Below are 45,701 nucleotides of genomic sequence, written 5' to 3' on the forward strand. Positions count from 1 at the left end.
ATTAGCTGCTTAATAATAAACTCTAACTTTTAGGGGTCACCTCATCGTGGCGGTCCATCTTTTTATTCGCTTTTTTCCATTTCAATTCGCTGGGCTTCAAATTCATCAAAAAACCAAAGAACATCCTCGACGTATTTGTCACTATGGTTATAGTTGAAAATTGCTTTTTCAAATTCCCCATCCGCTGCTCCACTCTTTGATAAGTAGTTAGCGGCACTATAAATTGCATCTTCCAAATCATATGGATCGGCAATGCCATCATTATTTGCGTCAACGCCATATCCACCATATTTTTTTATCACATCTGGATTAATTTTATCTTTTTCAGGAATTTCTCCCTTTCCAAGGTCTCCACATCCCGGGTAAGTCCAACCGACGAACGTACAAGGCATGAACTGCATATGTCCTTCAGCACCGACGGGTGACAGTAAAGGATCCATCGTAGAAAACTTCGTTTCAATCCTATGGTGCGCTGCAAGTAACGTCCAGGGAATACCGTAAACTTCTGCTGCTTCTTTGTAGACTGGTATGTACTCTCCCGGTATTTCGTTAGCTGTGCGACGGTCTTGCATATCCAGCAATGCGCTAGCGGACTTCTTTATGATATCCGGATTTTTCAGACCTGTCCAAATGATAGCTGTTAGCGTGAAGACTGTAACAGCAATAGGGACAAGTAAGATAATGAACATTGCTTTCGCCTTCAAGGATATTCTTTTGTTTTTTCGCTTCTTCATCTCTTCACACCTTTAGTTATAGCCTTGCATTATCGAATTATGCACCTGTTTTATTTAGTGCTTTAATGTCTTTGACAATTTGATCGAATGGCACTTCTGTCATTCCGTTATATGATTTCACAACTTCCCCTTGTTGATTGACGAGGGAAAAAGTAACTGCGTGCATTACCTGGTCCGAATCTGGAATATCTGCAACAAGCGTTTTGAATGATTTTGCTGCGAAGTCAGTGATTTCCTCTTGTTTATAGCCCGTCAGCATTTCCCATCTACTCTGATCTCGGACATCATACGCATCAACGTATTCTTGCATAGCTTCTGGAGTATCAACTGCAGGATCGATACTGAATGATACAATCTTGTAGTCATCAACGCCTTCATCCCCAAGTTGGTTATCAAGCTCCGCCATGTTCATCATCATCGGTGGGCAGGCACTCGTACATTCGGTGAAAACAAATTGTGCTATCCAAACATTCCCTTTCAAATCATCCAATGAAACCTGTTCATTTTGTTGATTCGTAAATTCAAAAGGTGCAACTTTATAATTGTGATCTTCTTTGAAACCACCACCGGTACACGCACTCAAAATGACCATGACTAGTAACATATAAATCAACAATAACTTTTTACTCATTTTATATCCTCCATTATTTATTGATACGTTTATCATATCGGAAGTATAGGGTTCAAACAAGCATGTGATGTTTGAACCCTCGTCGAACCTATGACGGTTTTGTGAAGTTAACTTCATCGTTGACGACCAGAAGTTTCGATTCGAATCGGAGCAAGGGATAATGCTTGTCATCTTTAGTAATTCATTCATCGATATATACTAGTCCTGTTGCATTTTATATTCGATTTTTACCAGGTCAATCACCTCCTTTCATCCGAAATAGAAGAAAGGAATACATTGTCCGTGTGTTTTTTCACGGATGCTCTTATAATGGTAAATAGAACGGAAGAGGTGAAGATTGTTGCAACAAGACTTATTTATGTGGTTCATCATTTTCTGGTGCGTTGTTCTCATTGGACTTTTCGGTATCGGCGGTTTCTTCATGTTCCGAAAGTTTTTAAAAGTGTTTCCGAAAGCGGATGGCAAGTCCACACTCGACTGGGAAGAACATTACGTGGAGAGCTCTCTTCACCTGTGGAATGATAAAGCTAAACTTTTGCTGAATGAGCTAGTCGTCCCAGTACCGGAATTATTCCGGCCGGTAGCGAAACAAAAAATCGCAGGGAAAATCGGTGAAATTGCACTTGAGGAAAATGCAAAAGCAATTGATACCGATCTTATTATCCGTGGATATATACAAGCGACACCGAAACGTGACCATAAGTTCCTGCGCAAGAAATTGGCTGAAATGAAGTTCGATCTAACTCAGTACGAACATCTATTTTAGTCGAATAAAAACGCTAGGCGTTAGAGCCTAGACGGCAAAAAGGTGTCCGCATTTAACTGCGGACACCTTTTATTTGTTTATATTTAGTCAGCATACCTATCCGCCATGGAACAATCATTCCAAATGCTAGAATCCAGAACATTCCGCCCAGTTCACCTACGTCAATGGTACTGCTAAGAAGCAGTTTCCCAACAAGTCGGATAATGAGCAACCCTAGCAGAATAAATAGGAAGGTTTTGGATCGCTTCATATAAATATCGTCATCTCTACGTTCAAAATGCGTTGTCTTTATTAGGATAATCGAGAATAGTAGCCCAACAAAGATGGCCTCGAATATTTGAGGTAACGACACTCTGAATTCCTCGAATATGAACATCAGTGCACCCGTTGACATAAAAAGGGGTGGCAAGATGATTTTCATCGGCGTTACAGGCCTTTTCGCCGCTTTCGTTCTGACAATCAGCGCCATTGTCCCCATGAATAGAGCAAGTATGGTTGAACCGGTTATGAGATAAACCGAGGGTACCTTTGTAAAAACGGTTTCAATTAATTCGTTCATTGTATTTCCTCCAACCGACGCTTCAGTTATTCCATCCATTCATTGAATGAACTGATTTGCTTGTTCAACTTAAAAACCTTGGAAGTCGCCAAATATTGGGCTTAATATGCTTGTTAAATATGTCAATCCATCGAAGAACAACAAAATTCCGAAAGCAATCATGATGATGCCTCCAATTTTCATTATTAGGCCACTGCGTTTTCGAATCCATCCAAGACGTGTGACAAAGAACGATAAGACAAAGAAAGGTATTGCAAAACCTAACACGTACATTAACATATAAATGACGCCCGACCCCGGATTTGTCGCAGCAAGTCCCATAATTACTCCAATTATTGGTCCCGAACATGGTGTCCATCCAGCAGCAAATGCAAGCCCTATCACTGTGCTTCCTAAGTAACCCGAAGGACGGTTTTTAAATTGCAATCTCTTTTCTCCCATAAGGAATTTGGGTGTAAATATACCAGCAATCATCAATCCAAACAAGACCATAAAGATTGCTCCAACTTGTCTTAGTATTTGTTGGTTTTCTTGGAAAAATGTCCCGACAAGCGATGTAGCAAAACCAAGTACAACAAAAATTATCGAAAATCCGATTAAAAAGAATAGTGTATGTAGCATGCCGTTTCTGTTCATACGTTTCGAATCCGATTTTAAATCATCTAGTGACATGCCCGTAATATATGATATGAATGCTGGATATAACGGTAATGTACACGGTGATATGAAACTTAAAAAACCAGCGCCGAAAGCGAGAAATAAATTTATGTCTGTTCCCACATTATTCTCTCCCCTTCATTTTTCTTTCTTAATCTTATCAAAAATAACATTAAACTTCGCCTATTCTGTCTGTGAACAGTTTATGACTTTTAAAGGGTCGTTTGTCTACATTCTATATTCTATGCGAAAAAAAGCTTGCAACGCCAGTAAAAGGCGTATGCAAGCTTGATTTTTTCAGATAACATCTTCCAAAATATTATTTTGAAGAAGATACATTTTATGGTATAGACCTTTTTGTCCTAGTAATTCTTGGTGTGTTCCGCGCTCTATAATTTCCCCCTTATGAAGGACGAGAATCAGTTCAGCATCTTGAATAGTACTGAGTCTGTGGGCAATAGCAATTGTTGTACGTCCTTTCCTCATCTTTTCAAGACTTGTCTGTATTGCCACTTCTGTTTCTGTATCAATGTTGGCAGTCGCCTCATCGAGAACAAGGATTTTGGGATTCGTTGCTATTGTCCGCGCAAATGCGACGAGCTGGCGCTGCCCACTTGAATACGTAGAACCGCGTTCCGTCACTTTTTGCGAGTACTTTTCAGGAAGTTTTTCAATGAACTCATTGGCTTGGACAAATTCTGCAGCGGCTCTAACATCCTCTGATGTCATATTTTTATTATGCAAACGGATATTACTTTTGATATCTCCATAGAAAAGGAACGGATCTTGCAAGACAAGACCTGTCTTCTTCCGTAGTTCTTCTTTTGGAAATTCTTTCAATGAAACATCATCGATATAAATATCACCACGTTCATATTCATAAAAACGCATCAGTAAGTTGATAATGGAGCTTTTTCCGCTTCCAGTATGGCCAACGAGTGCAACGGTCTCTCCCGCATTCGCAGTGAATGAGATATTTTTTAATACATCAGTTTGTCCATCATATGAAAAAGATACATCACGGAATTCGATTTTACCATCTTGAATTACGGCTTGTTTACCATCGTTCTGTTCCGGTTCTATATCCGGATCATCCATTAATTTAAATACACGGGACGCCGCAACCATTGCTTGCTGAAAAATGGATAATCTTTGCATCACTTGTTGGACGGGCTGGAATAAACGACGAATCAATGTCGTAAATGCATATAAAACACCTACTTCAACAGGGCTTGCCAGTGATATAAATCCGAAATAACCGAGTACAAAGACGATTGCTCCTGCATACAGCAGATCGATTGCCGGACCGAGCAGGATGCCGTCAAATTTAATGTTACGCATTCCTGCACGGTAATGTTTTTCGTTGATGTCGTCAAACTCAATTTCTAGACGTTCTTCCTGCCTAAATGCTTGAATCATCCCCATGCCGGATAATGATTCGGCTATTTTAGCATTCAGCTGACTCAACCGTTCACGGATGTCTTGATAGAAATCCGCACTATATCTCCTATAAATGACGATGACCGTTAAGAAGAGTGGCAACAATAACAGGGATATTAGTGCAAGCTTTGCATCAAGTGAAAATAGTGCAATGTAAACGCCGAGAAGCACAAAAATGGCTTGTAAAAACGTAACAATGACACTGACGAACATTTCTTTGATGGCTTCCGTGTCATTTGTTACACGCGAAACAATACTTCCAGCAGGCGTTTTATCAAAATAACGCATTCCAAGGCTTTGCACTTTTGAAAACACATCGATTCGCATCTGCTGAATAATTTTTAACGCAATATCTTGGAATCGAATCAGTTGGAAATAGGACACGACGACCATAAACACTTGGATACCTATATAAACTAGCGCAATGTTCATTATTTCTGTTCTTGGGAAGTTCATCGTCGCTAAATGATTATCGATAAATCTTTGGATTATCAAAGGTCCGACTATACTGCCAGTGACTGTCAAAACGAGTAGGATCAGCGCAAATATAATGCTCTTTTTATGAGGAATGATATATCTCAACAATCTCTTTAAAACAAACCATTGATCTTTTGCCGTTAGTTTCGGTTGTTTTTCTTCTGACATTATTCCTCACCCCCCTGTTCGACAAGTACTTCAAGTTGTTGCAAGTCATACATTTCTTTATATCTTCCAGCCAGATCGATTAATTCTTCGTGTGTTCCAGCTTCGACAATTGCTCCTTCATCCATGACGATAATTTTATGTGCATGTTGGATGGCACTTAGTCGATGTGAAGTAATAATTGTAGTTTCGTTCGTACGTGTTTGTTTGAGCGAGTATAAAATTGCTTCTTCCGTTTGGGCATCGACAGCTGATAAAGAATCATCCAAAAGTAGCAATTCCGGTTCCATAATTAATGCACGTGCAATGGAAACCCGTTGTTTTTGACCTCCAGACAGAGAGACCCCACGTTCTCCTACTATCGTTTCATACCCTTCTGTAAACCCTAAAATATCTTCATGGATATGCGCGAGTTGCGCAGCATGATGAATTCTATCGGGTGCTATTCTTGGATTTATGAAAGCAATATTTTCAGCAAGTGTCGTTGAGAAAAGGAAGTGGTCTTGCGGTACATAACCGATTGACTCTCTTAAACGTTGCTGTTTATATTGATTAATAGGTTTGTCTCCATATATGATGCTTCCTTTATACCCTTCAAACTCTCGTAACAGTAATTTCAGGATTGCCGTTTTACCTGATCCCGTTTTACCGACAATTCCCATTGTTTCACCCCGTTTTAATGTGAAGTGAACATTACGCAGAGCCGCCCGCTCATCACCTGGGAATTTAAACTCATCTATATCGAAATGCAAATCGCCTTCGGGTCTTCTATCAATTGCACCAGGCAAATCTTTAATTTCAGGCGATACAGATAATAGTTCTGTAATTCGGCTGTAAGATGCATTACCTCTCTCTACGATATTAAAGAGGAAGCCAAACGCAAGCATTGGCCAGACCAGAAGGCCGAGGTAGGCACTGAACGCTACCATGTCACCGATTGACATGTCCCCTGCAATGATAAATTTCGTTCCAAAATAGAAAGACAGAATGTATGAAATCGCGAATATACCCGTAATTGTCGGATCGAATAATGCATCCACTTTAGCGACACGCATATTTTTACTGACAACATCAGTAGACAATTTGGTGAAATCCTCAATATCTTCGTTTTTTTGTCCGAATGTCTTAATGACTTTGATACCCGATATACTTTCCTGTGTCTTGTCATTCAAATTTGAAAATGCTTCTTGGGAAAATCTGAATCGCTTACGTAGCAATCTACCATAATAGCTAGTCAGGAAGATCATGAATGGCAACGGAATGAGTGCAATTAGTGTCAGTTTCCAATGGATGGTGATTGCCATTGTTAAAATGACGAATCCGCCCGTCGCAATGGAATCGACCAGTGTCAAAATCCCCATACCCGCCGTTTGCTGCACGGCATTTACATCATTTGTTGCATGAGCCATTAGGTCTCCTACACGTCTTTTTTGGTAGAAGGATGGTGACATTCTTGTAAAATGATTGAACAATTTTTCACGCATCGTCCGCGACAACAATACAGCAGAACCAAAAATCATGACACGCCAATAATAGCGCGCTATGTACATGAGAATGCCGGAAATTGCTAGGATAACAAGCCATCTTGTGAGCCCGGCGGTTGTTAACGAACTCTCTGTAATGTCATCGACGATAATCCCAATAATCTTCGGTGGCAACAGTTGCAATATTGAGACGAAAACAAGCGCCGAAACCCCTAAAAGATATTGCTTCTTCCGCTGTTTGAAAAACCAGCCGAGCTGAACTAAAACCTTCACACTACTCCCCCTATTTTACTATAAAATTGAACCTTTGATTAGTTTAGCAAATGTCTGGACAATAAAAAAGGTCCGAGGTATAAATAATTCGAATTCGGAAATAGTTTCGTTGGTAAGATACGGATAAGCCATGCTATTTGCTCATATAATTACGAAGTATCGTCATTTGACTTTGAGGAGGAACTTAAATATGAGGACAGTAAATAACAAATTACTAGTATTACTACTTATACTACTAGGCACGGCAGTTTGTTCAGCCTGTTCGTACAATAGCGAAAAAGCGGTGCGTAATGGTGATGTTGTCAATATGCATGGACCTGTCTATAACTACCCCGTATTCGAAGCTTTTTTGGAAAGTATAGAGTCTAAGAAATCCGATGTAGTCCGTATTGCAAATTACTCACTTGAAGGAGACCCGACTTTATACAATCTGTCCTACAACGGCTCCTCGATTGCCTTAGAGATTAACCGTTCAAAAAATAAAAATAGAGGAAACAATCCTACTAAAACAAACATGACATGTACAAATCTAATTGAAAAGGATGGTCAGCAATTATTTGTCTACACGCTTACTGGATGCGATTCGTCTGACGAAAGTTTTACAATTTTAAGTGTAGCGAAAGAGCATGTGGACGAACATGAACACTAGGTATGGCTAATTAAGGTCGATTGTCTCGATGCCGACAATCGTATTCAGAGATATTTTTTGCAGCTTGGAGTTATCCTCTATATAAATAACTTGTAGCCGAGTATCCAACCTTTTCAAGATACCCGTCGTGTCAGTAAATGATCCATGTGGGGGTCATCGGGTATTTCAAATAGCTGCATACCAGTCCGCACGCCAAATTGTTTTTTTAATGGTGGAGATTCTGCAAGCACGATACCACCTTTCCGCTCTTTATTGCCGATGATGGCAATCGGCACTTCCATAACATCAAGCCCTTCGATTGCGGCAGCACAACTGGCGTAAAAGCTACGCATGTCGAGGCAGACAATTTTCCGATTTGGTAAATGTTCATACATATCAAACTCCCCCTACAAAGAACGTATGTTCTTATTTATATTATAGCCCTAACTGTAACTCATATACAATGGAATATTTATGCACGCACTTTGTTCCTTTCATTTTTCCCACAGCAAAAAAGCCGGCAGTTAGCCAGCTTTTAATAACATACATCGCTTTTCACTTAGGTATTCATAAAATTTTCGACCTGTGGATAAACTACTAAATGATATTCCACGTCCAGATTCCAGAACGGTGCATTTTCTCATTTTTTCATAAAGTACTTTCGGCCCAGTCTTTCGACAACTGACGGTGCAACAGCGTAAATTTTGCTAGTGATGCCCATATACCGAGGTAAATTCACATCACGGACAGATTTCCCCAATGTTTTAATCACCGCATCGGCAACAGCTCCCACCGTCAACAAATGTCTGCCGAGCGATGTACGGTAAGCACCTGTTTCATCCGCAAGTTCAAGAAAAGGTGTGTCAATCGGACCCGGATTAATAGTGGTGACCTGGATACCGTATGAAGCTACCTCCATACGAAGTGCATTCGTATAGCCAATAATCGCGTGTTTTGACGCAGCGTAAACGGATGCTTTCGGGGTAGCAACTTTCCCCGCCTGTGAACCAAGATAAATAAGATGGCCGCTCCGGCGCTCTCTCATGCCGGGCAATAAAAGCTTTGTCAGTTGCATCGGTGCGATGACATTGACGGTCATCATGTTTTGAATCGCTTCATCGGAAGTCTCATGTGCAAAACTGAACGTACCCATACCCGCTGAAAAAATGACAGCATCCGGAGATCCAATCTGCGTCATTAAATGTTCGATGTCTTCTTTTTTTGTTAAATCTGCCGGTATCACTTGTGCGCCTTCAAGTCGCAACTTCTCTAAAATGGCAAGTGATCTTCCCGTTGCCCATACTTCATATCCCTCTGCCAAAAGCCGCTTCGATAATGCATAACCGACACCGCTCGTAGCACCTGTAATCAAAACCATTTTACGCTTGCTCATATTGGAGAATTCCGTTTTCATCTCGTTTTTCATGAACAAGTCCCTTTTCAAAAAGGTAATCGGTTTGGCCAATTGTTTCTGATAGCGTAAGACCAAGCTCTTTTTCATAGACGGATGGGAATAACTCGCGCGTCAATTCGAAAATTGTACGTTGGCCTTTATCCATCATTGCAAGCACCTTCATCGCCCGTTCGTGCTGTCTTACGAAACGGCCTTCTATAAGCTCGTGAGCATTGCGCACTTCATCACCATGACCGGTATATATGATATCAACGGGTAAAGTAAGAATGCGTTTCAACGACTCGTTATACTGCAACAAAGAGCGTGGACGGCCATGCTCAGGATTAAGCGGCGGCTCGATAAGCGGATTTGAAGAAACTTTTTCAAGCACCAAATCTCCGCCAATCATTGTTCTATTCTCTTCATCCCACAATACGATATGGCTTTGCGCATGACCTGGTGTTTCCATAACCGTCCAGCCGGCATGCCCAGGCAGCGCATCTCCTTCAGCAAGCGTCATGTCGAGTGGACGTTCTCCCATAAGCGAGACAGACCTTTTCATCTTCTTAACCCAGCCAAGGTACTGTTCAGGTACGCCTTCTTCGATAAGTCGCTCTAGATAAAATGCATCATGATAGCGGAAGAAAGCTTCATCCCGTTTGAGCCATAAATCATTGTAGGTATGACCTAAAACTTTTGCGTTATCAAATGCGTCAATCCAACCAGCGTGATCTGGATGATGATGTGTCAAAATGACCTGTTCAATATCATTGAATGAGTAACCGGCTTCCTTGATGCCCTGTTTCAATGCTTCATATGCTTCAGGGGTTTTCGGCCCCGCATCGACGAGTGACAGCGTATCTCCTTTTATAAGAAAAGCATTTACATCGCCTACTGCGAACGGTGTTGGAATAACAATCTTGTGTAACATATAAAAATCCCCTTTATTAGATGAATGAGTATTCAGTACAGTGTACCTTTTTTATGAGTGGACGTCATCTTTTGAATCTATCCTCTACCAAGATGGTAAAAATGCTATAATAACTTTATGTATTCTCGTGTTAATTTACTAAAGTATGAATGATTAGGAGGACGTATGTATGGGTTTATTCGGATTCTTCAAGAGTCAATTTATTGAAGTCATTGAATGGACGGATCAGAACGCAAATACAATGGTTTATCGTTTCCCTGTTCACAATAACGAAATAAAAATGGGTGCAGAATTAACCGTTCGGGAATCACAAGTCGCAATTTTCGTCAATGAAGGCGAAATTGCTGATGTATTTGGACCAGGACGTCATCTATTATACACACAAAACATGCCCATAATGACGAAATTGAAGTCATGGAAACATGGATTTAACTCCCCTTTTAAAGCGGAAGTATATTTTGTTAATACAAAACAATTTATCAATCAAAAATGGGGCACGTCGAATCCAATCATGATGCGTGATTCCGAATTTGGAGTCATTCGATTACGGGGATATGGTATTTACTCGTATAAGGTGTCCGACCCCGTTGTTTTCTTAAAAGAACTTTTTGGTACGAACGCATCCTATGATACGAGCAGCATTGAAGGACAGTTAAAAAAGATGGTGCTATCAGGACTTTCAGACCTCTTTGCAGAATCAAATATTGCTGCCCTTGACCTGGCGATGAACTACGACGAGCTTAGTGACAAAGGCAGAGAGAAAATGGAACAACGATTCAGTTCATTTGGATTTGAAATTACTTCATTATATATTGAAAACCTATCACTTCCTGAAGAAGTTGAAAAAGTGTTGGATCGAAAAACGTCCATGGGTGTCATAGGAGACATGAATCAGTATCAGCAATACCAAGCCGCAGAAGCCATCAGGGAAGCCGCGCGGAATGAAGGCGGCGGTTTAGCTGGTGCGGGTGCAGGAATTGGAGCAGGTGCCGCACTTGGAAGTGTTATGGCGAATGCCTTCCCGGCCAATCAACAGCAAAGAAGTTCCTCTAATACTACGCAAACAGAAAAGAAGACTTGTCAGCATTGTCAGACACTTATTAATAAGAATGCGAAGTTTTGCGGCGAATGCGGTAAATCCGTGCTTGCGCAACAAGTACCATGTACGAGTTGCAATGCACTCATAAATGAAGATGCAAAGTTTTGCGATGAATGTGGTACAAAGCAACTGACCGAAAAAACATGTGTAAAATGTGGCAAAGTAAATGGTCCAAATGCCAAGTTTTGTAGTGACTGTGGAGAAAACCTTTAACTCAAATGCAAAAGAGGTGTTCCTATGACGGACTTAACAAATAATAAAGATTTGGAATCGATCAAAACTAAACTGACGACGGTAAATAAATGTTCTTCCTGTGGAGGTAACACGTTATTTGAACCGAAAAGTGGAAATCTGAAATGTCCGTTTTGCGGAAGCGAAAAGGAAATCGACCAGTCTTGGGAAAATAGTATTGAACACGACTTCTTAGAGGCATTAGAAAAAGAAATTCACAGCTGGGACGATGAAAAGCGTGTTTTTAAATGTGAAAACTGTGGTGCCGAAACACTTTTAGATAAAGATAAAGTGGCCGATTTCTGCTCATTTTGCGGGTCTTCTCATATTGCAATAAGTGAACACCATGCGGGCATGAAACCAGCATTGGTACTCCCCTTTAAAATCGCGAGAGATGATGCTGTTGAAAAATTCAAGATATGGCTGAAACAGAGATGTTTTGCTCCATCTAAGCTAGTGCAATCGTATAAAATGGATACCATTGCGGGAGCATACATCCCGTACTGGACTTTTGATGCCCAGACGGATTCTTCTTTTATCGTCCAGATTGGCACGTATTATTACGTAACGGAAATACGGACCGTATTTGAAGATGGCAAGTCCAAACAAGTATCTGAACAGGTAAGGAAAACCCAATGGCGTACGGAACACGGGCGCTACAGCGAATTCTTTGACGATGTTTTGGTGAAAGCATCACGTAATGTAGCAAGTGGCCTTATTGATAAGATTGAACCCTTTCAGTTAAATGGACTCCTCGACTATAAAACAGAATATTTATCCGGTTTTTTAGCAGAAAGGTACTCGATTCCATTGAAGGATGGCTGGAATGATGCAAAAAATAGTATTGACGCCGGTATTAAGAATGGAATACATGGACAAGTATATGGTGATGTTGTCAATATTGTAAGTGTTTCCACTAACTACGACAACATTACTTACAAACATATTCTATTACCTATTTGGATTTCTTCGTTCCAGTTCAACAATAAAATCTACCGCTTCCTCGTTAACGGACAAACCGGTAAAGTTAGTGGGCTATCGCCGATAAGCGCCGTAAAAGTATCGATTTCCGTCATAGTGATCTTAGCAATTATATTCATAATCTACTTGCTCTACACGATAAGCTAAATATTTTATTGCATAAAATGATAGTTGACTTTCTCCTGTCGGCATGCAATAATCGGACTAATTCAAGTACATATAGGCGTTGAAGAAGATAAGTAATTGCGGTAATGGAGAACAGAAAATGTGGTCACTGACTGAAAGCCACCCTCCCTCTCCCGCTTTGAACCTCCTTCCGAGCTGCTGTGGAAACACAGGCGTGCCTTTCGCGTTAAGAAAGAACGAGATGTACCGGTTTATAATCGGTAAATTTAGGTGGTACCGCGGAAACATGTGTTTTCGTCCTTATTTAGTAGGGGCGAGAGCGCATTTTTTTTGCGTCTGTCAAAGGAACTTATGCTGTTATTAACGGAATGAAAGAGGTAATTCAGATGAAAACGATTGTATTTATAGGAGCCGGATCGATGGCGGAAGCCGTTATTTCCGGTATTGTGGAGCAAGGTGCTGTAATACCTCAAAATGTTTACGTCATGAACAGGTCGGACGATGAAAGACTAATTTCACTGCACAATAAATATGGAATCTCGATTGTTAGCAAGGACAAAGAAGCGCTGAAAAATGCAGATCTCATTGTACTTGCGACAAAACCAAAAGACATCTACCAAGTGATGGCAGACACACTTCCCCATTTGGCTGAAAAGACAGCGGTTTTATCGGTCATTGCAGGTGTTTCAATACAAACAATCGAGACAGGTCTCGGTTTTAGACCAATCGCGCGCTCTATGCCCAATACATCTGCTACAATCGGAAAATCAGCCAGTGGTATCGCGTGGAATAGTGCGGTTAGCGATGCGTTAAAAATATATATACTCGGTCTTCTCAATTCAATTGGGATGGTGAGAGAAGTCGAAGAAGATGACCTACATGTAGTCACTGCTCTTTCCGGAAGCGGCCCGGCGTATGTCTATTATTTAGCGGAAGCACTTGAAGAAGCGGCAATCAGCAAGGGTCTTACAAAAGAAGTAGCACGTGCACTTATTATCCAGACTATTGAAGGAGCTGCGGCGATGTTGAAAGAAACAAGTGCGGAACCCGCGGAACTGCGCGAAAACGTGACAAGTCCAGGCGGCACAACGCAAGCAGGATTAGAAGCTTTGGAAAAAGGTCTATTTAAAGAAACGGTTGCGGACTGCATTAGTCAGGCGGAGAGGCGTTCGCGTGAGCTTGGAGCAATGTCTTGAAGTTACTCAATTTGTAATAAACAGTAGAACGTCAAACTCGAATAATAGGTCATTATTTAAAGTGACTATCATTCGAGTTATCGTTCAAGTAAACAAAACATGTATTCATTGAAATACGCACCATAACTCAATTTACCATCGTTATAGTAAGGAATAATGGTATCGTCAGCTTGGAGTTTACTAATTTCCCCCATCAGGCTCTCCCCCATATATAAAATGAATGTAACTATACTTCATACAATAGCCGCAACTAGTTCGGCAATTCTTATTTACTACGTTTATAATGAAAATCATCTCCATTTTCCGTCACACCAAAAACTTCATTTTCTATTGAATAAAAAATCGCTGCGTTGCCTGCAGTTTCTATACGATTAAAGAACGTTTACGGGTAACTACTTTACTATTATTAGTTAGACGAGCAGTATGAAAGAAAGTTCAAATTACTACCAAAGCTGAAACGAATTAATAATAGAAAAGCACCAAACCCCTATTTTTCTCAAAACTTAAATCCTTTCAATTTCTAACTTTACATACATACACATAGAGGTTTTAACGTTAGTCTATTAAACCTCACCATAGAGTAGAAAGACCAATGTGATTTTTCTCTTTATCTTCATAATCACCTTATCAATTATTTTTCTAATTGAATAAGAGATTTAAATCTGTTTAAGACGGCTGAACTGTCTTAACATCTCGTCTTTGTTATACTAGTCGTGTTAATCATTTAGGAGGTCTGTAAACATGGCAAAGTTATTTGAACCATTTAAATTACGTGACGTTGAATTTAAAAACCGTATCGTTATGTCGCCGATGTGCATGTATTCGAGCCATAACGAAGATGGAATGATTGAGGATTGGCATAAGACGCATTACACCACACGCGCTGTCGGTCAAGTTGGTCTTATCATTGTTGAAGCAACAGCAGTTCAACCTGAGGGACGTATTTCTGCGCAAGATCTAGGTATTTGGAGCGACAATCATATTGAAGGTTTGGGAGAAACAGTCCGTCTCATGCAGCAATACGGTACAAAAGTAGGAATCCAACTTGCACATGCTGGACGTAAAGCGACAGTTGACGGCGATATTTATGCTCCATCTGCAATTGCCTACAATGAAAAATATAAAACACCTGTCGAAATGACCGAAGACGATATTAAAACGACCATACAAGCATTCAAAGATGGCGCTTTACGCGCGAAAAAAGCTGGATTTGATGTTATCGAACTTCATGGTGCACATGGCTATCTCATTAATGAGTTCCTGTCACCCCTTTCCAATAAGCGCACAGATGAATATGGTGGATCGCTAGAAAACCGTTATCGCTTCTTGAAAGAAATTATTGATGAAGTACGTGCCGTTTGGGATGGTCCACTTATTGTTCGTATTTCTGCACATGATTATAGTGATGGTGGCATGACACCCGAAATATACGTGGAAATGGCGAAGTGGATGAAATTGCAAGGAGTGGATCTGATTGATGTCAGCTCTGGGGCGCTCGTACCAGCAGCGATTGATGTATTCCCTGGTTACCAAGTGAAGTTCTCTGAAACAATCAAAGAAGGTGCCGAAATATCAACAGGCGCGGTTGGTCTAATCACGACAGGAATCCAAGCAGAAGAAATATTGAAAAATGGACGAGCTGATTTGATCTTACTTGCCCGTGAATTATTACGGGATCCGTACTGGGCTTATACCGCGGCAAAAGTATTGGGCGAGGAAATTAAAGCACCAAAACAATATGAGCGCGGCTGGAAATTTTAACTATTGAATAACCGAAAACCCGTGAAGGATCTTTAGACACAATAAAAAGATGGAAGAGCCAATTATGGCCATTCCATCTATTTTTTCCTTAAATTCCACATACAAAAAACTGCGTTTTAGTGAGCTTAGTAATACATTTGAAATGTTTCATATTTCATTGTGGAGAAATCAAAACATGAAATGTTTCGGTTTCTTCCAAAAAAGAGCGATAATGGTGCCGATCAATAGGACAATCGCTGCAAAGTAGTAAGGATAGTTCAAGTTTATGTCAAATAGCACTCCACCGATTATCGGACCGAAAATATTACCTAGACTTGTGAAAGTAGAATTCATACCACCGACAAAGCCCTGTTCGTTACCCGCTATTTTTGATAAATAAGAAGTAACCGCTGGGCGTATTAAATCAAAACCGACAAATAGAACGAATGTTGTTAGTAGAATGGAAAAATATGAACTGACATACGTCATTAATAACACAAGTATTGTTGAAATTGCTAAACTATAGCGGATTACATTGATTTCACCCATGTTTTTTACTAACCGATCAAACAATAAGACCTGCGCAACAGCCCCGACAATCCCGCTTCCTGTAATGACGATAGCGATGTCTTTTGGCGTGAAGCCAAATTTGTGGTCGACGAATAGGCTGAATAACGATTCGAAGGCTGCGAGGCCAAAGGACAAGACAAAGATTATTATAAACGCTATAAGATACATCGGTATGAAAATGCGGCTTAACCCAGTCTTTTGCCCTGGCGTCGGTACTTCTTCATCTGCACGTTCAGGCTCTTTCAATAGAGCGATTGAAAGAATAGCTGCAAATACCCCTAATACTCCTGCCGAATAGAAAGGAACCCGCGTGCCGATTTCGGCTAAAAAACCGCCTATCCCGGGTCCAATTATAAAGCCTGTACTTATGGCAGCTGACATATAACCGAGTGCTTTTGATCTGTTTGTACTCGTTGTAATATCTGCAATGAAGGCTGTCACCGCAGGCATGATGAACGCCGCACTGATTCCACCAAGCATACGTGAAATGAAGAGGACTTCGATCGATTGTCCCATTCCGAATAAAAACTCCGAAAAGCCAAATATGAATAAGCCCACCACAATCATAATTTTCCGACCGTATTTATCAACCCATCGACCTGAGATTGGCGAGAAGATAAGCTGCGTAATCGCAAATGCCGCCACCATGTAGCCCACGACTGAACCGCTGATTTCCAGCTCATTCATTATCGTCGGTAATACTGGAATAACGAGTCCAATACCTAAAAAGGCAATAAATAAGTTCATTAATAGAATAGCTAATACGCCTTTTTTGTTTTTCATATAGTAAACTCCTCTAACTCTCGACTAGGTGAATTACGTCGAAATATACACAATACTGACTCTCTCACGAGTATAACATCATTCATATTATAATTAATATGATTTCTAAAGTTTATTGAAATTGCTCTGCTAAAACATTTAACAGAAATCTAAAGGGACGAAATAGCCCGACTGAACCCTGCATATTTTTCATTATTCTATCCATTACGAATTCGTTTCATCAGGATTCTAATATCACTCTCTAAAAACTTCCCCGTCTCTCCACTCGAACCGAGAAAAGTCCTCAGCGATATATAGGTTTGGGAATATTGCCGTACCTTGTTTAAGCAGCTGTGCCACATCGCTTGCCATAAATCGCGCACTAATATGATTGGCGATAAGGGTTTTTACTCCCGCTTCTTTTGCTGTTATAGCGGCATCACCAATCGTCGAATGACCATATTCTTTTGCCAGGTTTCCAGTTCCATTATCGAAAGTAGCTTCGTGAATTAAAATATCCGTATCTTGCGCTAGTTCAACGGCAGCGGCGCAATAGCTGGTATCTCCGAGAATGGCAACCGTAAATCCTTTTTGGGGGTCGCCAGTGACTTCTGAACTAGAAACGATTCGTCCATCATCCAATGTCACATCTTCTCCATCTTTTAGCTGCTTCAACTGCGGACCATTTGGAACTCCCGCTTCTTTCGCTTTTTCAATTAGTAATTTTCCTGGAAGTGGTTTTTGCTCGATTCTGTAACCAAAGCACGGAATAATATGTTGTAAGTTCTTTGTAGTAATACGATAGTTAGCATCTTCAAATACCAGACCTTCACTAACTTCATGGATGTGCAACTCGTAATTTAAATGGGTATTTGTAACGCGCAACGTTGTCTTGAGCCATTCGTTAAGTCCAGGTGGCCCGTATATATCAAGTTTTTCCTTACCTCCAAGAAACGAACGGGAGCCAATTAAACCCGGCAACCCAAATATATGATCACCGTGTAAATGCGTAATGAATATTTTGCTGATTTTTCTTGGTTTCAGAGAAGTATGTAAAATCTGATGCTGTGTTGCTTCCCCACAGTCAAAGAGCCAATAACCTTCTCCTTCAGCGGATAAATTCAATATGACTGCTGATGTATTACGCATTTTTGAAGGCATACCCGCGCCTGTTCCTAGAAATTGCAGTTCCATAATATATGTCCTCCTTTCATTTAAAGCCCCGTTTTACAGTTCCAGGACCAAACTTTTGTTCCAATTGTGATAATAATGTATCCATTGTCTCTTCTTTCGCATGTTTTTCATAGTTATAAATCGATAGTTGCTCATGTAGTTCATTCATTAGAATTACGTTTGTAACAGTAATTCCAAGAAGACGAACCGGCTCCCCGTCCCAATGTTTTTTAAACAAATCAGTCGCCTCTTTGAAAATGTCCTGTTCTTTATAAAGAGGATTGAGGACAGTCCGGCTCCGTGTTTGATTATGCCAGTCGGCTGTACGAATTTGAATCATAACTACCGTACCAGCAAGTTGCCGATTGTCGAGGCGGACTGCAACTTTTTCCGCCAGCCATTTGAAAACTTTCAAGCATTCGTCCAAGTCTGTTTCATCCACAGGCAATGTAGTTGAACTGCCTACACTTTTTCGTTCTTCAGCTGCTTCTGGGTCTACAGGCCGATCATCAATACCATTTGCACGATTGTGAAGACGGATTCCTTGCTTACCAAGGGAAGACTTGACAGTGAGTTCATCGATTTTCGCGAGATCGCCAATCGTATAAATACCTAGCATATTCAATTTCTTCTCTGTACTCTCCCCAATTCCATGCATGTCAATAACGGGTAGAGGCCATAGAATCGATTCAATTTGTCGTTTCCTTAAAATCGTAACGCCCATCGGCTTTTTCATATCCGATGCTGTCTTTGCTAAGAACTTATTCGGCGCAATACCAATTGAACAGGGTAGATCGAGCTCTTGTAAAATACGCTGTTGCATGGACATAGCAATATTTACGGCATCAGTCAAACCACCGATTGCTGTAATGTCAATATACGCCTCATCTATGGACACCGGTTCGACGAGGTCCGTATACGTTCTGAGCAATTCAAAAACCGCAGAAGAAGCGGTTCGATATTTTTCAAAGTCAGGTGGAATTATTACGAGATCCGGGCAAAGCCTTTTCGCCTCACCGACAGTCATTGTCGTGTAAACACCGAACGCTCTCGCTTCGTAAGAGCACGTCACGAGAATGCCTCTCCTTGCTTTCGGATTACCAGCGACAGCGAGTGGTATTCCTTTCAACGAAGGGTCGTGCGCTTGTTCGACGGATGCGAAAAAACTATTCATATCAAGATGAAGAATAACTTTTGCCCGTGATGCACCAACCGTTTTCACGACACTTCCCCTCCTTTACTTTTAGTGTAATTATAATGCAAAAAACGGACAGAAGACACTGTCCGGTTTGCATACTACTCTTCTAGTGCCAATTGCGCTTCTACATAGTCACTGATTTTATCCATACCAGCCAGAGTTTTGGATAGAATCTCCGGATTGACAACAGTAATCATCCGGTTCTCCAAATTTGCAACTGACGTGAAGTAAGGTGTTCGTGAATAAGCCATGAGAGCCGAAGATGTCAAAGCACTTCCAGGGATATCAAGAATTTCTTTTGCATCCAGAACGAGTAACCCCATGAATAAACTGCCGGTCTGAACGACGACGACGCGGGCGTCCTCTCGTCCTTGTGCACTTTTTCCATATAAAATTTGTTCGAAGTCCAGAATCGGAACAAGTTCCCCTCGAATCCGCATAAGTCCCAGCATAAAGTTGGGTAGGTGAGGAATCGGATTCACATGCTCAAGTCGCTCGATAGACACGACCGCCTCAATGGAAATCGCATATTCTTCATTACCGCATTGAACGATGACAGCTTTCAAGTCACTCATGTGGTAAGCCCCCTCTATTATGCAGTCGCTGTTACACGTACGATTTCAAGCAATAGCTCTGTCAGTTTGTTCAATTCATCAACTGGCATGCGTTCATTTTTTGTATGAATTTCTTCATAACCGACGGATAATGTGACTGTGGGAATACCTGCACCGTTGAATACATTACCGTCACTTCCACCACCGCTTGTCATTAGTTCCGGCGTCAATCCAATATTCCGAATGGCTGTTATCGCTGTTTGCACGACTTGTGCATCTTCTGCAAAACTGAAGCCAGGATACATGAGTACAACTTCCGTTTCAGCTCTTCCGCCCATCAGCTCAGCAGTTTGTTCAAACGTCCGCACCATATGCTCCGTTTGTTCATTTAGTTTGTCAGAATTAATGGACCGTGCTTCCGCTAAAATATGAACTTCATCACAGACGATATTCGTTGCTTGCCCGCCTTCAAAGCGTCCAATATTAGCAGTCGTTTCCGAATCAATCCGACCAAGTGACATTGCAGCGATGGATTTGGCAGCAATGTTAATAGCCGAGACGCCTTTTTCAGGAGCAACGCCAGCATGTGCTGTTTTCCCATAGATTGTTGTCCGTAATTTTGCCTGGTATGGTGCAGCAGTTACAATGCCGCCCACTTTTTGATCGCTGTCAACAGCGTAGCCAAACTTAGCTTTAATTACTGACATATCCAACTCTTTCGCACCAACAAGGCCGCTTTCTTCACCAGCTGTAATAACAAACTGAATATCGCCATGTGGCTGACCACTTTCTTTTAACGTACGCGCCATTTCAAAAAGTGCAGCAATCCCCGCTTTATCATCCGCGCCAAGAATTGTTGTACCATCCGAATAAATATATCCGTCCTCGCGTAATTCAGGTTTAATTCCCTGACCTGGTACTACGGTGTCCATATGACAAGTGAAATAAATCGGTTCAATTCCTTCAGCTGTCCGATTCATTGTCGCAATTAGATTACCTGCTCCATGTCCAGTACGATCGTCAGAATCATCCTCTTCAACGTCGAATCCAAGTTCCAGCATTTTATTTGTTAATACATCTGCAATTTGACGTTCGTCTTTTGTTTCCGAATCTATTTGAACTAATTCCAAAAATTCGTCTAATAGTCTTTGTTTATTCATCCAAAACATCTCCCTATAGCGGTATATTACCATGTTTCTTGTACGGTCTAGTTTCTTGTTTGTTGCGCATCATGTCGAGTGCTTGTAATAGTTTAATGCGGGTTTCACGCGGATCAATAACGTCATCGACCATACCGTGTGATGCTGCAACGTACGGATTTGAGAACTTCTCACGATACTCTTCAATTTTCTCTGCACGCATCGCTTCGGGATCGTCGCTGTTTGCGATTTCTCTCGCGAAGATGATATTTGCCGCCCCTTGTGCGCCCATAACTGCAATTTCAGCGTTTGGCCATGCATAAACAAGATCTGCTCCAATTGACTTTGAATTCAATGCAACATAAGCTCCGCCAAATGCTTTACGCAGAATAACTGTGATTTTTGGAACTGTTGCTTCTGAATAGGCGTATAGTATTTTGGCACCGTGTCGAATTATACCACCATGCTCTTGTTTGATGCCCGGGAAGAAGCCCGTAACGTCTTCAAACGTAATGAGTGGAATATTGAATGAGTCACAAAAGCGTATGAAACGGGCAATTTTATCGGATGAATCAATATCCAGCCCTCCAGCCATCACTTTAGGCTGATTACAAACAAGGCCAACAGGTTCTCCTTTCATGCGAGCCAATCCGACGACAGCATTTCTTGCGAATTCCGCTTGAACTTCCATAAAGGAATCTGCATCAACGACTTGTTCAACGACCCTGCGTACGTCATAAGGCCTGATTGTTTCATACGGCACGACATCTGCTAAATCTGCACGGTAATCATCTACTTCATCATACTCCGCAATTGGTGGTTTTTCATTATTATTTTGTGGTAAATAGGCAAGTAATTTTCTAACGCTCTCAAGTACCGTCTTCTCATCTTTACCACGGAAGTGCGCATTACCGCTAATCGTATTATGTACCTTAGAACCACCCAAATCTTCAGATGAAATCTTTTCACCCGTAACCGTTTCAATTACTTTCGGTCCCGTAATGAACATCTGACTTGTTTCGTCCGTCATGAAAACAAAGTCCGTAATGGCAGGCGAATAAACAGCACCCCCTGCACAAGGTCCAAGAATCACAGAAATTTGCGGTATAACACCTGAATATATAGCGTTACGATAGAAAATTTCTCCGTAACCGTCAAGTGAGACGACACCTTCTTGAATACGCGCTCCGCCTGAATCATTCAAGCCAATGAATGGTGCACCATTCTTTGCAGCGAGGTCCATCACATTAGCAATTTTCATCGCATGCATTTCACCTAGTGCCCCACCAAAAACAGTGAAATCCTGTGAAAATAAATAAATGGGTCTACCGTTAATTTTACCGTAGCCTGTGACAACACCGTCCCCAGGTCCCACTTGCTTGTCCATTCCGAAATCCCGTGTACGGTGTACAACAAACGGATTTAATTCAACAAATGAACCCGGATCCAGAAGCAAATCAATTCGTTCTCTGGCAGTTAATTTCCCTTTTTCATGTTGTTTAGCAATTCGTTCGTCTCCGCCACCTAGTTCAATTACCCTTTTTTTATCATATAACTCATTTATTTTATCATAAATATCCATCTTTTCAGTCCCCTTTACCGCTTTTGTCGCATAATTCATACAAAACACCGAACGATGATTTAGGATGAAGGAATGCCACTTCTGCTCCACCGGCACCAGGTTTGGGTGCTTCTTGCAGCAATTGGACACCTTTTTCTCGCAGCTCGGCCATCCTAGTTCGTATATCTGTAACCCCAAATGCAATATGATGGACCCCTTCACCGCGTTTTTCGATGAATTTAGTAATTGGCCCGCCTTCCCCAAGTGGTTCGAGTAATTCAAGTTTGATATTTCCAGCATCTATAAATGCGACACGAACGTTCTGACTTGTGACTTCTTCGATAGCCAATAGTGAAAGCCCGAGTGTATGTATATAATAGTCAATTGATGCCTCAATACTGTTCACAGCGATTCCAACATGATCTACTTTTTGCATAATGACTCCCCCTTCTCCTATTGTACATTTTACCTCATTAAATGAACAGATGTTGTGAAATTCAGTATTTCTGTTAAAATAGAAGTATAAAGCTTAAGGAGTTTTGTCTGATGACCAATCGTAAAGTACAGAAAGTCGTTGTCTTAGTGATGATTGGAGCAATGGTCGCTTCCAGTGTCGCATTTGGATTAAGCATGATTATGTAATGACAAAACAGTCCGCATGTGCAGCTAGCACGTACGGACTGTTTTTTTGTTTGGAAATTAAAAAACATATACTGTTAATGACTTTCATTATTGCGGTTTCACGTTAAGACGTGCTACCCTCTATTTTTACAGTTCTTCGCAGTATTCTTCGAACTGATTTTGCAGGTTTGCCACGACAGACATTGGATCATGTCCTTCGATTTCATAACGACCAACCTCAGCCACCATTTTTCCATCTTTCATTAAAACGAATGACGGTGAAGAGGGCAAATGATCTTCACCGAAAAGCATACGTGCTTGAGCAGTCGCTTCTTTGTCTTGTCCTGCAAACACAGTTACTAAGTGATCCGGACGTTTGTCATAATGCACTGAATGTGCAGCCGCTGGACGTGCGATTCCGCCTGCACAACCACAAACTGAGTTCACCATAACAAGTGTCGTACCGGAACGTTTAAAAGCTTCTTCAACAAGCTCAGGTGTTGTCAGTTGCTCATATCCGCTCGCTTCCATCTCCGAACGTGCTGTTTTAAGGATATCATTCATATAAAGATCAAAATTCATATTCATGTATAATCAAACCCCTTTCTATTTTCTTCTATATCATAGCAGGTGAAAACGGTTCCTGCAAAAAGTCTAGCTTTCGAACAACTTTTCAACAGCGACAGTTACTGTAAGACTTCCGCCAAGCAATGCTTTCTCAAGCTCAGCGACTTCCTCTTTTTTACCGGGTTGAGCAAAAAAAGTATCGATAAGACGGTCTTTAATCATGGAACGGAACCAGTCTTTCGTTTGTCCCTGCCTACGTCCATCCCAAAATCCAGCTTCATCCATTGTTTCTTTAAATAAATTTATCGTCTTCCATACTTCTTCAAGTCCTGTATTTTCAGTTGAGGAAACAGGCAATGCCGTAGATGTCCAGCCCGGTGAAGCAGGTTGAAGAAAATGCAGGAGTTGACGGTATTCTCGTACAGTCTTTTTCGCCAGCCTCAGATTGTCTCCGTCCGCTTTATGTACGACAACACCATCTGCGAACTCCATAATCCCTTTTTTCATCCCTTGCAATTCATCTCCCGCCCCCGTAAGCACGAGCAACATGAAATAATCGACCATTCCGCGAACGACCGTTTCACTCTGGCCAACACCAACTGTTTCAATCAAGATAACCTCATAGCCGGCCGCTTCACAAAGGAGCATCGTTTCACGCGACTTTTTGTGTACGCCGCCCAGTGTCCCAGCTGTTGGAGAAGGCCGAATGAAAGCATTTGGATGCCTAGCGAGTTCTTCCATACGTGTTTTATCACCCAAAATACTGCCTCCTGTTACAGTGGAACTTGGATCGATCGCAAGTACCGCAACCTTATACCCCTGATTCGCAAGCATCAGTCCGAATGCTTCGATAAATGTACTTTTCCCTGCACCCGGAACTCCTGTGATTCCAATTCTTATGCTGTTACCCGTTTTCGGTAGCAGGTCTAGTAGAAGTTGCTGACCCGCCACTTTATCATCCCAAATTATACTTTCAAGAAGTGTAATTCCTTTTGCTAAATGAAGCCGAGAACCATTGGATATCTTTTCCGATAACTCTTCAATCGGAATGATGCGCTCTTTCTTGACAAATCGTTTGCGCGGCGTTGCTGCCATGCCGTCATGTGAGGATGTAATTCCGTCCATCACATTTAGAGCGCTGTCATCAAGTAAACGGTTTTTGTCTTTCAATCTGCCACTTCCTCGTAGCCAAGCCTGCGATAGATTTCTTCAATTACTTTCTGCGCAGCAACTGGAATGACTGTGCCCGGACCGAAAATTGCGGCTGCGCCATTTTCACGTAAGAATGCATAATCTTGTGCGGGAATAACGCCACCGACAACAATCAGAATATCCTCCCGTCCAATTTTGGCAAGTTCCTCCCGAAGTGTGGGTACAAGTGTTTTATGCCCGGCAGCAAGCGAGCTCACCCCAATAACGTGCACATCATTTTCAGCGGCTTGTAATGCAGTCTCTTCTGGTGTTTGGAAAAGAGGTCCAATGTCAACATCAAAACCAAGGTCCGCGAAGGAGGAAGCGATTACTTTCGCACCTCGGTCATGACCGTCTTGTCCCATTTTCGCAATAAGGATACGCGGACGACGACCTTCGTTTTCCAGAAAATCCTCAGCCATCATTTTCACTTCTTCGATTTCCTCAGTATTCGAGAAGTTCGAACTGTATACACCACTCACGGAACGAATCACCGCCTTATGTCTGCCCGATACTATTTCAATCGCGTCTGAAATTTCACCGATAGTCGCACGGGCACGTGCCGCTTTAACCGCACATTCAAGAAGATTGCCGTTACCGCTACGTGCGATTTCTGTCAACTCATTGAGATAATTAATGACTTCTTCATCATCGCGAGCTTCTTTCATCAAGTTAATACGGTCAATTTGCTTTTGGCGAACGAGCGTATTATCAATGTCCAAAATATCGATAGGATCTTCTGTCTCCAGACGGTACTTATTCACCCCGATAATTGACTCTGCACGTGAATCGATTTGCGCCTGACGTTTTGCTGCTGCTTCTTCGATTTTCATCTTGGGAAGACCAGTTTCAATCGCTTTCGCCATACCGCCGAGCTCCTCGATTTCTTCAATTAGTTCCCATGCTTTGTCCATCAACTCGTCAGTCAGTTTTTCAACATAATATGAGCCGCCCCATGGATCGATTACTTTCGTCATCATCGTCTCTTCTTGCAGGAACAATTGCGTATTTCGCGCAATACGGGCAGAGAAGTCCGTCGGCAAAGCAATCGCTTCGTCTAACGCATTTGTATGAAGTGATTGGGTATGCCCCATCGCCGCAGCATTCGCCTCAATCAATGTGCGAGTTATATTATTGAAAGGATCCTGTTCAGTCAAGCTCCAGCCAGACGTCTGAGAGTGCGTGCGTAGAGCAAGCGATTTCGGGTTTTCCGGTTCAAACGTTTGCATCATTTGTGCCCACATTTTACGTGCTGCCCGCATTTTTGCAACTTCCATGTAATAATTCATGCCGACTGCCCAAAAAAACGACAACCTCGGTGCGAATGAATCAATATCAATGCCCGCTTTCAAACCTGTACGAACATATTCAAGCCCATCCGCAAGCGTATAGGCAAGCTCGATATCGGCCGTTGCTCCAGCTTCCTGCATATGATAGCCCGAAATTGAAATCGAGTTGAATTTCGGCATATTGTTAGATGTATATTCAAAAATATCTGCAATGATTTTCATTGACATATCAGGAGGGAAAATATATGTATTCCTTACCATATATTCTTTCAAAATGTCATTTTGGATTGTACCAGCAAGTTTGTCAGCCGACACACCTTGTTCTTCAGCTGCTACGATGTAAAATGCCATAATTGGCAGCACTGCGCCATTCATCGTCATCGATACGGACATCTGATCCAACGGAATGCCGTCAAATAAGATTTTCATATCCTCTACCGAATCAATAGCAACTCCTGCTTTTCCTACATCTCCCGTAACGCGCGAGTGATCGGAGTCGTAGCCGCGGTGAGTCGCAAGGTCGAACGCTACAGATAACCCTTTCTGACCCATTGCCAGATTTCGGCGATAAAATGCGTTGCTTTCCTCAGCAGTCGAAAATCCGGCGTATTGGCGAACTGTCCATGGTCTTGAAACGAACATTGTCGGGTAGGGACCTCTGGTATTTGGCGCGATACCAGGTAAATCAGTTAAATGGTTAAGGTTTTCGGTATCTTTATCTGTATAGAGCGTTTTGACATCGATTCCTTCGTTTGTTCTGAAAACCTTTCCTGCCCGAGCTGTTATTTCAGTCGAATTACTGGAAGTATGCTGCAAATCTACTTTGTTGAAATCAGGCTTGTTCATTAATCACGCCTCCTTTCAATTTGTCGTTGATGGCTATCAGTTTTTCCACTTTATCTTGACCTGCGAAAACAAAACCATTTAAACCTGCGTTCATCCACTTCTCGGAAAGAGCAGCGTCATACTTCCCTGCCGCATCTAACACAAGATGTTGTGGACTTCCGGCCAGTAATTGGTCCATTACAGTTTCAGTTAGAATAGATGTTGCACAGACGACTGCATAGGCTGGTTTTTCATGCTTAAGCCATTCAATTGCTTGTTGTGCATTATCAAATGCAGGACTCCACTTAGTGCGCATTCCACCTGTTGCTAAAAATCCGCTGACAAAATCCGCACGCGGTTTGAAATCTTTCAAGTTACCAAACGTCAACAATGCAATGTTTGTTTCATCCTCTTTTTGCTCGGCAGCTAGCTTCTCGAAAGGCTCTGCAAGACGTCCTTCAAGTTGGATTCCCTCCCAATCAGTGAAGTCTGTATCAGTTAATTCAGCGTAAACATTCGTCCCAATCAACGACTTTTTCCCGTTTGCAACTTCAGCTCTACGCTCTTCAAGTAACATTTCAAGTCGTCCACTAGTGATAAATGCATCATAACCGCCTGCAGACTCCATTTCCAAAAAGAGCGCCCAAGATTTATCAACAAGTTCAGAAGTCAACGTTTCAATAAAATAGGATCCACCTGATGGATCGATCACTTTATCGACATGCGTTTCTTCTTTTATAACCAGTTGTATATTACGTGCCAAGCGAACAGAACTGCTCGTCGGTCCAGTAATTATATTATGTGGATGAACTGTGATGACGTCTGCACCGCCAAGTACAGCAGCAAACGCTTCATTCCCAGCACGCAATACGTTCACATACGGATCTAGTTTTGAATAGGAACGTAAGGATGTTGTAGCGATAACCGGGACATACGGTGCTTCCTGGACGTTATAAGCGGAACAAATTGCTTTCCAAAGAATACGGAATGCACGAAATTTTGCAATTTCCATGAAGAAATGAGTGTCAACTGCAAAGCGGACAAAGAAGTCCTCAGCAAAAGAACTAAAGTTATCCACTTTTGAAGCCTGTTCCGCAATATATGATAGTACTAATGCAAGTTCAGTTATTGTATCAGCACCTTTGTGATGTACCGCCCACATATCTGCTCCACTGGTCAAAACATTTGTAAAACCTACTGGAGTGCTCCAGTTCTTTACCGCAATCGCCCCTTTAACTGATGAACGATCCGTTTTCGGTACAAGTGAAAAGACCTTCAAAAATATGTCATTCTGATTGGTATTTGTGATGAAAACTGGATATTCCACCATGAGTTTTGCAATTTCGATAAGAGAAGAGTCATCCCATTGTAGTGGACTTGCACCATCATAAACAATCGCTTCATTACCTCGTTTAATAGACTCTTTCAGATCAGCAACGAACTGTTTGCCATCCTTCGCATATTGCTGCTGCGCAACTACCCAGCCTGTATCTATTTTAGGAGCACGATTTGAGCGTGTATGTTCCGAAAGGTTTTCTAGTGTATAAAGTGGCTGCAGGTCGATACCTTCAATTGTTTTTGTAATAAGTGATTCAAAAGGCTTGCCTTTCATTGATTGAATAGAGACATTTTTCCATTGTTCAAATCCAATTTCTTTAAATGTTGTTTTTTTCATGGTATGTATTGTCATATTGGACGCTTGCGCTTCCCCCCTTTGAATTGCTACTATTCCCTAGTTTAACCTATAATGCCCATTGTTGAAAGTTAAAATAAACCCCGGCTCCGTGATTTATACGGTCCGGGGTTTATAGATTTGATCAATAAACAGATGTATTTTTAGCAGTTACATTTTCGAGAATCTCTTTTACACGTGCAAGGAATCGGCCACAAACAAGACCATCCAGAACACGGTGATCGAGTGATAGACATAAGTTAACCATATCACGTACACCAATCATGCCACCATCCATGACTACTGGACGTTTAACGATTGATTCGACTTGTAGGATGGCTGCTTGCGGGTGGTTGATGATTCCCATTGACTGAACAGAACCGAATGAACCGGTATTGTTAACTGTGAATGTTCCACCTTGCATTTCAGATGATTTCAATTTACCTGAACGTACTTTTCCCGCAAGTTCTTGAATATCACGCCCAATGCCTTTGATTGATTTCTCATCCGCGTTGTTGATGACGGGCACATAAAGAGAATCTTCTGTCGCCACTGCGATGGAAATATTGATATCTTTTTTCTGAATGATTTTGTCGCCTGCCCACATTGAATTCATCATCGGGAATTCTTTCAATGCTTGTGATACTGCTTTGACGAAGAATGCGAAATATGTCAAGTTGAAGCCTTCTTTTTTCTTGAAATCATTTTTCAATGAATCTCGGTATTGGACGAGGCTCGTCACATCGACCTCAATCATCATCCAAGCGTGTGGTGCTTCGTGTTTCGAACGCAACATATTGTTTGCAATCGCACGGCGTACGCCTGTAACAGGGATTTCGATGTCTCCTACTGCAACAGGAACATTGACTGGCTCAGCAGCTATTGGTGGAGTTGTCGTCTGTGTAGCGGGTGAAGAAGCAATTTCTTCCACAACAGGTGCTGCAGAAACTGCCGGTGCTGTCGGGATAGTGCCACTTTCGATAATTGCGAGCAAGTCTTTACGCGTGATGCGGCCGTCTTTTCCTGAACCTTCCACAAGTGACAAGTCGATACCATTATCTTGAGAAAGACGGAGTACTGCTGGAGAATAACGTCCTGCTGCTGCCCCTTTTTCCCGATTCAAAGATGAAGTTGGTTTTTGGGAACCCACTGCTGGCATTTCGTTCGCAGGTTCCGCTTTAGCTGGAACAGCCTCTATTGCAACTTCGGCAGTTTTCCCGCCTTCCGTTTCAATTGTACAAACGAGGGCTCCAACCGCAAGCGTTTCTCCTTCTTGTGCGATTAATTCTTTAATGACACCAGTGAATGAAGAAGGTACTTCTGCTGTTACTTTGTCTGTATTTACTTCTGCGAGTGAATCGTATTTGTTTACTGTATCACCCGGTTTTACCAACCATTTCTCGATTGTGCCTTCTGTCACACTTTCACCGAGTTGTGGCATTAGTATATTTTCAATAGGCAATTGAGTTACCTCCTTCCCAATTAAAATTCAGCAAGCTCACGCGCCGCCTTTTCTACTTTGTCTGGATTGACCATGAAGAATTTCTCCATTGTCGGTGCATAAGGCATTGCCGGAATATCAGGTCCAGCAAGTCGTTTAATCGGCGCATCAAGCTCAAACAGGCAGTTTTCAGCAATGATAGCTGCAACTTCTCCCATAATGCTTCCCTCTTTGTTGTCTTCTGTAACTAAAAGGACTTTACCTGTTTTTGAAGCTGCTTCAATAATTCCTTCTTGGTCGAGCGGATAAACTGTACGAAGATCAAGAATATGTGTCGAAATCCCATCTTCCGCCAGACGTTCCGCTGCTTGTAAAGCAAAGTGAACACATAATCCGTAGGTGATGATAGTGATATCATCACCCTCACGTTTTACATCTGCTTTTCCAATTGGCAATACATAATCATCTGTTGGTACTTCGCCTTTAATCAAACGATAAGCACGTTTATGTTCAAAAAACAATACCGGATCTTCATCGCGGATGGCTGCTTTCAAAAGCCCTTTTGCATCATATGGCGTTGAAGGTATAACAATTTTCAATCCAGGTGTACTTGCGAACATCGACTCAACGGATTGCGAGTGATAAAGCGCTCCGTGGATTCCTCCTCCAAACGGTGCACGAATAACGATCGGACATGACCAGTCGTTGTTTGAACGGTAACGAATTTTTGCCGCTTCCGAAACAATCTGGTTAACTGCAGGCATGATGAAATCAGCAAATTGCATTTCTGCTATTGGGCGTAAGCCGTACATTGCTGCACCGATTCCGACACCTGCAATCGCAGATTCCGCAAGCGGTGTATCAAGCGCACGGTACTCTCCGAATTGATCGTACAGACCAGCCGTCGCTTTAAAGACGCCGCCTTTACGCCCAACATCTTCACCGAGAACGAAAACGCGGTCATCACGTTCCATTTCTTCTTTCATTGCAAGTGTAATTGCATCGATATAAGACATAACAGCCATTATTCGTTCCCCCCGACTTCAGCATACACATGGAGTAGCGCAGATTCAGGTTCAGCGTACGCAGCGTTTTCCGCATAATCGGTCGCTTCGTTCACTTCTTTCATAATGCGTTCTTCCATTTCCTTTTCAAGTACATCAGTAAGTATGCCAGCTTCTTTCAAATAAACTGCAAACATTGGAATCGGATCTAGTTTCTTTTCTTTTGCGAGCTCTTCAGCATCACGGTATTGGCGTTGATCATCATCTGAAGAGTGAGCAGTTAAACGATAACAGATTGTCTCCACAAGACTTGGACCTTCTCCCCGACGTGCACGATCTGCTGCTTCTTTAACAACTTTGTACACTTCAAGCGGATCGGTTCCGTCAACCGTAATACCAGGCATTCCGTAACCGATTGCACGATCAGAAACATTTTCACAAGCAAGCTGTTTTTCAACTGGAACTGAAATTGCATATTTATTGTTTTCAACCATGATCACTGTTGGAAGTTTATGAACACCTGCAAAGTTCATACCTTCATGGAAATCTCCTTGATTGGATGAACCTTCTCCAAGTGTAACAAACGTGATGAAATCTTCTTTTTTCATCTTCGCAGCTAGTGCCACGCCGACTGCATGCGGCAATTGTGTCGTAACAGGAGATGACCCTGTCAATATACGATTTTTGCGCTGACCGAAGTGACCAGGCATTTGACGGCCACCAGAATTTGGGTCTTCCGCTTTTGCGAATGCAGACAGCATTAAATCTTTCGGAGTCATTCCAAAATGTAAGACAACTCCCATATCACGGTAGTATGGTGCAATCCAATCTATTTCATTATTAAGTGCGAAAGCTGCCCCTACTTGTGCTGCTTCCTGTCCTTGACACGAAATAACGAATGGGATTTTCCCTGCACGATTGAGGAGCCACATACGTTCATCAATTCGACGGGCCATTAGCATCGTTTCAAAAATTTGCATTACTTCATCATTCGATAAACCAAGTTCTTCATGACGCGATTTTACCATTTCTAAAATCCCCCTTTTACATATGGATTGCTTTGCCGTCAACAGCTAAAGCTGCTTCGCCCATTACTTCAGAAAGTGATGGGTGCGGATGAATTGTACTTGCCACTTCCCATGGGGTCGCATCAAGGACCATTGCAAGTCCAGCTTCAGATATTAAATCGGTAACGTGTGCTCCAATCATATGGACACCTAGGATATCGTCCGTCTTTTTATCTGCAATAATTTTAACGAAGCCATCAGAATTACCATTAACAAGCGCTTTTCCGATTGCCATGAATGGGAACTTCCCAACTTTAACATCGAAGCCTTGTTCTTTCGCCTGTTTTTCCGTTATGCCGACGCTTGATGCTTCAGGACTCGAGTAAATACAGCGCGATATTTTTGTATAATTAATCGCTTCGTTTTTCAAACCTGCGATATGTTCGACAGCCGCTATCCCTTCATGAGAAGCGACATGTGCTAACTGAAGTCCACCGATAACGTCCCCGATGGCATATATATGATGTTCTTTCGTCTGGAATGTCGGTCTAGTCTTAATAAAACCATTTACAATTTCAATTTCCGTATTATCAAGACCTATTCCTTCGACATTCGCTTGGCGTCCCACAGAAACAAGCATTTTTTCAGCTGTGAATGAAGTTGTTTCTCCCTTCATCTCTGCTGAAATCGTAACTGACTCTTTTGCTTTAACGAGTGTTTCAGGGAGCACTTTGGCACTTGTTGCAAATGTAATTCCTTTTTTCGTCAATAACTTTTTCATTTCTTTCGAGATATCATCGTCTTCAGTCGGAATAATTCTGTCTGCGTATTCGAGGACAGTGACTTGAACACCGAAATCATTTAGCATAGAAGCCCATTCGATACCGATAACTCCGCCACCGATAATGATGATTGATTTCGGAAGTGCCTCCATAGCAAGTGCACCATCCGAAGACATAATTTGAGTTTCATCCATTTCTAAACCTTGTAAGGTACGTGGTCTCGAACCCGTTGCAATGATTAAGTTTTTTAGAATTAGCATTTCATTTTCGTCACCATTGTTCATTTCGACCGAAATCGTACCCGGCATTGGTGAGAAGATTGATGGACCAAGCATTCTACCAAGTCCGTCAAATACATCAATTTTCCCTTTCTTCATCAATGCCGTCACACCGCCATGTAACTGTTTGACGATATCATCCTTCCGTGCTTGGACGCGACCGAAATCGAGTGATACGTCTGTTACATTAACGCCGAAATCAGCCGTGTGGTTTTTAGCTGTATTGAAAACTTCTGCACTTTTTAATAATGCTTTACTTGGAATGCAACCTTTGTGCAGACATGTACCGCCGAGTTTTCCTTTTTCAACAAGTGCTGTTTTGAGCCCTAGTTGAGCGGCGCGAATAGCGGCGACGTAGCCACCTGTTCCGCCTCCCAATATAACTACATCATATTCTCTAGCCATTGTAGATGGCCTCCCTCTCAACGCCCCGTCAAGACGGGTAAATTTTAGCTGTCTCTTCACCGGTTAATACACGTAATGCGCCCTCAGCAAGTGCTTGTAGTTCATCTTCCCCGGCGTAAATAACTATATCTGAAATCCAGTCGATTCTCTTAGTAATATCCTTAACAAATCCTTTGCCATAAGCAAGTCCGCCCGTAAGGATGATTGCATCGACTTTGCCATGAAGGACGGTAGCAGCACTTCCAATTTCCTTAGCGACTTGATATGCCATCGCTCCGTAAACTAGTTTTGCTTTTTCATCGCCGTCTTCGATTTGTTTTTCCACACGAACAGCATCATTCGTCCCGAGATAGCCAACGAGACCACCTTGCCCTACAATTTTCTTCATCATTTCATGGCGGAAATACTCCCCCGAATAACATAATTCGACGAGATCACCCGCAGGAACTGTTCCCGCTCGTTCTGGGCTGAATGGTCCATCTCCATGCAATCCATTGTTCACATCAACCACTTTGCCGAACTCGTGCACACCGACTGTAATGCCACCGCCCATATGTGCAACGATTAAGCGGAGAGAACCGTACTCTTTACCGACCTGTTTTGCATAGCGCCTTGCAACCGCCTTTTGGTTTAACGCATGGAATATGGATTTTCGATTTATTTTTGAAAATCCAGAAATTCGCGCAATCGGTTCAAGTTCATCAACAACAACGGGGTCAACTATAAATGCAGGAATGTTTAGCCCGGATGCGATTTCACTAGCGATGATGCCACCAAGATTCGATGCATGCTGCCCGGAAAATCCTTTTTTCAAATCAACTAGCATTGCTTTATTAACTGAATAAGTGCCACCTTCGATCGGGCGTAAAAGACCGCCACGACCGCAAATGGCAGATAGTTTTGAAATGCTAATTCCTTCTTTTCGTAAAGATTCAAGTATGGCTTCTTTTCGAAAATCATATTGAGCAATGATGGAAGGATACTGTGCAATTTCTTCAGGAGAATGACTTATCGAACTCTCCATCAGCTGTATTCCGCCTTCAAAGACGCCTATTTTAGTTGATGTAGATCCTGGATTAATAACCAGTATTCGGTGTAAGTTCTCAATCACAAGTTGTCCTCCTTCCATATCGGCTCTTTTAATTATATTTCTGAAACTATTCAAAAACGAAGAATCCAGTTAGGATTACCGTTTTGATAGGACGTTTTTTTCATTTTGCAAGAAAGTACTTCTTGTATTGGCAACACGCGCAATACGCTCTTCCGCCATGCGGTCAGCAGCAACATACGTTGGAATATTATCGCGTTTTGAGATAGCGAAAATTTTCCCGATTACGTCGTAGATTCCTTCGACACGTTTTAGTGCACGTTCACGGTTATAACCATCAAGCTCATCTGCAACGTTGATAACACCGCCGGAATTGATAACGTAGTCAGGTGCATAAACAATACCCAATTCGTGAATTAAGTCGCCATGACGCGGTTCTTTTAATTGATTGTTTGCAGATCCTGCAATAACTTTTACTTTCAATTGTGGAATCGTCTCATCATTAATGATTGCACCCAGTGCACACGGTGCGAATATGTCTGCTTCTTGAGAGTAGATTTCATTGATGCCAACTGCAGTTGCACCAAATGCATCAACTGCACGTTGAACGGCTTCTTCGTTGATATCCGTGATAATCAGTTTTGCGCCTTCTTCATGCAAGTACTCACAAAGTGCATATGCAACGTTACCTACACCTTGTACTGCTACTGTTTTACCAGCTAGTGAGTCGCTTCCAAATGCTTCTTTTGCTGCCGCTTTCATGCCATGGTAAATACCGAAAGCTGTGACAGGTGAAGGATTACCTGATGATCCTGCTCCAGCAGAAGTACCTGTAACATAATCTGTTTCTAGATTGATCAAGTCCATATCCGCTTCAGTAGTTCCCACATCTTCTGCAGTGATATAACGACCGTTCAAACCTTCAATGTATCGACCGAAAGCACGGAACATTTCATCGTTTTTGTCTGTTTTTGGGTTTCCTATGATAACTGTTTTTCCGCCGCCTAGATTCAAGCCCGCAGCTGCATTTTTATAAGTCATACCACGCGCAAGGCGAAGCGCATCTTCAATCGCTTCTTCTTCACTTGCATATGTCCACATCCGTGTTCCACCAAGTGCCGGTCCAAGTGTCGTATCGTGTATAGCGATGATTGCTTTCAGTCCTGAAACTTTATCCTGACAAATAACGAGTTGCTCATAGTCTTGGTTTTCCATATATTTAAAAATTTCCATTGTAAATTCCTCCTAAGGGTATCGTTCAATTTTCATTTTATTTTGCGGAAAGGATTGCCAGTGCAAGTGAATACAATTTACTTTCAGCACTGTCTGCCCTGGATGTTAGGACTATCGGTGCTTTTGCTCCCTGGATTATTGCGCCTACTTTTGCATTTGCGAAATACATTAGCGATTTGTAAAGAATATTTCCTGCTTCGATAGTTGGAACGACGAGAATATCCGCCTTTCCTGCTGTAACGCCCGTAATTCCTTTATGCGCTGCAGCCTTCTCAGAAATTGCGTTATCAAGCGCAAGTGGCCCATCGACAATACAACCCGTGATTTGTCCACGTCTGTTCATAATGACCAGAGATGCTGCGTCCGTCGTCGGTATCATTGCCGGATTAACTGTTTCGATTGCGGCAAGTGGAGCAACAATAGGTTCCTGGACCCCGCATGCATGTGCAGTAGCGACGGCATTCCGGATAATTTGCGCTTTTGCTTCTAAGTCCGGTTCAATATTCATCGCTGCATCCGTAATAAATAGAAGTCGGTCAAAGCCGGGAACTTCAAAAGCTGCGACATGCGACAATATCTTACCTGTTCTAAGCCCGTATTCACTATTCAGTACAGCTTTAAGTATGGCAGACGTTGCCAAATTACCTTTCATCAAAACAGTCGCACTTCCACTTGAAACCGCTTTCACAGCAAGAGTTGCCGCGTGATTGCTGTCCTCAGCATGAATAATACTTACATTCGTATTATCTGACAACTGGGGAAAATTAGTTCGAATCATAGACTTAAGTGTTTTTTCGTCATCGAAAAGTACAAAAGATGCAAGTTCTCTTTCAAGAGCAGTACTTACCGCTTGTAGAACTTCCAAATCTGCCGCTGATGCAACGGCAACGATCGAATCATTCTTCAATTTTGCATTGACGATTAGTGAGTCGAGCGTAATCATGGTCACGCCTCCTTTGACTTAACATAACGCCTGTTAAACAAGGCTGAACTTTTCAAGTTTGTAATAAAGTGATCGAAGAGAAATACCAAGTCTGTTTGCTGTTAACGATTTGTTCCCAACATTTTCTCGGAGCGCTGTCTCAAGAATAGATTTTTCATATTCATCCATTATAGATGCGAGCGTGCTTGATTCTGAGAGTGTCTCTTCCTGCTCTTTATGTCCCCGAGATGACAATGACTTAACTATATCTTCTAATCCAATAATGGACTCTCCAGACTCCATATAAATCATAGCCCGACTTAAAACATTTTCAAGTTCTCGGACGTTCCCCGGCCAATCATAACCCAAAAGCCTTTCCTGTGCATCAACCGTAATCTTTTCGAGATTCATGCCGAATTCTTGGTTTAGCTTTACTAGCAAATGGCCAATGATATAAGGTATATCATTTTTACGGGAACGAAGCGGTGCAATCTGAATTGAAATCCGGTTCAATATATAATAGAGCTCTTCATTGAATTTACCTTCATGCATTGCTTTTTCCAAGTTTTTTGAAGTTGCCGCAATAACACGAACGGATAATCGGATTGGGATTGTCCCACCATATTTATATACCGTCCCATTCTTCAAGTAGTTTAGCAATCGTACTTGAGCCGGAAGTGATAGATCGGCCACCTCAGCCAGGAATAATGTGCCTTGTTCAGACTCTTTAAAAAGTCCATGTGTACTTTCTACATATCCGAAGTCGGAAGTGCCTGATTCCTGTCCAAATAACTCCATCTCTAAACTGACTGGGTCCATGGCTGCACAATTTACCCGGACGAACTTTTTGAAACGCCTTTCGCTAGCACTATGAATGGCATGTGCAAACAACTCTTTCCCTGTACCAATTTCTCCACGGAGAAGGACGGGAACATCCGATTTAGCAGCCAATTTTGCTTGCTCAATCGATATGCTAATATCAATTGATGTGCCATAAATATCTTCAAAGGTATAAGTTGATTCGAGTTTTCTAATGATTGTTCTTGCACGGTCAAGTTCTTTCATCAAATTACGCATTTCGGTTATGTCGTGAATTACACCGACACTCCCTTTTACTTGGTGATCAACAATGATTGGTGCAACATTGACAATTACTTCACGATTATTTTCACCTATACGCATATTGACTCCACGAACCGGTTTCCTCGACTTAAGTACTTTCATATGAATACTTTCACCTTCGTTAATATCCGCATTCGCGGGTTTGCCAATGACCTCATCTCTTGAAAGACCAGTGATTCGCGAATAAGCAGGATTAACGAGAATTCCATACCCTTTATCATCGACAACCGAAATCGCATCGTCGCTAGAATGAATAATCGCTTCAAGCATCGTTTTCATTTTATTCAAATCCGTAATTTCTTCTGCAAGAGCAACGACTTCCGTTATGTCTTTAAAAACAGCAAAAGCGCCAACTTTGTTCCCCGTGGAATCTAATAGAGGGAAACGAGAAGTAACAATTTTTAAACCGTTACCTAGAATCAGTTCCTTATTCAATTCTGCTCTTCCCGAATTAAACACTCTCGGAAGTTCAGACGTCGGGACGACTTCCTTTATTGGTAAGCCAATAGCTTCTTCAATTGGAAAACCAATCATCTTTGAAGCTCTTTTATTGAAAAAGTCAACTTGCCCTTCTCCATCGATGCCGATCATGCCCTCTTCAATCGAATCAAAAATCAATCGTTGCTTATGCATCTCCGTATGAATCCGCTTAATATATGTATCGTTTTCCTCAAGAAGCTTCACAAGAAGATTCGCGACAGAACCAGGTATTAGTACGGTGTGGGCGGGTCTCGCATTTAACAGCTCAGTGAATACAGATTTATCACCGGTTACATCGAAAATGATATGCAAGTCGTCGTTCAGGTGACTTTTCCAATCCACTCCATATGCGATACCTAGTTTTTTTGCACGAATAATTCCTGGTGCTTGTTCATCCGTATCAATGATTGCGTTTACATTCATGAAATCTAAATTTTGGAGAAGGTCCAGTATTATCAATCCGCCTGTCCCCGCCCCGACAATGAGGACGTTTTGCAAGGATATTCATTCTCCTTTTTTAAACCATGCAATCTTTTGCATTTACAACTACATCATACATGAAAGCACGGTTCTTGACAATAAAATATGAGCAGGTAAAATTGTATTTGTTAAGGAGTTGTCTTATATGGCACGTCTAGCAGCATTTATCGTGTTGCTTATCCCCGGACTATTTGCAGCCGGCGGCATTAAGCTTATGCGAGATTCTATATTTGGTGTTTTATTCAATCCGTTTCCGTCCATAATGCTTCAATTCATTGTAGGGTTTTTATTATTCGGAGGAGGTCTGTGGTTTTTTGCAGGTTTCCTATTGCGCCGCGACCGAAGAAAAGGACGAGTGCAAGGACGTTTCAAACAAGAGTAAGAACGGCTGTGGTTTTTGGAGAGTCAACAAAATTAAATGGATTGAGACAGATTCATTTGTCTCAATCCATTTTTTTGCTTTTAAGACGATCTGGATAATCTGTAATCCAGCCATCAATGTACGGAGGCGGATTTAAAACGATGGGTTCTATTCCAGTGATGCCATATACCCTGATTTTCTTCCCGGATAGAATTAGATTGTTTAAATAGGGTTCTTTCAATAATCGTTTATGTAAATGGAATCCATCCGCGTATGTATATTGTTCCAGATTACTCCAATCCACAACATTTTTACGTAAAAGATAAGCCGTTTCTATTTGGGAATTAATTTTTTTCACCATTTCTAATAACTCGTAGTCAAATGACGAGATGTGGACTTCTTCAACATGAGTAACGATATCGAGAATTTGTTTGATAAATTCTGGACGTTCCGAAACCGTTTCTTTCAATTCGACGTTAAGTGCTAAATGATGGCTTTGGCAAAATGACACTACTTCAATTAATGTGGGGATTTTGTGTCCTACAAATAAACGAGTGTATTTTCTCCCCACGCGGATTCGCTTCACTTCTACACCTGTCATAGATGAAATTGATCGACGAATTCCTGCAAGTCTTGATAGTACTAGGTCATGGATAACAAATAGAACGCCGTCTTCAGTCACTTGCACATCCAATTCGATACCATCAGCACCTTGTACGACAGCTAATTCAAATGCTTTCATTGTGTTTTCAAAGCGGGCACCTGAAGCACCTCGATGCGCAAAGATAGATGGCTTAGACATTCAGCACACCATCTTCTATTGTGAAAATACCTTTCGTAGTACCGTGAAGTATGGAAGACTTAGATCCGATTTCAATTATGGTTCCTGAATAGGCTACCTTTGTTACTTCGATTTGTCCGGGAACTGCGAGCTTAATTTTACGTAATTCGAGTTGAATCTCTTTATCAAGGTGTAAAATGCTTTCTTTGTTCGATTTAATCGTCTCTGTCAGTTTCAAGTATGCGTCTGCTCGCGTGCCCTTCAAATCTTTCTGAACCCCTTCTATTAGCGAGACGTTATGTTCAAGTTTAGCGACAACTTCTTGGCGTTCTTTCAACTCTTTTGCCATTTCTTGAATTTTTATATAGATTTCATCTTTATCGATTCCTTTTGAACGAAGAACGGTTTTCCGTTCATGGTTGTTTCCTGCAAAAGCACATTCAATTTTATAAAGCGCTTCGATTACACCTCCAATTATTTTCCCTTTGTTGTTGTCGACAAATACATAATCAGCAGTAACTTCCGTTCCTAGCAGATATAGACCTACATGAATTTCTTTCCCATATAACTTACAGTTATTTGCATGCTTTATAAAGATATTTCCTTTTGCTTCGACAATGGTCATTCCTCCGCCGAACACACCGCCTTTTATGTAAATATCCCCATCACTTGACTGAATTTCCTTCGCATTTGTGATTCCTTCATTTCCTTCTATAGCAATGCTACCCGTCGCGTTAATCGAAAAACCTGCATTGACAGTTCCAAAAACTTTAACTGCACCGTCAAATGTAATCGAACCCGTTTCAGGACCAACATCCCCATTTACGATTAGCTGTTTCCCTACACCAATAACACCGCCAATGCTTTCGAGAGCCCCGCCGTGCGCTGCCCGCAGTACGAATTTACCCATTTCTTGCACTTCAGTCACTGATTTCTTATCATAAGCTAGCTGCTTCTCTTCTCCTTTTTGAGCTGGCAGAGGGTTTCCTAAAATATCACAACCATCGATACCTTCTTGCGCTGGAATTTTTTCGCCAAGCCAATCGTCTATAACAACAGGAGTAACAAAATTCATCTCGAAATAATCGGCAATGCCATCTTCACGAATGACTGGCCTTCTTTCAGGAATTTCTATGTATGTAATGACCGAATCTGCACCTTTTTGTGGCTTCCTTCCAACGGCCGCCGTAATTGGCTCACCCGGTTTAAATGGTTCATTTAGTAATACTTTTTTTCCGTATATGATTCCAGCCTCATCAATCACACTTTCAGCTGCTTTAAGAATAGATAGTTTATTTTCTTCGTATTCTTTCACTGACAAATTTATGTATAGTTGGGCTGTCATCTTATCAGTTGAAAGGGCCACTTCAATTGCAGGCAACCAACTGCCAATAATATATTCTCCTTCAGGATTCGCTAGCGCTTTCCGTAACGTTGTAAACGAATTAAGTTTTAGCTGTGGATGGTCACGCGTTATTTCATCGAATGATTTAAGTGGAAAACCATTCTTCTTTGTACGCAATATTACTTTTTCCTCTACTACCGAAAGATCAAAGTAATCATTTTGAATCAACATAGAAGTTTCATCCTTTCTCTATTTATCATTATAAAGAATTATTACTCGATTTGTTGGAATAGTTCGTCTTAAACGACAAAGAATACCCGCCCTGGAACATTGATTCCGATGAGCAGGTATAACTATTGGTCAATTTTATTACTTACTCAGCTCGCCATATGTTCAAGTCGAATCTTAACGGCAATCATTGCGATGAACTCTGAATTAGTGGGTTTACTTTTCAAGTGGTGCACAGTATAAGTGCTAGTATGAAGGGGTAAGCTATATAGTTTGTCGGATTAGGAGATCACATTCTTTATTGAATTTCATCCATTATATTTACTGATAATCTTACCCTATATAATAGAAGGAGTCAATTAGGATATGTATGTATAAAAGCCCCTTCACTAGCTCTGTATAAGAGACTGTAAAGGGGCTATTGTTAATCCTGCTTAATGTCTATCATTTTGATGGTATTTTTAGTGATGCCTTGTTCACCAAATTGAATCATCAAGCATGCCTTATCGGTTGTCTGTGTTCTTCACAGTTTACTGAATGCCAAGGCGTTGTCCTCTCTAAATTGTTCGCCCCTTCCCATTCTCCTCGAGTTCAAATGGTATTGTGGCTTCTGCTGACTTCTGATTGTCCAGCTATGCATCACTGAATAGGTTACCAAGTGTACTTGGCTTATTAATTGGACAAATATATACATAGCTTAAACGTCGCTGCGACCATATAATGTCATAAGTGGTAACAACATTTATTAAACGAAGACGATTTCATCTTTGGATGAGGTCGTCTTTTTGTGCACCTAAAATGGGCGTAGAATATAGGGGAGAATAATATATGTATTTAATGATTTGCATTTTTAATCATCACGATAGAAATATATCGAAGTGATTTTTTCAATATGCCTGTCTAATTCGTCTTTCTCTCCACCACCTTCGTGTTTGTTTTAACATCTAATTTGAATTTTTGAAAATCAAAATAACCGACAATGGGTGGTATTTGATTGCTGAACGGGATTTATATAAGAAAAGCTGCCCTGTAAAGGCATTAGTTGAATAAGGAATATGTAGTACAACCCCAGTGCTTAGAACTTGTTTTTTTCTTACCTTTCCACCCCATTTTTTGTAGTTCTTTTGCAATCAACATATTGAAAAATCCATGTCCAACCAATACTACTAATCTATGTTCTTGAGCATAATTAACTAACAATTCGGATGCCTTTTTATCCCTGTCTTTTGCGTTACTCAAAGACTCGCACCCTCTTGAATAACCACTAAACCACAAACATCTTAAAATCACTGCCCAAATACTCGAATTTAATTTTAATCTCCATAAATTCGTTAATGGAATAGGTAACTCAATTTCACGAAATAGAGGGTCTGAAATGGCTTTTAAGTTTGAATTCAACAAATTTGCCGAGTCGACAGACCTTTTAAAATCACTTGCTATAACAATATTTGCTGTTGCTATATTTTTTAGCGTTACTGTTGGATAAGCGTCCTCTTCAAAAACACCGCTATAGTCATACTTTTTAACCCAATCCCCAAATTCTTTACATGATATTCTATTAGTTTTAGTACACGTGGATTTACCATGTCTAATCAATGAAATCTCCATTGTTAGTCTCCTTTAATATATGATGAGTTAGTTTTTCTATATTAAATATTAGAATTACTTGTTCAACTAACCTGCTCCGTTAGTTGAACAAGAACAGGTAACTCTCAATAATTTGTTTATACTTTCGTAGTTTTCCGGTTTCCACTCCTACAACGCCAAAGTCCAGTTACTTAATTCTGTTATTCGACCCGATAACAAATGGAATTACTGAACCTCCTGCCTTCGAAACCTGTTGAAGTTTCTTCTTATTGCGTACTATTTTTTAAAGAATTACAAAAAAATACAGATGCTCTCATTAATCCCACCTATAAATTAGTCCCTATTGGACAATATATGTTACGGGACAGTGCTGCTAAAACAATAGCACATTCCTATAAGAAGGGAATGAAAGAGATGGCTGATATCAACGAACGCAAACGTGACGATAATGATGCTGGCAAGGCAGTAGGAACCGGTGTAGGTGCTTTTCCTGGAGATACCATGGCTACTGCTCTTGATCCATTTGGTGCTGCTGCGGGTGCTGTTGCTAGTGGAGAGCCGGAAAACAAGGCGGGGGAAGGTACAGTTGATGACGGCAATCATGGCTCCAAAAAAAAAGAGAAGAATTAAGTAAAATCATCCTTTAACCGATGAGTTATGAAATGCAGTGGACTTCCTAAATGGGAGTCCAAAGCTTCTAATTTTTCTTAGATAATAATATTGCCATCTTTTTCTGTCATAGTTAAATCACGAGGTTGGACAAGCGGTGGTAAATTAAGGTTGCCGCAAATTGTTGAGATTAAATGAAAAATGTGACCTTCCATTTAAGGATACGTCGCCTTTTTGATGTTCTATTGCAGCAAGGTAAAAGACGATAGACAATCTCCTCTTGTTGAACTAATGAACCCCGGCTAAAATGATGTAAGCCCGAATTATAAATAATAAGCGCACCTTTTTTATCGAATACATCATTTAAATTCCGCTTAGATCCGTAAAAAGTTTCTTCAGGTATTCGTAAAAATCCAAACCGTTACTTTTGGCGGTTACTGCAAAACTCATACAGATGGCGTTTGCTTTTCTCCAACGAAAGGTGCTAGGGAGAGCGCAATTATCTACAGTATCGTGGAGACAGCGAAAGAGTATTACTATCTCCCCCAGCTTTTCAAGACGCTTTCCAATGTGTAACAGACGTATATTGGACAAATTGATGCATTGGTCAACAACATTAGTAGACCATAAATTTAATTAATGATAAGTCTCGTTAAATAGAAAAAAACTCGATTACAAAAGATATAGTTTAATAATAATATAAGAATATTAAGGAGAGAATCAATTGAAAAACAATGAATTAAAAGAAACACCACATATTAAGCCAAATGGAGTAGAAATAGCTGAAACTATACTTTTGCCAGGAGATCCATTTCGTGCAAAGTTTATAGCTGAAAACTTTTTAGAAAAACCAGTTCTTTTTAATGAAGTTCGAGGTATGCTGGGGTACACAGGCGAATATAAAGGAAAGAAAGTTTCTGTTATGGGTACCGGTATGGGGTCACCAAGTATGGCAATATATTCATGGGAATTAATTAATATTTTTGGAGTTAAAAATTTAATTCGTATAGGTTCATGTGGGGCTATGCAAAATGATATTAAGTTATATGATATTATACTTGCTATGGGAGCAGCAACAAATTCAAATTATGCACATCAATGGAATCTTCCAGGTCAATTTCCAATTACAGCATCTTATGAATTATTAGAAAAAGCTAAGAAAATAGCTGATGAAAAGAATTATAAGGTTCATGTAGGGAATGTACTATCTAGTGATGTTTTCTATAATGCTGATGAAACTGCAACAGAAAAGTGGGCTAAGATGGGAATATTAGCGGAAGAAATGGAAACGACAAGTTTATATTTAAATGCTGCTAGTGCTGGAGCTAAAGCATTAACAATTTTAACAGTAAGTGACCATATGATTACACATGAACAAATAACACAAGAGGAAAGACAAACTTCATTTACAAAGATGATGGAAATAGCTTTAGATTTAGTATAAGTAATGGGAGTCATAAATACCTCTTTTCTTGGATGAATGTAAATGTGTCACAGAGTAGATACACAGCCTAAACATCACCGAGGAGCATCAATCCGAATTAAAATAGTCATGAAGTATATTAACTCTGATAACCCGTACAAATCCTTCATTACCTGGTCAGATATGCTAATTTACGTCGGGGATTTTATCTTAAACGGTTGTAGGAAAGAAATATGAATGTGGACGAAACAACAGGAAGAATCGTCCTCTGCTCCCCCACTTAAGCTTATTTTGACGGAGACAACGGAACGATGTATGGTATCAATCCAAAGACGCCGCTACATGCGCGTTTAAATGGTGAATACTACGCGGTAACTGGTGCGGATGTATTTTCTTCCCCGCCATCGTTTGCGTGGGTAGATGCGGTGTTGTCGTTGAGTGAATGGAGAAAGTTTAATAGAGGGTAAAATAAAAAAACGACCTTTCCTGTTGTGACCCCCTAAAGTTAGAGTTTTATATTATGCAGCTAATT

40 protein-coding genes, 2 pseudogenes and 1 other annotated feature are annotated in these 45,701 nt (G+C 41.2%); of the genes and pseudogenes, 10 read left to right on the top strand and 32 right to left on the bottom strand.

Annotated features, from left to right (window positions below):
- Positions 1-62 precede the first annotated feature (62 nt).
- Both AC25Y6_RS16605 and AC25Y6_RS16610 read right to left on the bottom strand, forming a co-directional pair.
- On the bottom strand, positions 63-734 hold the full coding sequence (locus tag AC25Y6_RS16605) for a lytic transglycosylase domain-containing protein (RefSeq protein WP_488143811.1): 672 nt from the start codon (positions 732-734) through the stop codon (positions 63-65).
- A gap of 37 nt (positions 735-771) precedes the next feature.
- Positions 772-1,365 (bottom strand): SCO family protein, encoded by a 594-nt coding sequence (locus tag AC25Y6_RS16610; RefSeq protein ID WP_488143812.1) that lies wholly within the window; start codon positions 1,363-1,365, stop codon positions 772-774.
- Between the two features lie 358 nt (positions 1,366-1,723).
- Here AC25Y6_RS16610 and AC25Y6_RS16615 point away from each other — a divergent pair, with 358 nt between their 5' ends.
- Positions 1,724-2,131 (top strand): DUF2621 family protein, encoded by a 408-nt coding sequence (locus AC25Y6_RS16615; RefSeq protein WP_482102601.1) that lies wholly within the window; start codon positions 1,724-1,726, stop codon positions 2,129-2,131.
- Between the two features lie 52 nt (positions 2,132-2,183).
- On the opposite strand, the gene AC25Y6_RS16620 is transcribed toward AC25Y6_RS16615, so the two are convergent.
- The 4 genes from AC25Y6_RS16620 to AC25Y6_RS16635 all read right to left on the bottom strand — a co-directional run bounded on the left by AC25Y6_RS16620 (position 2,184) and on the right by AC25Y6_RS16635 (position 7,186).
- Entirely contained in the window at positions 2,184-2,690 is a 507-nt protein-coding gene (locus AC25Y6_RS16620) for a CcdC family protein (protein ID WP_482106168.1), read from the bottom strand.
- A gap of 69 nt (positions 2,691-2,759) precedes the next feature.
- Positions 2,760-3,470: a cytochrome c biogenesis CcdA family protein gene (locus tag AC25Y6_RS16625; protein WP_482106169.1), complete on the bottom strand. Its 711-nt coding sequence runs from the start codon at positions 3,468-3,470 to the stop codon at positions 2,760-2,762.
- Between the two features lie 174 nt (positions 3,471-3,644).
- Positions 3,645-5,432 carry an ABC transporter ATP-binding protein gene (locus AC25Y6_RS16630; protein WP_482106170.1) on the bottom strand — a complete coding sequence of 596 codons (1,788 nt, stop codon included), beginning with the start codon at positions 5,430-5,432 and terminating at the stop codon, positions 3,645-3,647.
- Entirely contained in the window at positions 5,432-7,186 is a 1,755-nt protein-coding gene (locus AC25Y6_RS16635; RefSeq protein ID WP_482102542.1) for an ABC transporter transmembrane domain-containing protein, read from the bottom strand. The genes AC25Y6_RS16630 and AC25Y6_RS16635 overlap by 1 nt, the downstream gene beginning before the upstream one ends.
- 190 nt (positions 7,187-7,376) lie before the next feature.
- On the opposite strand from AC25Y6_RS16635, the gene AC25Y6_RS16640 reads away from it, so the two are divergent.
- Positions 7,377-7,835: a DUF4362 domain-containing protein gene (locus AC25Y6_RS16640; protein ID WP_482102541.1), complete on the top strand. Its 459-nt coding sequence runs from the start codon at positions 7,377-7,379 to the stop codon at positions 7,833-7,835.
- A gap of 149 nt (positions 7,836-7,984) precedes the next feature.
- Here AC25Y6_RS16640 and AC25Y6_RS16645 read toward each other — a convergent pair.
- From AC25Y6_RS16645 to AC25Y6_RS16655, 3 genes and pseudogenes are all read right to left on the bottom strand, one after another.
- Positions 7,985-8,209 (bottom strand): annotated as a pseudogene (locus AC25Y6_RS16645) (Y-family DNA polymerase); the annotation flags it as partial.
- Positions 8,210-8,454: 245 nt separating this feature from the next.
- The gene (locus tag AC25Y6_RS16650) at positions 8,455-9,240 is read right to left on the bottom strand and encodes an SDR family NAD(P)-dependent oxidoreductase (RefSeq protein ID WP_488143813.1); all 786 of its coding nucleotides are present in this window, start codon (positions 9,238-9,240) and stop codon (positions 8,455-8,457) included.
- Positions 9,194-10,138 carry an MBL fold metallo-hydrolase gene (locus AC25Y6_RS16655; RefSeq protein WP_488143814.1) on the bottom strand — a complete coding sequence of 315 codons (945 nt, stop codon included), beginning with the start codon at positions 10,136-10,138 and terminating at the stop codon, positions 9,194-9,196. Before AC25Y6_RS16655 ends, AC25Y6_RS16650 begins: the two co-directional genes overlap by 47 nt.
- A gap of 169 nt (positions 10,139-10,307) precedes the next feature.
- Here AC25Y6_RS16655 and AC25Y6_RS16660 point away from each other — a divergent pair, with 169 nt between their 5' ends.
- The 4 genes from AC25Y6_RS16660 to namA all read left to right on the top strand — a co-directional run bounded on the left by AC25Y6_RS16660 (position 10,308) and on the right by namA (position 15,532).
- A complete protein-coding gene (locus AC25Y6_RS16660) occupies positions 10,308-11,450 on the top strand; it encodes an SPFH domain-containing protein (RefSeq protein WP_482106174.1) in 1,143 nt (380 codons plus the stop codon).
- Positions 11,451-11,474: 24 nt separating this feature from the next.
- Positions 11,475-12,596, top strand: a complete 1,122-nt coding sequence (locus tag AC25Y6_RS16665) for a hypothetical protein (protein WP_488143815.1) — start codon at positions 11,475-11,477, stop codon at positions 12,594-12,596.
- Between the two features lie 70 nt (positions 12,597-12,666).
- Positions 12,667-12,880, top strand: a binding site (T-box leader).
- 81 nt (positions 12,881-12,961) lie between these two features.
- Complete coding sequence (proC, locus tag AC25Y6_RS16670) at positions 12,962-13,771, top strand: pyrroline-5-carboxylate reductase (protein ID WP_482106176.1); 810 nt, start codon at positions 12,962-12,964, stop codon at positions 13,769-13,771.
- A gap of 741 nt (positions 13,772-14,512) precedes the next feature.
- The gene (gene namA / locus AC25Y6_RS16675; RefSeq protein ID WP_488143816.1) at positions 14,513-15,532 is read left to right on the top strand and encodes an NADPH dehydrogenase NamA; all 1,020 of its coding nucleotides are present in this window, start codon (positions 14,513-14,515) and stop codon (positions 15,530-15,532) included.
- A 168-nt stretch (positions 15,533-15,700) separates the two neighbouring features.
- Here namA and norA read toward each other — a convergent pair whose 3' ends face one another.
- The 7 genes from norA to mce all read right to left on the bottom strand — a co-directional run bounded on the left by norA (position 15,701) and on the right by mce (position 22,904).
- The gene (gene norA / locus AC25Y6_RS16680) at positions 15,701-16,864 is read right to left on the bottom strand and encodes a multidrug efflux MFS transporter NorA (RefSeq protein ID WP_488143817.1); all 1,164 of its coding nucleotides are present in this window, start codon (positions 16,862-16,864) and stop codon (positions 15,701-15,703) included.
- 234 nt (positions 16,865-17,098) lie between these two features.
- Positions 17,099-18,037 (bottom strand): ribonuclease Z, encoded by a 939-nt coding sequence (rnz, locus tag AC25Y6_RS16685; RefSeq protein WP_488143818.1) that lies wholly within the window; start codon positions 18,035-18,037, stop codon positions 17,099-17,101.
- A 16-nt stretch (positions 18,038-18,053) separates the two neighbouring features.
- Positions 18,054-19,238 carry a DNA polymerase IV gene (locus AC25Y6_RS16690; protein WP_488143819.1) on the bottom strand — a complete coding sequence of 395 codons (1,185 nt, stop codon included), beginning with the start codon at positions 19,236-19,238 and terminating at the stop codon, positions 18,054-18,056.
- A gap of 74 nt (positions 19,239-19,312) precedes the next feature.
- On the bottom strand, positions 19,313-19,789 hold the full coding sequence (locus AC25Y6_RS16695; RefSeq protein WP_482106181.1) for a chemotaxis protein CheW: 477 nt from the start codon (positions 19,787-19,789) through the stop codon (positions 19,313-19,315).
- A gap of 17 nt (positions 19,790-19,806) precedes the next feature.
- The gene (locus AC25Y6_RS16700; RefSeq protein WP_482106182.1) at positions 19,807-20,928 is read right to left on the bottom strand and encodes a M20/M25/M40 family metallo-hydrolase; all 1,122 of its coding nucleotides are present in this window, start codon (positions 20,926-20,928) and stop codon (positions 19,807-19,809) included.
- A 13-nt stretch (positions 20,929-20,941) separates the two neighbouring features.
- Positions 20,942-22,489, bottom strand: coding sequence for an acyl-CoA carboxylase subunit beta (locus AC25Y6_RS16705; protein ID WP_482106183.1), 1,548 nt, complete (start codon positions 22,487-22,489; stop codon positions 20,942-20,944).
- 4 nt (positions 22,490-22,493) lie between these two features.
- The gene (gene mce, locus AC25Y6_RS16710) at positions 22,494-22,904 is read right to left on the bottom strand and encodes a methylmalonyl-CoA epimerase (protein ID WP_488143820.1); all 411 of its coding nucleotides are present in this window, start codon (positions 22,902-22,904) and stop codon (positions 22,494-22,496) included.
- Between the two features lie 110 nt (positions 22,905-23,014).
- On the opposite strand from mce, the gene prli42 reads away from it, so the two are divergent.
- Positions 23,015-23,110, top strand: a complete 96-nt coding sequence (gene prli42, locus AC25Y6_RS16715; protein WP_488143821.1) for a stressosome-associated protein Prli42 — start codon at positions 23,015-23,017, stop codon at positions 23,108-23,110.
- 126 nt (positions 23,111-23,236) lie between these two features.
- On the opposite strand, the gene AC25Y6_RS16720 is transcribed toward prli42, so the two are convergent.
- From AC25Y6_RS16720 to AC25Y6_RS16775, 12 genes are all read right to left on the bottom strand, one after another.
- The gene (locus tag AC25Y6_RS16720) at positions 23,237-23,677 is read right to left on the bottom strand and encodes a BrxA/BrxB family bacilliredoxin (protein ID WP_488143822.1); all 441 of its coding nucleotides are present in this window, start codon (positions 23,675-23,677) and stop codon (positions 23,237-23,239) included.
- A 66-nt stretch (positions 23,678-23,743) separates the two neighbouring features.
- Positions 23,744-24,781 (bottom strand): methylmalonyl Co-A mutase-associated GTPase MeaB, encoded by a 1,038-nt coding sequence (meaB, locus tag AC25Y6_RS16725; RefSeq protein WP_488143834.1) that lies wholly within the window; start codon positions 24,779-24,781, stop codon positions 23,744-23,746.
- 41 nt (positions 24,782-24,822) lie between these two features.
- Complete coding sequence (gene scpA / locus AC25Y6_RS16730; protein ID WP_488143823.1) at positions 24,823-26,982, bottom strand: methylmalonyl-CoA mutase; 2,160 nt, start codon at positions 26,980-26,982, stop codon at positions 24,823-24,825.
- Positions 26,969-28,636 (bottom strand): methylmalonyl-CoA mutase family protein, encoded by a 1,668-nt coding sequence (locus AC25Y6_RS16735; RefSeq protein WP_488143824.1) that lies wholly within the window; start codon positions 28,634-28,636, stop codon positions 26,969-26,971. The genes scpA and AC25Y6_RS16735 overlap by 14 nt, the downstream gene beginning before the upstream one ends.
- Positions 28,637-28,778: 142 nt before the next feature.
- Positions 28,779-30,095 carry a dihydrolipoamide acetyltransferase family protein gene (locus tag AC25Y6_RS16740; protein ID WP_488143825.1) on the bottom strand — a complete coding sequence of 439 codons (1,317 nt, stop codon included), beginning with the start codon at positions 30,093-30,095 and terminating at the stop codon, positions 28,779-28,781.
- A gap of 20 nt (positions 30,096-30,115) precedes the next feature.
- Positions 30,116-31,099: an alpha-ketoacid dehydrogenase subunit beta gene (locus tag AC25Y6_RS16745; RefSeq protein ID WP_482102521.1), complete on the bottom strand. Its 984-nt coding sequence runs from the start codon at positions 31,097-31,099 to the stop codon at positions 30,116-30,118.
- Positions 31,099-32,106, bottom strand: a complete 1,008-nt coding sequence (locus AC25Y6_RS16750; RefSeq protein WP_488143826.1) for a thiamine pyrophosphate-dependent dehydrogenase E1 component subunit alpha — start codon at positions 32,104-32,106, stop codon at positions 31,099-31,101. The genes AC25Y6_RS16745 and AC25Y6_RS16750 overlap by 1 nt, the downstream gene beginning before the upstream one ends.
- A 16-nt stretch (positions 32,107-32,122) precedes the next feature.
- Complete coding sequence (gene lpdA / locus AC25Y6_RS16755) at positions 32,123-33,550, bottom strand: dihydrolipoyl dehydrogenase (RefSeq protein WP_488143827.1); 1,428 nt, start codon at positions 33,548-33,550, stop codon at positions 32,123-32,125.
- Between the two features lie 28 nt (positions 33,551-33,578).
- Positions 33,579-34,679 carry a butyrate kinase gene (buk, locus tag AC25Y6_RS16760; RefSeq protein ID WP_488143835.1) on the bottom strand — a complete coding sequence of 367 codons (1,101 nt, stop codon included), beginning with the start codon at positions 34,677-34,679 and terminating at the stop codon, positions 33,579-33,581.
- A 57-nt stretch (positions 34,680-34,736) separates the two neighbouring features.
- Positions 34,737-35,831 (bottom strand): Leu/Phe/Val dehydrogenase, encoded by a 1,095-nt coding sequence (locus AC25Y6_RS16765; protein WP_482106189.1) that lies wholly within the window; start codon positions 35,829-35,831, stop codon positions 34,737-34,739.
- A 37-nt stretch (positions 35,832-35,868) separates the two neighbouring features.
- Entirely contained in the window at positions 35,869-36,774 is a 906-nt protein-coding gene (yqiS, locus tag AC25Y6_RS16770) for a phosphate butyryltransferase (RefSeq protein WP_488143828.1), read from the bottom strand.
- Positions 36,775-36,807: 33 nt separating this feature from the next.
- Positions 36,808-38,853, bottom strand: coding sequence for a sigma 54-interacting transcriptional regulator (locus tag AC25Y6_RS16775; RefSeq protein ID WP_488143829.1), 2,046 nt, complete (start codon positions 38,851-38,853; stop codon positions 36,808-36,810).
- 127 nt (positions 38,854-38,980) lie between these two features.
- On the opposite strand from AC25Y6_RS16775, the gene AC25Y6_RS16780 reads away from it, so the two are divergent.
- Positions 38,981-39,217: a DUF2627 domain-containing protein gene (locus tag AC25Y6_RS16780; protein ID WP_482102515.1), complete on the top strand. Its 237-nt coding sequence runs from the start codon at positions 38,981-38,983 to the stop codon at positions 39,215-39,217.
- A 61-nt stretch (positions 39,218-39,278) separates the two neighbouring features.
- Here AC25Y6_RS16780 and AC25Y6_RS16785 read toward each other — a convergent pair whose 3' ends face one another.
- The 4 genes and pseudogenes from AC25Y6_RS16785 to AC25Y6_RS16800 all read right to left on the bottom strand — a co-directional run bounded on the left by AC25Y6_RS16785 (position 39,279) and on the right by AC25Y6_RS16800 (position 43,158).
- Positions 39,279-39,998 (bottom strand): glycerophosphodiester phosphodiesterase, encoded by a 720-nt coding sequence (locus AC25Y6_RS16785; RefSeq protein ID WP_482102514.1) that lies wholly within the window; start codon positions 39,996-39,998, stop codon positions 39,279-39,281.
- Positions 39,991-41,553, bottom strand: a complete 1,563-nt coding sequence (locus AC25Y6_RS16790) for a flagellar assembly protein A (protein ID WP_488143830.1) — start codon at positions 41,551-41,553, stop codon at positions 39,991-39,993. Before AC25Y6_RS16790 ends, AC25Y6_RS16785 begins: the two co-directional genes overlap by 8 nt.
- 146 nt (positions 41,554-41,699) lie before the next feature.
- Positions 41,700-41,792 (bottom strand): annotated as a pseudogene (locus AC25Y6_RS16795) (sporulation transcription factor Spo0A); the annotation flags it as partial.
- A 796-nt stretch (positions 41,793-42,588) separates the two neighbouring features.
- A complete protein-coding gene (locus tag AC25Y6_RS16800; protein ID WP_488143831.1) occupies positions 42,589-43,158 on the bottom strand; it encodes a histidine phosphatase family protein in 570 nt (189 codons plus the stop codon).
- 198 nt (positions 43,159-43,356) lie between these two features.
- Here AC25Y6_RS16800 and AC25Y6_RS16805 point away from each other — a divergent pair, with 198 nt between their 5' ends.
- Positions 43,357-43,767 (top strand): hypothetical protein, encoded by a 411-nt coding sequence (locus AC25Y6_RS16805; protein WP_488143832.1) that lies wholly within the window; start codon positions 43,357-43,359, stop codon positions 43,765-43,767.
- Positions 43,768-44,470: 703 nt separating this feature from the next.
- Entirely contained in the window at positions 44,471-45,190 is a 720-nt protein-coding gene (gene deoD / locus AC25Y6_RS16810) for a purine-nucleoside phosphorylase (protein ID WP_488143833.1), read from the top strand.
- The last annotated feature ends 511 nt before the right edge of the window (positions 45,191-45,701 follow it).

It is taken from the genome of Sporosarcina sp. Y1004, assembly GCF_057669665.1.

What these genes read in the sequence shown, in the direction of transcription:
- AC25Y6_RS16605 (WP_488143811.1), bottom strand. Translation starts at nt 734, where the DNA reads ATGAAGAAGCGAAAAAACAAAAGAATATCCTTGAAGGCGAAAGCAATG.
- AC25Y6_RS16610 (WP_488143812.1), bottom strand. Translation starts at nt 1,365, where the DNA reads ATGAGTAAAAAGTTATTGTTGATTTATATGTTACTAGTCATGGTCATT.
- AC25Y6_RS16615 (WP_482102601.1), top strand. Translation starts at nt 1,724, where the DNA reads ATGTGGTTCATCATTTTCTGGTGCGTTGTTCTCATTGGACTTTTCGGT.
- AC25Y6_RS16620 (WP_482106168.1), bottom strand. Translation starts at nt 2,690, where the DNA reads ATGAACGAATTAATTGAAACCGTTTTTACAAAGGTACCCTCGGTTTAT.
- AC25Y6_RS16630 (WP_482106170.1), bottom strand. Translation starts at nt 5,432, where the DNA reads ATGTCAGAAGAAAAACAACCGAAACTAACGGCAAAAGATCAATGGTTT.
- AC25Y6_RS16640 (WP_482102541.1), top strand. Translation starts at nt 7,377, where the DNA reads ATGAGGACAGTAAATAACAAATTACTAGTATTACTACTTATACTACTA.
- AC25Y6_RS16650 (WP_488143813.1), bottom strand. Translation starts at nt 9,240, where the DNA reads ATGAAAAACGAGATGAAAACGGAATTCTCCAATATGAGCAAGCGTAAA.
- AC25Y6_RS16655 (WP_488143814.1), bottom strand. Translation starts at nt 10,138, where the DNA reads ATGTTACACAAGATTGTTATTCCAACACCGTTCGCAGTAGGCGATGTA.
- AC25Y6_RS16660 (WP_482106174.1), top strand. Translation starts at nt 10,308, where the DNA reads ATGGGTTTATTCGGATTCTTCAAGAGTCAATTTATTGAAGTCATTGAA.
- AC25Y6_RS16665 (WP_488143815.1), top strand. Translation starts at nt 11,475, where the DNA reads ATGACGGACTTAACAAATAATAAAGATTTGGAATCGATCAAAACTAAA.
- proC (WP_482106176.1), top strand. Translation starts at nt 12,962, where the DNA reads ATGAAAACGATTGTATTTATAGGAGCCGGATCGATGGCGGAAGCCGTT.
- namA (WP_488143816.1), top strand. Translation starts at nt 14,513, where the DNA reads ATGGCAAAGTTATTTGAACCATTTAAATTACGTGACGTTGAATTTAAA.
- norA (WP_488143817.1), bottom strand. Translation starts at nt 16,864, where the DNA reads ATGAAAAACAAAAAAGGCGTATTAGCTATTCTATTAATGAACTTATTT.
- rnz (WP_488143818.1), bottom strand. Translation starts at nt 18,037, where the DNA reads ATGGAACTGCAATTTCTAGGAACAGGCGCGGGTATGCCTTCAAAAATG.
- AC25Y6_RS16695 (WP_482106181.1), bottom strand. Translation starts at nt 19,789, where the DNA reads ATGAGTGACTTGAAAGCTGTCATCGTTCAATGCGGTAATGAAGAATAT.
- AC25Y6_RS16700 (WP_482106182.1), bottom strand. Translation starts at nt 20,928, where the DNA reads ATGAATAAACAAAGACTATTAGACGAATTTTTGGAATTAGTTCAAATA.
- AC25Y6_RS16705 (WP_482106183.1), bottom strand. Translation starts at nt 22,489, where the DNA reads ATGGATATTTATGATAAAATAAATGAGTTATATGATAAAAAAAGGGTA.
- mce (WP_488143820.1), bottom strand. Translation starts at nt 22,904, where the DNA reads ATGCAAAAAGTAGATCATGTTGGAATCGCTGTGAACAGTATTGAGGCA.
- prli42 (WP_488143821.1), top strand. Translation starts at nt 23,015, where the DNA reads ATGACCAATCGTAAAGTACAGAAAGTCGTTGTCTTAGTGATGATTGGA.
- AC25Y6_RS16720 (WP_488143822.1), bottom strand. Translation starts at nt 23,677, where the DNA reads ATGAATATGAATTTTGATCTTTATATGAATGATATCCTTAAAACAGCA.
- meaB (WP_488143834.1), bottom strand. Translation starts at nt 24,781, where the DNA reads ATGGACGGAATTACATCCTCACATGACGGCATGGCAGCAACGCCGCGC.
- scpA (WP_488143823.1), bottom strand. Translation starts at nt 26,982, where the DNA reads ATGAACAAGCCTGATTTCAACAAAGTAGATTTGCAGCATACTTCCAGT.
- AC25Y6_RS16735 (WP_488143824.1), bottom strand. Translation starts at nt 28,636, where the DNA reads ATGAAAAAAACAACATTTAAAGAAATTGGATTTGAACAATGGAAAAAT.
- AC25Y6_RS16745 (WP_482102521.1), bottom strand. Translation starts at nt 31,099, where the DNA reads ATGGCTGTTATGTCTTATATCGATGCAATTACACTTGCAATGAAAGAA.
- AC25Y6_RS16750 (WP_488143826.1), bottom strand. Translation starts at nt 32,106, where the DNA reads ATGGTAAAATCGCGTCATGAAGAACTTGGTTTATCGAATGATGAAGTA.
- lpdA (WP_488143827.1), bottom strand. Translation starts at nt 33,550, where the DNA reads ATGGCTAGAGAATATGATGTAGTTATATTGGGAGGCGGAACAGGTGGC.
- buk (WP_488143835.1), bottom strand. Translation starts at nt 34,679, where the DNA reads ATGGAAGGAGGACAACTTGTGATTGAGAACTTACACCGAATACTGGTT.
- AC25Y6_RS16765 (WP_482106189.1), bottom strand. Translation starts at nt 35,831, where the DNA reads ATGGAAATTTTTAAATATATGGAAAACCAAGACTATGAGCAACTCGTT.
- yqiS (WP_488143828.1), bottom strand. Translation starts at nt 36,774, where the DNA reads ATGATTACGCTCGACTCACTAATCGTCAATGCAAAATTGAAGAATGAT.
- AC25Y6_RS16780 (WP_482102515.1), top strand. Translation starts at nt 38,981, where the DNA reads ATGGCACGTCTAGCAGCATTTATCGTGTTGCTTATCCCCGGACTATTT.
- AC25Y6_RS16785 (WP_482102514.1), bottom strand. Translation starts at nt 39,998, where the DNA reads ATGTCTAAGCCATCTATCTTTGCGCATCGAGGTGCTTCAGGTGCCCGC.
- AC25Y6_RS16790 (WP_488143830.1), bottom strand. Translation starts at nt 41,553, where the DNA reads ATGTTGATTCAAAATGATTACTTTGATCTTTCGGTAGTAGAGGAAAAA.
- AC25Y6_RS16800 (WP_488143831.1), bottom strand. Translation starts at nt 43,158, where the DNA reads ATGGAGATTTCATTGATTAGACATGGTAAATCCACGTGTACTAAAACT.
- AC25Y6_RS16805 (WP_488143832.1), top strand. Translation starts at nt 43,357, where the DNA reads ATGGAATTACTGAACCTCCTGCCTTCGAAACCTGTTGAAGTTTCTTCT.